We start from the raw sequence: 55,778 nt of genomic DNA on the forward strand, positions 1-55,778 counted from the left end.
AATGGCTGACCCCGACGTGCCATGGCGCCATGCGCTGACGCTCGTCGAGCATCTCAGCTTCGATCCGGTGACGCTCACCTTCATCGCCGACGGCGATCATCGCCTCTCGCGCGAACAGGACCTCGCCCAGCTCGCCTCGGCCGTGGAGCTGATGAGCGCGCCGCCGCCCGGCGAACCGGCGCGCGATCTCCTTTCCTGAGACGCGCGCCTCACGCCAGATTTACCTGGCGCGCCGGGCCGCAAGACGCTCGATTTTCGTAGCTAGATCGTTGCGCCGGAAACTGCGCGAAACCGCCTCGCGCGGACTGACCGCATCATTCGTCCCTTTTTGAAACGCGCCGGAAGCCTCGCGCGGCAAATTGCCCGTCTCCCAGGCGGTAAAGATAAGCTCGCGGGATGATTTGCGATTCCGGCTTTCGAAACGGCTGCTGACGCTCACAGGAAACTCTCCCAAAATCAATGTTGAACAGCTTGAGCACAACATAAGGTTGTATCGATGTCAAACAGGTTGCGTCTGCCGAATTAATCGGACCTTAAGCATAACGATCCGTGACCGAATTGCTTCAGCTTTGCATTAACGGGTGATGCGCATGATCGGACTGCAACGCCATGACCGGCGTTTTGGCGACAGCCGGCTCCGACAGCCGGCGCCGCCGCGGACAAATGAGTTGTCTCGACGATGCGCGTCTCTTTCCGGTTCCTGGCCACAGTGACGCTGGCGGCGTTGACGTCACTGCCGGAGACGAAGGCCGCCGACTGGTACACCGGCGTTCCCACCGACGGGACGCCGGCGCCAAGGGCGCCCCGCGTCGCCATCGACGTCGCGATCGACGGCACGTCGCAACGCGCGCTTTCGGGCGCGCTGATCGGCACCATCGCCCCCTTCACGGCCATGGATCGCAGCGGCATGCGCGTGCGGCTCAGCGGGCTTGCGGGCACATATGTCTATGCGCCGTCCAATCCCTTCCTGGGCGAGATTCACGGCACGATCGTCGGCGGCGCCTTTCTCTTCGGCTATGAGTGGGTGTTCAAACGCGCGACCGTCGCGCTTTACGCCGGCGGCGAGGTCGTCAACACGAGCCTCTCGCCCAACGATCCCAACAATTCGGCCAAGGGCGGCAGCGGCGGACTGAAGCTCGCGGCGGATTTTTTCACCACGCCCACCGACCAGACGATGATCGCGGGCGTGCTCTCCTATTCGACCAATTACAATTCCTATTACGGGCGGCTGAAATTCGGCATGGCGCTTTCGGACCATGTCTATGTCGGGCCGGAGGTCGTCGCGCTCGGCGACAATTTCTTCCAGCAATGGCGCCTTGGCGGCCATGTGTCGGGGCTTCGCTTCGGCGCCCTGCAATTCGGCGCGGCGGCCGGATTCCTGAATGACCGCGTGCGCGGCGGCGGCGTCTACGGAACGCTCGACACGCGCGTGACCTTCTGACCCGCGCGCGGGCAAGCGGAAAATCGAATCATCGTTAACTTGGCCTTCAGCGCATCCGTCTACATTCAAGCTTGGCAGATGTGAGGCTGTGTATGTCCGGGTTGCGTGCGTTCGCCTGGGTGGCGACAGGAGTCTTCGCGGTCGCGTTGCTGACGCAACCGGTGAGCGTGCAGGCGCAACTCGCGCTGAGCGTCACCACCATAGGCCTGCTGATCCTGGTCTGGATTTTCGGCCGCGGCCCGCTGGCGCGGCAAATCTATCTGTCGCTCTCGAGCTTCATCGTCATCCGCTACGTCTACTGGCGCCTGACCTGCACGCTGCCGCCGGCCTCCGATCCGATCGGCTTCGGATTCGGCATGGTGCTGCTTTCCGCCGAGCTCTATTGCGTCGCGATTCTCGTCATCAGCCTCATCGTCAACGCCGATCCGGTGAAGCGCAGGCCGCTCGAACGGCGCCGCGACGAGGAGCTTCCCGTCGTCGACGTCTTCATCCCGACCTACAATGAAGACGAATATATTCTGGCGACGACGGCCGCAGCGGCGATGTCCATGGACTATCCCAGGGACAAGCTGAACGTCTGGCTGCTCGACGACGGCGGCACCGATCAGAAGTGCAATGATGCGAATCCGGTGAAGGCGGAAGCCGCGAAGCTGCGGCGCGCGTCCTTGCAGGAGCTCTGCAGGCGGCTCGGCTGCCATTATCTCACCCGCGCGAAGAACGAGCACGCCAAGGCCGGCAACATGAACAGCGCGCTCGCTCATGTGAAGGGCGACATCGTGCTCGTCTTCGACGCCGATCATGCGCCGTTCCGCGCCTTCCTGCAGGAGACGGTCGCGCATTTCATCGACGATCCGAAACTCTTCCTCGTGCAGACGCCACATGTCTTTCTCAATCCCGATCCGATCGAGAAGAACCTGAAGACCTTCAGCCGCATGCCGTCGGAAAACGAGATGTTCTACTCGCTGACGCAACGCGGCCTCGACAAATGGGACGCCTCCTTCTTCTGCGGCTCGGCGGCGCTGCTGCGCCGATCCGCGCTGATGGAGACGGGAGGCTTCTCCGGCGTCACGATCACGGAGGATTGCGAGACGGCCTTCGAGCTTCACGCGAAAGGCTATTCCAGCGCCTTCGTCGACAAGCCGCTCATCGCAGGATTGCAGCCCGAGACCTTCTCGTCCTTCATCGGTCAGCGCGTGCGCTGGTGTCAGGGCATGCTGCAGATCATGATGCTCAAGAATCCGATGTTCAAGAAGGGCCTCAAGCCCATTCAGAAACTCGGCTATCTCTCGAGCATGACCTTCTGGTTCTTCCCCTTCCCGCGCCTCGTCTTCATGCTGGCGCCGCTCGCCTACATCCTTTTCGACGTGAAGATATTCGTCTCCAACGTCGACGAGGCCGTGGCCTTCACCGCGACCTACATGGTCGTGAACGTCATGCTTCAGAACTATCTCTTCGGCTGCGTGCGCTGGCCCTGGGTCTCCGAACTCTACGAATATTGCCAGGGCGTTTTTCTCAGCAAGGCGATCGTGTCTGTCGTGATGAACCCCCGAAAGCCGACGTTCAACGTGACGGCGAAGGGTCTCACCCTCGACAATGACCATCTCTCCGAACTGGCGTGGCCGTTCTTCGCCATGTATCTCGTGCTTCTGACCGGCACTCTGGTCGCGGCGTTCCGCTATGTCGTGGAGCCCGGCGTCAGCAATCTGATGTTCATCGTCGGTCTGTGGAACACGTTCAATCTCGTCATGGCGGGCGTCGCGCTCGGCGCCGTCTCGGAGCGCAAACAGCCCGACCGCCATCCGCGCCTCACCATCGATCGTAAGGGCTGGCTGGAGGTCGCGGGAGAAAAAGTCGCCGTCGAAATCGCCAATGTGTCGGCGGGCGGTTGCGCGGTGCGCCTCGTGGATAAAATGCCGGCGGCGCTGCTCGAAGCGGAGGACACGCGCGCGCGCCTCACGATCGAACCCATCGGAGAGCTCGTCGGCGACCGCAGCCTGCCGCTCGTCTTTCGTCGCACCCCGACGGGCGACGATCTCTACGGCTGCGAGTTCGATACGATGCAGGCCGAGGAATATTACGTTCTCGCCGATCTGATGTATGGCGATTCCGACGCCCTGCCGCGTTTTCTGGAGAGCCGCCGCAAGCACAAGAGCATCTGGGCCGGCACCGGCCAGTTCATCTGGTGGGGCCTCGTCGAGCCCGTGCGCGCCTTCGCCTATCTGTTCAAGCGCAAGCCGCAGGATGAGCAGGCGCCCGAAACCGCGCCTGCTCCTCCCATGGCGGCGACCGCCTGGCTGCATCGCCTGACCGCGCAGGCCGCGTCGGCGACGAAGAAAGCGGGCGAAACGGACGCGCTCGCTCCCGCCGCCCGCAAGGAATCCGCATGATCGCCGCCATCGCAAATATTTTCGTCCGGCGTATGGCTTGCGTCATCGCGACGACGCTCGTTGCGACCGAGACATTCGCGCAGGCGATTTTCCTCACCGCCCCGCCGACGATCTCGAAAGTCGAACAGCCGTCGACCGGCGCGCCGGTTCCCGCGCCCCTTCCCCCGCCCGCAAGGCCCGCCGCAAACGTCGCGCGGCCGGCGCCGGGACCAAAGCAGCGCGTGACGATTCTGCGTCATCTCGCCAACAATATTCAGGGCTATCGCCTCGCCGGTGAGACCGGCGCGTCGGAATGGCCGATGTATCTCACCGACAGGCAGGCGCGGCGGAAGCTGCAATTCCAGCTGGGCTATCTCTCCACCGTTTCGGTGATGCCGGAAGTCTCCACGCTGACGCTGACGATCAACGATCAGACCGTCGGCGCGACGCCGGTCAACGCCGTGCAATCGGTGAAGACCGTCGTCTTCGACATTCCGCCGGGGCTGATGCGCCCGGGCTTCAATTCGCTGCGCCTCTCCACCGAACAGCGCCATCGCGTCGACTGTTCGCTCGAAGCCACGCAGGAATTGTGGACGCAGATCGATCCGACTCAGACCGGCCTCATTCTCGACGAGGCCGACGCCGGCGTCGACGCGATCGGCGATCTCGCCGCGCTGCCGGCCGACGAACAGGGCGCGCTGCCGATCCGCGCGGTGACGCCCACGAATGCGAAGACGAGCGACATCGAACGTCTGTTGCGCGTCGTGCAGCTCATCTCCATCGTCGGCCGCTTCGAGCAGCCGGTCGTCGATTCCGGTCCGCTCGCGGGAGGGCGCTACGGCGTGAATCTCCTCGTCGGCACGGCCGCCGAACTCGCCGCGACGGCGGGCGCCGAAATGGTCGGCGTCGTCACTGGCCCGCGCGCCTTCGTCGTTCCGGGAACGCCCGAGCGGCGCACGACGATCGTTGTCACCGGCGCCGACGCGGCGCAGGTCGACACGGCGATGAAAGCGTTTCTCGTCGCCACCAAGCCGAAGGGCGCAGCCGCGGGATTGCGCGCCGCCGCGGCCTTTCCCGGCTTCCGCATGGAGGGCGGCCAGCGCGTGAAGCTCGCCGAGCTCGGCGTCAAGAGCGTGGAATTCGACGGCAGGCTTTATCGAGCGGCCTTCAACATCATAATGCCGCCGGATTTCTATCGCGCCGACTATGGCCGCGCGACCTTGCGCGTCGCCGGCGGCTATGCGCCGGGCCTGACCTCCAAGGCGCAGCTGGTCATGAACGTCAATGATCGCACGGCGGTGAGCCTGCCGCTTTTGAAATCGACGGGCGAAGTGTTCAAGGACAATCCGCTGCCGCTGCCGCTGGGCTTTTTGCGGCCGGGCCTCAACCGCATCGAGATCGAGGCGCATGTGCCGGCGCCGTCGGACGAGAGTTGCGACACGCTCGCCGCGAAAGTGGAGTCGAACCGGTTCCTTTTCCTGGACTCCACAGAGATCGAGATGCCGGCGATCGCGCGCGTGGGCCGCATGCCGGACCTCGCGGTGACGGCCACGGGCGGCTTTCCATACGCCGTCGCCTCGAACCGTTCGAAGCTCTATCTGCCGCGGCTCGACTCGAAATCCGTCGGCGCGGCGGCGACGATCGTCGCCCACCTCGCCATCGCCGCCGGCCGGCCGATCGATTTCGAGATCGCCTCGACGCCTCCGCAGGGCGACCACGGTCCGACGCTCGCGGTCGCGCCCTATGACGCGCTGGATCCCGATCTGCTGCGCAGGCTCGACATGCCGGTGGACGAACTCGCGCGCGCCTGGCGCGACAAGATCGGCGCCGAGAGCGCGAGCGACCACGCCGCGGCGCTGTCGAGCGGCGAGGCGGCGCGGCGCAATCGACTCGTGCTGCAAAACAATTTTCCCATGGCCTGCCATCCGCCGAAATCGCCCGACGCTTTCGGCGCGATCTTCAGGCGCGTCGATCTTCAGGCGACCGGCGCGACGGCGCCGGCGGCGTCCGAGGCGCCGACCGAAGCGGAAGATCCGAACACGCCGCGCGACCTCTTTCAGGAATGGGATGCGCGCGTGCGCAATGAGCGGCGGTTCAGCGCGACCATCGCGCAATGGGCGCGCAGCTTTGGCGAATGGAGCAAGGCGAAATTCACCGACGCCGGCGTGTGGATGCGCAATTTCGAACATGGCGGCGACAAGTCCGACATGACGTCGCAGACCCTGCTCGCGCTCGGCCAGAATATTCTGGGCGCGGAGAGCGGGGAGGTGTGGACCGTCGTCACCGCTCCGAACGCCGATCTTCTCGCCGACTCCGTCGCCTGTCTCGTCGATCCGCGCGTGTCGCGACAGATCGGGGGGCGCGTGTCGCTGCTCGATCTCTCCCAGGCGAAGATCAACGTAACGCCGGTCGACAATGCGCGCTTCGTCGTCACGCAGCCGCTCTCGGTCGGCAATGTCCGGCTCATCGCCGCCGGCTGGCTGTCGCTCCATTCGCTCTATTACGTCGCGGGCGCCGTCTCGCTCGCCGTGACGCTCGCGGCGGCGACGCGGCTCTTCGTCAAAAATGTCGGCCGGAGGACGCAATGAAGCGCGTCCCCTGCGCCATCGCGCTTTGCCTTGTCGCGACATTCGCGCGCGGAGAGTCCGCGCCCGCCGCGACGCCTCCCGAAACGCCCGCCGCCGAAGCCGCGCCCGCGCCGAAAAAGGCGCCGCGCCTCGCGCTCGATTCGCGGGAGCTGCCGCTCGGCGGCGCGCTGAAGACGCCCGCCATGTGGCAATCCTACAAGGCGCGCTTCGTCACCGATCAGGGGCGCGTCGTCGACACCGGCAACAATCTCATTAGCCACAGCGAGGGGCAGGGCTACGCCATGCTGCTCGCGGTGGCCGCCAATGATCGCGCGACTTTCGAGCGGGTCTGGGGATGGACGCGCGCCAATCTGATGGTGCGCGACGATCAGCTCATCGCCTGGCGATGGGAGCCGGGAAAACGCCCCGCCGTCGCCGACATGAACAACGCCTCCGACGGCGACATTCTCGTTTCATGGGCGCTGGCGGAGGCGGGCGACTTCTGGAACGACATGAGCTACCGCACGTCCGGAAGGCGCATCGCCGTGGAGCTCGCGCGCAAGCTCGTGCTGTTCAAGACGAAAATGGGCGCGATCCTGCTTCCCGCCGTGACGGGCTTTCACGCCGACGATCGTCCGGACGGGCCGGTGGTCAATCTGTCCTATTACGTCTTCCCCGCCTTCTCGCGGCTCCATCTCGTGGCGCCGGAAGTGGATTGGGCGGGGCTCACGCAAACGGGACTCGATCTGCTCGACGCGACGCGCAAGACTCCCGACGCGCTGCCCGCCGACTGGATTTCGCTGAAGAACCAGGAGGCGAAGCCGGCCGCGGACATGGCGCCGCAATTCTCCTATAATGCGGTGCGCGTGCCGCTTTATCTCGCCTGGGCGGGCGTTGGCGAGCGCGAGCAATATGCGCCCTTCATGACTCTGGTGAAGCGCACCAGAGGCGCGCTCGCCATCGTCGACGTCACCACCGGCGCCGAGGTCGGCCGTTTCGGCGACAGCGGCATTGGCGCGATCGGCGCGCTGACGGCCTGCGTCTTCGAAGGCGCGAAAGCGCCGCCGCAACTTCTTGCCGCCGACGCCGCGGACAATTACTACCCCGCGACCTTGCGCCTTCTGGCGCTGATCGCAATGCAGCTGAGGCATGGCGCATGTCTCGGATAACGCCCCGGCTCGCCGCCAGTCTCCTCGCAATGGCGCTTTGGCTGACCGCGGATGTCCATGCGGCGCCGTCGCCCACGGAGCCGGAGCCGCCCGCGCAGGAGAAGAAACCGCCGACGCCGGAAATGAAGGCCGCCTCGAAGGAGGCGAAACCGGCGCGCCCGGCGCCTGCGCCCATTCCTGTGGTGGGCGGCCCTGTCGCGCCCGACGATCATGCGCTGCGCTATTACGCCTCGCTGAAACAGATGGCGCGGGTCAATGCGGAGCTGACGCGCCTGCGCCGCCTCTATCCCGCCTATGAACCGCCCGCCGATCTCTATGAGGCGCCGGGCAACGGCGGCGTGGACGAGGAGCCCTTGTGGGCGCTGTATTCCGCCGACCGGATCGACGAGCTGAAAGCGGCGATCGCCGCCAAGCAGCGCGAGACGCCGACCTGGAAGCCATCCGCCGATCTGACCAAGAAGATGCGCCGCAAGGAATTGCGGCTCAGGATCGGCTCGTTCTGGAAGGCCGAGAAATTTCTCGACCTCGTCGATTACATAAAGGGCGAGAATGTCGATGTGAGCGAACTCGCCGAAGAAGTCGACGTTCTCTGGACGATCGCCGAAGCCTATGCGCGGGCCAAGCAGAACGAAGACGCGGTGAACATGTTCAAGCGCGTCCTCACCACGTCGAAGGATTCGCATATCCGGGTCGCGACGATCCAGAAGGCGCTGGGCTCGCTGCGCATGGCCGACGTCGAGACGCTGCTCTCTTCTGTCCCCGGCGCGGCCGAAGGCGCGAATGAATATGCGCCAATCGCCATCGACATCACGCGCGCGCGCATCGCGGCCTTCCTGCATGATGAGCGGGCGGAGGAAGTTCCCGTCCCCGACATGCAGAAATTCGAGGTCTACGCAAAGGAGAGCCGCGACGCCAACCAGCTCGGCCTCGTCGCATGGTACGATTACAAGCGTCGTGATTTCGCGGGCGCGCTGGAGTGGTTCAAGCTCGCCATACAGAACGACGGCGACGCGATGATCGCGCATGGCCTCGCCCATTCGCTGCGCGCGCTGAACATGCTGCGCGAGGCGGAGGAAGTCGCCTTCGCCTGGCATGAGCCGCTGGCGAACAACATCATCCTGTTTCTCGATCTCTTAGAGACCGACCTCACGCGCGAGATTCCGCCCTACATCGAATCCGACCGGCTCGCGCGCTATGCGAAAGTGACGATGGAGGCGGCCTCCGGCGAAGGCGCGCAGGCGCTCGCCTGGTACGCCTACAACAGCTGCCAGTTCGACGTGGCGCTGTTCTGGTTCGAGCGCGCGGTCGCGTGGTTCCCGAAGGACGCGACGGTCTATGGCTATGCGCTCACCCTGCGTCGGCTGAAGAAGGAGAAGGGGCTTTACGAACTCGCCAATCGCTATGACGGGCTTTTCGCCAAGGTCATCGAGATTCTCTTCCCCGACGGCTATTACCATCCGCCGACGCCCTGCGATCAGAAAGGCGCGGAATCGCTGCACGGCGCGCCATTCCATACGGCGGCCTATGTGGCTCCCGGCCCCGCGACGATTCCCGGCGCGCCGGCGAATTACGATCCGCAGGCGGCCAGCTATCTGGCGCAGAAGAACGCCTCGACGCCGATCGACATGCAGATTCCGCAGGAGATTCTGCTCCAGCGTGCAATGAAGAACATCAGGGGCCGATTCCCCGCCGTCGTGGCGCCCGAGAATCCGCTGCGCTTTCGCGCCCTGCCGATGGCGACGAATAATCGCGCTCCCGCGCATGGCCTGCCGGTCGCATCCGAGAGCCCGTTGCGCAAGGACCCGGCGACGCAGCCGCCGCCCCTCGTCGCCCGCCGCACGCCCGGCGTGGGCGCCATGCCCTATGAGCATTACGGCTTCAGCCTGCTTCCCGGCTGGAACGGCGTGGAGACGGCGACATGGCCGCCCTATTCGCAGCAGATCGCGCCCGCCGGCACGCAATGGGCGTCGCAGGACGCCGATCCCGCGAAGGCGGGAATAGCTGTCTTCGACGCGCGCAATCCGGCGAACGCCCGCGGCCTTCCGCCCGCCGGCTATGGCGCGCAGCCGACGCCCCGCGCCCCGCCGAACGCCTACGCCGCGCCCGGCCCGCGCGACGCTCCCCCGCCCGCGGCCCCGGCGCCTCCGGGCGCCGCCTATGGCCAATATCCGCAACCCGTGAGTCGCTGACATGATCCGCCTGCCGCGCCGCCCCCTCCTCGCCGCCGCGTCCTGCCTGATCCTCGCCGCCTGCGGCCAGAGCCAGCCGGAACGCCAGTTCACAGCCGACGCCGACGCCGCCGTCACCGGGCAATTCATCGCCGGCAAGACGCTCTCGGCGCCGATCGCCGCCGGGGAGGAGACGTCCGGCTTCGCCGTGCTGTCGCTGCCTCAGGCCGCCGGCCTCGGCGGCAAGCTCACCGAGAAACAGTTCCTCAACGGCTGGCGGGAGAGCGCGTCGCTCGACCGCGCGAAAATGGCCGGCGACTGGAACGATCTGACGATCGAAATCCAGTCGGCGCCGCCCGGCGAGGACCGTCGCGGCCAGATGCAGATCGCCAAACCCACGGCCGAAGGCGTGCGGCGCGAGATTCTCGCCCGTTTCCACGGAACGCCCATGCGCATCGTCAACCGGCCGATGCACAACCGGCTTGGCCCCTTCGGCCTCGCCGTCGGGGCCGGCGCGGGCGGGATGCGTTGCGCCTTCGCCTGGCAATGGGTCGACAATCTCGCCGTCGCGGCGCGGGGCGAAAGGGCGAATTTCTTCAACAGCGGCGAGACGCCCGCCTCGATCCGCCTGCGCCTGTGCCGGCGCGGCGTCACCGCCGACGACCTCGCTCTCTGGTACGAGCAACTCGAAATAGACCCGGCCAATGTCGCCCGCATCGCGGAAGCCTTGCGCCAGAACGCGCAGACCGGCGAAGGCGCGTCGCAGGTCGTCGACGCCTCCGACAGTCTGGAAGCCACGCTCATTGGCGGCCCGCGCGGGGCGGCGGCGCATGCGGCCGGCCCGCGTCGCCATGTCGCCCACCGCCCCCGCCGCGCCGCCCCGGACACGGCGCCCGACACATTCGCGCCCCTGACCACCCCCTCCTCGCCGAGCGCCTCCGGCCCGCGCTATCTGGGCGCGGTCGCGGGCGCCGGCGCGCAATATGCGGCCAGCGCGCCAGTCGGCTCGCGCGGCGCGGGCTTCGGGCCCGTGCGCCTCGATCCCGGGCTTCCGGCGCAGGCCTATCGCGGCCCCTCGGCCGCCCGCGCGGTGGTACCGCCGAGCCCGGGCGGAGCGCCGGTCTATCTTGCGCCCGCGCGATAGGGGCGCCGCATCGCGAAAGGAGGCTTGACAGGTTCCGCCTGCGCCTCGATGTTGCCGAACAATTCGTTCGGCATATCGAACGCGAGGACGCCCGCGAGGATTCATTGACCACTTCGTCTCAGGCGCGACAACCCGGCGCCGGGTCCGGCGGCAGCGCGAGGACCAACGGAAAGATCGTCACCTTTCCGGCCGATCGCCCCCTCCTCACCGACGGCGGCGGGCGCATCGCGCCGCTGACCATCGGCTACGAGACCTACGGCCAGCTGAACGAGGCGCGCAGCAACGCCATCCTGCTGTGCCATGCGCTGACCGGCGACCAATATGCGGCGGGCGTGCACCCCGTCACCGGCAAGCCGGGCTGGTGGGACGCACTGGTCGGTCCGGGCAAGCCCTTCGACACAGACCGCTATTTCCTCATCTGCTCGAATGTCGTCGGCGGCTGTATGGGCACGACGGGCCCGGCCTCGATCAATGTCGCGACAGGCAAGCCCTACGGGCTCGACTTTCCGGTTGTCACCATCCGCGACATGGTGCGCGCGCAGGCGATGCTGATCGATCACCTCGGCATCGACACGCTGTTCTGCGTGGCGGGCGGCTCGATGGGCGGCATGCAGGTGCTGCAATGGGCGGCGAGCTACCCCGAACGCGTCTTCTCCGCCATGCCGATCGCAACGGCGGCGAAACATTCGGCGCAGAACATCGCCTTTCACGAGGTCGGGCGGCAGGCGGTGATGGCCGATCCCGACTGGCGCGGCGGGCGCTATCTCGAACAGGGCGTACGTCCCGAGAAAGGGCTGGCGGTTGCGCGCATGTCGGCGCACATCACCTATCTCTCGGAGGCCGCGCTCCAGCGCAAATTCGGCCGCAAGCTGCAGGACCGCTCGGCGCCGACCTTCTCCTTCGACGCCGACTTCCAGGTCGAGAACTATCTTCGCTACCAGGGCCTCGCCTTCGTCGAGCGCTTCGACGCGAATTCCTATCTCTTCGTCACCCGCGCCTGCGACTATTTCGATCTCGCGGCGGATTACAACGGCTCGCTGGCGCAGGCGTTCAAGGACACCAAGACGCGCTTCTGCGTGGTCGCCTTCGATTCCGACTGGCTCTATCCGACATCGGATTCGCGCGCGATCGTCCATGCGCTGAACGCGGGCGGCGCGTCGGTCTCCTTCGTCGAGATCGAGTCCGACAAGGGACATGACGCCTTCCTGCTGCATGAGGAAATGTTCTTCGCGACGACGCGCGGCTTTCTCGAATCCGCGGCCGCCGCGCGCGGCCTGAAGGAGGCGCGCAAGTGAACGGCGACCCGCAGAATCCGCGCCTCGATCTGCGCGTCATCGCCGACATGGTCGCGCCGGGCTCGCGCGTGCTGGATGTCGGCTGCGGCGACGGCGCGCTGTTGCAGCTTCTCGAAGACGCGAAGGGCGTCGACGGACGCGGCGTCGAGCTGTCGCAGCGCGGCGTCAATGAATGCGTGGCCAAGGGACTGTCCGTCATTCAGGGCGACGCCGATACAGACCTCGCGGATTATCCCGACGACGGCTTCGACTATGTCATTCTGTCGCAGACGCTTCAGGCGACGCGGCGCCCGCGCGAGGCGCTGCGCAACATGCTGCGCATCGGCCGGCGCGCGATCGTCTCGTTCCCAAACTTCGGACACTGGAAAGTGCGCGCCTATCTCGCCTTTCGAGGCCGGATGCCGGTGACCGGCAATCTGGCGCACCACTGGCACGACACGCCGAACATTCATCTGTGCACGATCCGCGATTTCGTCGAACTCGTCGACGATCTCGGGGCGCATATCGAGCGCGGCGTGGCGCTCGACCGCGCCGGCTCGCCGATCCGCGTCAACGCGCCCTGGTGGGTGTGGAATCTCATGGGCGAGCAGGCGGTCTTTCTTCTCGAACGCGGCGCTCCCGGCAAATAGGCGCGGCGGAACATGCGACATGCGACGGTTTGTCCCGCCTGTTGTTCTTTCGCCGCAGCGCCATTCGCGTTAGCCTCAATAATGTCGATTGGATAACCTGCATTGCGCGGGGGGCGAGCGGCTTCCTTTCGGGATACGCTTCAAAAAGCAAGAAAGACCGTGCGAGGAGCATCTTCGCCGGAACGAGGAGACGCGGGCTTGAGCACGCATCCGGGGGACACCCCGCTGAGCTACGCCGTTCCGTCACGGAAGACGCGCGTCAGCCGTCGCGGGTCGCGCGCGACGGCAGGCGACCCGCCGGCCCTGCGTGATCTGCCGATCTTCTCCACCGTGGACGACGCGACGCTCGCGCGTCTCGCTCTGGAAGCGAAGGTTGAAGCCTTCGAGGACGGCGCCGTGATCTTTCGCCAGGGCGATCCGGTGAGCGCGGTGGTCGTGATCCTGCACGGCTTCGTCAAGATGCTGCGCATCGCGCCCAGCGGCGACGAGACGCTGATCGGCATCCGCTCAGACGGCGAGACGGTGGGCGAGCCGCCCTCGAACGCCAATGAAATCTATCGCGTCTCGGCGGAGGCGGTGGGGCAGACATCGGTTCTCAAGCTCCCTGCGGCGCGCTTTGCGCGTCTGATGAAGGAGTCGCCGGCGCTCAGCAGCGCCGTGACGCAGGACGCCAAGGACAAGATCGCGGCGCTCATCACCGAGATCGAATCGCTCAAGGCGCAGAACGCCGACCAGCGGCTCGCGAATTTCATTCTGTCGCTCTGCCCGCCGGGCGAGGAGCGATGCCGTTTCCGCCTGCCCTACGACAAGCGGCTGATCGCCGCGCGGCTCGGCGTGAAACAGGAGACGCTGTCGCGCGCCTTCGCAAAATTGCGCGACTATGGCGTGCGCACGGAAACACGCGACGTGCTCGTCGAGAGCGTGTCGCGCCTCGTCGATCAATGCGATCAGCTCGGCCGCCAGTCGCGCCTGCCCTCGGAGCGAGCCGGCCACGCGGCCCGCGACGACGCCGCATAGGAACCGCAACGCCCTTGTCCTGACGCGCCGGCGCCGCACTTATGATGCGGCGCTGTTCTTTTTTGCGCTGTCCCGCTTTCCCGGGCCAAGGAGCTTTGTCATGACATCGCGCATTACTTTCATCGTTCTCACGCTTTCCCTTTCATGTCTTGCTTCGGCGCAAGCGTTCGCGGGCGCGACCAATGGCCCCTCGGCGCTGGCGCTCGCCGCTCTCGTCGGCGACCGCGCGCCGCAGGTCGTCCCGCTCGAAAAACGTCTCCTCGCCGCCTTTCTCGACGGACACGCCGAAATGCCCCATCCCAAGGGCAAGAACATCGTTGTGAAGGCGGATTCGATCGACTGCCGCGCGAGCAATGTCGACGTCACGCAGCACGCCTGCACCCTCGCTTTCGGCGACAAGAAGATCGAGCTCGTGGGCCGCAAGGCGCATGAGCTATACGCCACGCTCGTCGAAAATGGCGTCGCGGCCGATGGCGCGGCCGGCTCGATCCATGTCGCGGTCACGGCGCTCGACTGTCAGGTCGACGCCGACGAAGTGCGAGAGAAAGCCGGCGGCGGCGCAAGATGCGCCTTCAATCCCTGAGTCGTTTCGAGCGCAACGAAGAGATTTCGCAAGAAGAAAAACCGGCAAAACTAAGGTAACGAGAGTCTTTCCGTAGCCGCCCGGCCCGGAAAGACTCCAGACGCCAGCAGGCGAAAACGCGATTCGCGATGTCGCCCGATATGGCCAAGAATTCGCCCCAAAGCCGTCCAAGCAAGGCCGCGATGGCCTGTTGATATTGGTGTCACGGGGCTCCCCGCGCAGCCTACGCAATTGATCGAACCTTCCCGCGGCGAGGAACGGTTCCGTCGTAAGGCGCGCCCGGCGAATGAATCCGATGACGGGAGCGTGCAACAGAGGATCCATGCGCAACATGGCTTCAGCCCACTCGACCGCCTTCACATCCTTGAAATCGCTCTCCCGCGCCATTCCCGCCGTCAGCGCGCTCGCATTGAGCCTTTCCGCTGGCCTGTGGATGCTGCATGGGCAACCCAACGCCCCGAGCGAAGTCGCCGGGGCGCCGAGGGCCGCTTCAGGGACGACGCCCGTGGCCTTTCCCTACGGGCCGATGCTTGTCGACATGGGCGCTCGCGCGCGCATGGCTTCGACAGCGCAGACAGCCCGGGTGGAAGCGAAAGTCGAGACGTCGCCGCAAACACCCGCCGCCGTTCCGGAGCAGCAGCAGGCCGCGACGACAGCCGTCGTGGAGGGCGAGGTCGCGCCCCTGCCGCCGCGTCGCCCGTCCGAGCTGAGATATTCCGCGAGCCGCGGCCCGGTCCGCGTCCCCCTTCGCCAGGCGCTGCAAAACGCGCCGGCCGCGCCGGCCGCCGCGCCCGCCGACAATCGCTCTATCTTCGAGAAGTTTTTCGGCGCGTCGACGCCCGCGTCGCCGCAAGCCGCGCAGGCGCCCGGACAGGCGCTGGCCTATGCGCCAGCGGAGACCGGCCTTTTCGGCGGAACGAAGCCGGCGACGGCGCCGGCGCCCGTCAGCCCTTCGACCGGCGGGGCCGACCGCTACACCGCGATCTACGACATCTCGGCGCATACGGTCTACATGCCCAACGGCACGAAACTGGAGGCCCATTCCGGCCTCGGCTCCCGGCTGGACGATCCGCGCTACGTGCATGAGAGAATGCACGGCCCCACGCCGCCGCATGTCTACTCGCTGTCGCCGCGGGAGGCGCTTTTCCACGGCGTCGAGGCCCTGCGCCTCACGCCAATCGGCGGCGGAAACATATTCGGACGCGCGGGTCTTCTCGCGCATACCTACATGCTCGGCCCCAACGGCGACTCCAACGGATGCGTGTCCTTCCGCAACTATGACGCATTCCTGCAGGCGTACAAGAGGGGCGAGGTGAAGCGTCTCGTCGTCGTCGCACATATGTAATCATCGACGCGGCGTCGCGCAGGGTCCGGACATTGAAATTCGCTCGCGTGAACCGGGTTTCCGCTCGCGAACCGTAGGGCTATGATGCCGCATGAGCTTTTCATGCCATGCGAGGACGCCTTGCGAAAACTCGTCGCCCTGACGCTGCTTTTTTCAATCGCCGCGATCTCGTCGGCCTTCGCCCAGAACACCTCCGCCGCGAGCACGGCGGAAGACATGGCGGCCGAGCAGGCCGCATGCCGGGAAGACGCGGAGAGATTCTGCGGCGGCAACACCATCTTCATTTTCGAGATGGAAAATTGCCTGAAGCGATACAGGAAGCAATTGTCGAAAGCCTGTCGCCAGCAGCTTTCTCCCACGGATTTCAGGAAATATTATCGCGAAGAGGCGCATCCCTTCGATTTTCTGACGGAGTGAGAAGCCTCGCGGTCAGGCGCGTCATAATGCTTGTCTTTCCGCGCGCGCTGGCCGAAAAGTCTCGCGCCTATCAATCGCCGGAGAGGACAGCGTGTCGAAGCAGGATGTGACGGTTTTCGTTTGCGTGTCGTGTCGCGACGGCGCAGACGCGGAGGTTCGTCCCGGCGCCGTCTTTCTCGACGCCCTTCGGACGCGGCTTTCGGAGCGTAATCTCACGCTTGCCGTCGAGCCGGTCGAATGTCTCGCGGTCTGCAAGCGGCCGGCGACGATCGCCTTCGCCGCGCCGGGCAAATGGACCTATGTCATCGGCGATCTCGACGTCGAGGCGCATGTCGACGAACTGATCGACGCCGCGCAAAGTTTCGCGGCCAGCGACAACGGCATCGTTCCCTGGAAGGAGCGTCCCGTATGTTTCAGGAAGGGCGTCGTTTCGCGCACGCCGCCCCTCCCGTAGCATCCTTACTTCTTGTCGGCCTTCGCGCGCTCGATCGCGGCGGAGATCAGCGCGCGCGCGTCCGCCGCGTCGCCCCAGCCAGCGACCTTCGCCCATTTTCCCGGTTCAAGATCCTTGTAGTGCACGAAGAAATGCTCGATGCGCCGCCAGGTCATCTCCTGAAGGTCGGTGTAGTTCTGCACATCGACATAGCGCTGCGTGAGACGCGTCGACGGCACGGCGATGATCTTCTCGTCGCCGCCCGCCTCATCCGTCATGCGCAGCACGCCGATCGGCCGCACCGCGATCACCGCGCCCGGCGCGACGGGCCGGGTGTTGGCGACGAGCACGTCGCAGGGATCGCCGTCGTCGGACAGCGTATGCGGGATGAAACCGTAATTGCCGGGATAGCGCATCGCCGTATAGAGGAAACGGTCGACGAAGAGCGTGCCCGAAGCCTTGTCGAGTTCATATTTGATCGGCTCGCCGCCGAGCGGCACCTCGACGACGACATTGACTTCATGCGGGGGGTTCGCGCCGATCGGAATGGCGTCGAGACGCATTGATATGGCTCCATATGGGGGATTTCGTTTCGGCGCGCTCTTTCATCAATGACACGCGCAGGCGACTATTCGGGGAGGCCGATTCGCGCCGCCGACTATCCCATTAAACGCGGCGCGACTCTAGCGTTGCGGTTCCGGCGCCGAGACGCTCGCGGCCGCATGCTCGGCGAGCGGCTGCATGTCTTCGGCCGACAGCGGCCCGACGAGCACGAAGGCGAAGCCCGCCGCCCGCCACTCGATCGCCGTGACGCTCGACCCCGTCCCGGCGCGCGGCCCCTGTGGCGCGCTCGCCGCGAAGGCGCGCTCGAAATAGAGGCCGACGCGGCCGCCGTCGGCGCGCTCATAAAGCAGGAGTCCCGCGGGGGCCGCGACGCCCGGCGCGATGCGGCCGCCGAGAAGGCGCAGGCCGACCTCCGAGAGATCGGGGAGGCGCGAGAAGCCGACGCGCTCCTGCAGCCAGGAAACCAGTTCCGCGCGGCTCGCGGCGTCGATCTCCACCGGCCGCGGATCGGCGACGAAGGTCGCATAGGTCAGCCCCGCCCGCGCCACATAGCCTTGAAGGATATTGAGGGCGACAGGCGCGCGCGTCTCGCTCCGGCCCGCAAAGATCAACGCCACCAGCGCAGCCACGGCGGCGCCCGCGAGGAGCGTCAGGACGGTTGAGACGATCGCCTGCCGCCGCCGCGATGCGCGGATTTCGTCTATTCGCCGTGGCTGGCGCGGGGCGGCGCCCGGCCGGCCCCAATGAACGGCGCCGGTCTCGATGGGCCCCTGCGCCGGGGCGGGCGCGCGGGTCGCGGCGTCGCGCAGGGAGAGCGGCAGGGTTTCCAGCGCCACGGGCTCGAAGGCGGCGCGCAGCGCGGCGTTCTGGCGTCGCCAGTTCTCGACCAGCGCCGCGGCCTCGGGATGCTGCAGCAGGTGATCCTCGACCAGCCTCCGGCGCTCGCCGTCGAGCTCGCCGTCGACGAAGGCGTGCAGGTCGGCTTCCTCGACGAAGACGGATGAGGACACGACGTTCGCCTATTTCACGACGCGCAAATGCGAGGCCGCGCGGCGCGCGGCGCCGTCGGAGGGCGCGATCAGCGTCGGCCCCTCCGCCGAGAGCGCGGCGCGGGCGCGGCGCAGGCGCGCGAGCGCCGTCTCTCTCGGCGCGCCGACAATGCGGGCGACGGCGTCATAGCCGAAGCCCTCCAGCGAGACGAGCAGCAGCACGGCGCGATCCTCGAAAGCGAGGTCGGCGAGGTCGTGCACGATCGGCGGGTGCCGCGGCGCCGGGCGCGGCGCATTGGCGAGCTTGCGGGCGGCGAGCGCCGTGAGCGCGCCATAGGCCTCGATCCGCGCCTCGTCATGATCGCCCGGACGCAACTCACGGGCGCGGACGCGGGCGCCGACGCTTTGAAGAGCGCTCTGCACGAGATCGTCGGAAACGGATGGGCCCGCGCCGGCGCAAAGCGCGCGCGCATAACGTCGCAGCGCGGGGGTCGCCCCGCCCAGCCCTTCGAGAATTTCGTCCGCTCTCCTGCCCATCTGCGGCTCGATCCAACGGCTTGATTTGTTCTTTGCGCAGCTAGTGACGTTTCCTATCGCATGATAGGGCAATCACGCGCGAATGGCCATGGCGCAGGATCGACTCCCGATGCGGTTTTTCCGGGGCGGGAGGCGAAGCGGCGGTCAGGGTTTCCTTTGGGCGAAAACCACGCTAAAGGGCGCCTGCTTCCCGTTTACGCATCAGAAATGGACGCCCAGATGACACAGCAAGCCGCGCCCGCCGCTCCTTTCGCCGGGGTTCTCGCCGGAAAGAAGGGCCTGATTCTGGGCGTCGCCAACAATCGCTCGATCGCCTGGGGCATCGCCAAGGCCTGCGCCGATGCCGGGGCCGAGCTCGCGCTCACCTATCAGATCGAGGCGCTGGAGAAGCGCGTTCGTCCGCTCGCCGCCGATCTGGGCGCCCATGTCGTGGGCCGATGCGACGTCGCCGAGCCCGAGACGATCGACGCGATCTTCACCGAGGTCGAGAAGCTCTGGGGCAGGATCGACTTCGTCGTGCACTGCCTCGCCTATTCCGACAAGGACCAGCTCGACGGCCGCTATGTCGACACGACGCTCGACAACTTCCTGATGTCGATGAACATCTCCTGCTTCTCCTTCACGGCCATCGCCCAGCGCGCCGAGAAGCTGATGCCGGAGGGCGGCTCGCTGCTGACGCTTTCCTATTACGGCGCCGAGAAATGGATGCCGCATTATAACGTCATGGGCGTGGCGAAGGCGGGGCTCGAGGCGTCCGTGCGCTATCTCGCCGCCGATCTCGGCGCCAAGAACATCCGCGTGAACGCCATCTCGGCCGGCCCGATCAAGACCATGGCGGCCTCCGGCATCGGCGACTTCCGCTATATCCTGCGCTGGAACGAATATAATTCGCCCCTGCGCCGCGTCGTGACGATCGAGGAAGTGGGCGAGAGCGCCGTCTATCTCCTGTCGCCCATGTCGCGCGGCGTCTCCGGCGAAATCCTGCATGTCGACGCGGGTTATCATGTCGTGGGCATGATGAACCCGAGCGCGGCGCCGAAGATGGCGGATTTGCTGGCGCTGCTGCCGCAGGATGTGAAGTAGGTAGTCACCCCGTCATGGCCGGTCTTGTCCCGGCCATCCACGCCTCCTTCATTCCCGAGTAAAATGCGATGAAGAAGCGAGCCTGTATATCGGCTCGACTTTCGAGAGTTGGCTTGTCCAAGAGTCTGTCCGTGAACTTCATTCTTGATTACAGAGCCTTCTGAGCATCAGGCGGATGGAAGCGAGGTGCAGAAACGCGAGCGCCTTGCAATTGAGGTTTTCGAAGTCCTTTGCCAGCCTTCGGCAGCGACCAAGCCATGAAAAGGTTCTTTCGACGACCCAGCGTCGGGGCAAAACCTCGAAACCTTTGGCGGCATCCGAGCGCTTGACGATCTCGGTGACGACGAAGGGCAAGGCCTTCTTCTGCGCGTCCCTGAATTGCGGGCCCTGATAGCCGCCATCCGCGAACAGTTTTTGCAGAAACGGGAATTTTCCCAACATCGTGCGCAGGACGAGAACGCCGCCGTCGCGATCCTGGATGCCGGCAGGATGAACGAGCGCGTGAAGCAGCAGGCCTATCGTATCGACGAGAATATGCCGCTTCTTGCCCTTGATCTTCTTTCCTGCATCGTAGCCATGCGGATCGATGCGACGCCCCCTTTTTCTGCGCCTTTCACGCTCTGGCTGTCGATAACGGCGGCGGTCGGGCTGGCCTCGCGCCCCGCCGCTTCGCGGCATTTCACGTAGAGAGCGCGGTGGATGCGATCGAGCGTCCCGTCATATGTCCAAAGATCGAAATAGCCGTAAACCGTGCTCTTGGGCGGCAAATCCTTCGGGATCGCGCGCCACTGACAGCCGGTCGAGAGCACATACATCAAGCCGTTCACAACCGCGCGCATCTCGACCGTGCGTTTCCCTCCACCCCGCTTCGCAGGTGGGATCAGCGGTTCGACGAGCGTCCATTCCGAGTCGGTCACGTCGCTCGGGTAGCGCAATTTGCTGCGATCGTATCGCGCACGATTTTCATTCGTCCACATCGGCGGCCCCTTCGAGAATCAGGCCGCATCATTGAATCATAACCGATTCATCCGATTCAACTTGTCCTCGGACCGACACTGAGGATTATTTTATTCGATTTTGAAGCGAAAAAACACCTTAAAGAGCGGAGCCAGCTCCACAAAATACTTGAGACGAATACCTGGATCTTCGGGGAGGAGTTCAATCTCTGGGCTAGCGACAAAGAGCTAACGACTGTCTTGAAGGCTCATAAAGCGCGGCTCGATCCTGAACTCGTCATCGATGAACCGGTCAAGCTGCTAACGCGAAAGCGCGGCATCGTCGACCTTATGTTGTCTCGTTCACAAAAGCGACATCGTGCCGATGACTATGAGCACCTTGTCATTGAGCCCCAAAGGTTAAGCTCACTCACAAGGAATTGACCCAGATTAAAGACTATGCGCTCTCTGTTGCGCGCGATGATCGCTATCATCGAGTGAAGGGTGTGAAGTGGCACTTTTGGCTTGTGTCGGACAGCTACGACGATTTCGTGGAGTCCGAAATCGCCTCAGGCACAGACCCCGAAAGACGCTTGGTGAATCGAGGCCCTAATTATTCCATTGGCGTGAAGACTTGGGGCGAAATTCTCGACGAAAATAATGCCCGCCTGCAATTCGTGAGGGATGCTCTCGAACACAACGTGGATGACGGCGAAGCCCTAGCATTTCTTGAGGAGCGACACCGTGAATTCCTCGAGGGCGTGATTGTTCAGGACGAGGAGGAAGGTGAAGCCTCGACGATTGAATCCGACGAAGAGCCTATTCTTGGATAATGTATAGGCCGCTGCGAAAGGTAGGCTCTTGCACGCGGCCCCTACGCCACCCCTCACACACCCTCCAGCCGCCCCACCACCGTCACCAGCAGCCCGCCGTCGCCATAAAGCTTCTTCGCCGCACGCTTGCATTCTGCCATGCCCACGGCGGCGATCCTGCCGTTGCGTTCGTCAAGATAGCTGGGCTCGAAACCGTCCATCTGCAGATCGACGAGTGGCTGGCGGCCTTGGTCGAGGGGTCGAGTGCAGCGCGTAGGAGCCGCTACCCGAATTGCGGCTTTCCATGTTATACAAGCCTATGTCGATCACCCTCACTCCCGATCAGGAAGCATGGCTCCAGGCGCATGTCGCTACGGGGGAGTTCGCCTCGATCGAGGACGCCGCCCGCCAGCTCATAGACCAGCGCATCGCGGAGCTTGCGACCGGCTTCGAAGATGACATGGCCTGGGCGAAACCCCTGGTCGACGAAGCCCGCAAGGCTCTCGCCAGTGGCGATGTTCTCACGCTTGAGGAGCATAAGGCGCGGAACGCGGCGCGTCTGGCGGCGCTGCGTCGATAGTGGCTCGCGTCCTCTTAACGTCCCTCGCCGACGGCGACGTCGATTACATTATTGCCGACCTTGCCGCAAAGGCGGGAGCGCGCATAGCTGCGCGCTATATTGCCGACTTCGACAAGCTCTACGATCGCCTGGCTGAATATCCGGATAGCGGCGCCCGGCGCCCCTCTCTTGGCGAGTCCGTGCGCGTCTCCGTCATCGCGCCTTACGTTGTGATCTACGAGCATATGCCCGCTGAGGGCACCGTCGTCATCATGCGCATTGTTCACGGACGCCGCAATATCACCGAGAAGCTTATGCGAGGCTCCTAGAAGTTGAGGCGGGGCGGCGTTCGCCCCTCACACCCCCTCCGGCCGCCCCACAATCGTCACCAGCAGCCCGCCGTCGCCGAGCAGCCGCTTCGCCGCGCGCTTGCAGTCCTCCAGACCGACCGCGGCGATCCTGCCGTTTCTCTCGTCGAGATAGCTCGGCTCGAAACCGTCCATCTGCAGATTGACGAGCTGGCTTGCGATCTTCGTCGAGGTGTCGAAGCGCAGCGCATAGGAGCCGATGAGGAATTTCTTCGCCTTGTCGAGTTCGTCCTCGGTCGGGCCTTCCTCGGCGAAGCGGCGCACTTCCTCCTCGATCACCTTCAGCGCCTCGCCCGCGCGCTCGTTGCGGGTCGCGGCGGCCCCGAGCAGCATGGGGCACTGGTCATATTCGTTGAGCTGCGAATAGACGCTGTAGGCCATGCCGCGCTTCTCGCGCACCTCGCGGAAGAGGCGCGCGGTGAAAGTGCCGCCGCCCAGAATGTGATTGGCGACGACGACCGCGAAATAATCGGGATCGCGCTTCGTCACGCCCGGACGGCCGAAGCGGATCGTCGATTGCGGAACGTCGAGGTCGACGACCTTGCGCGTTCCGACATTGGCCAGCGTGACCGGCGCGACGGGAATGAGATCGTTCTTCTGCGCGAAGGCGCCGAAGGTCTCGTCGAGCCGCTCGGAAAGCGTGGCGGCGTCGATGGCGCCGACGACCGCGATCGCGAGGTCCTTTTTCGCGAATAGCCGTTCGCGCATCGCGATGAGATCCTCGCGCGACAGCGTGTCGATGGTGGTGAGATCGCCGCGCACGGGGCGACCGTAAGGATGGTTCGGGAAGGCCGCCTCGCGGAAAGCCTTGGACGCCATGGCGTCGGGCTCGTTGAGATCGCGCTTCAGCTCCGCCGAAAGCTGGCTGCGCACGCGGGCGACGTCGGCGGCGTCGAGACGCGCCTCGGTCAGCGCGAGTTTCAGCAGCTCGAAGGCCTTGCCGGTGTTCTTCGAGAGCGTCTGCAAATGGCCCGAAATCGAGTCGCGGTCGGCGCCGAAGCCCAGATGAATCGCGAGTTCGTCGATGGCGCGATGAAAGCCGCGCGCGTCATGGGGGCCGGCGCCCTCGTCGAGCATGCCGGCCAGGAGCGTCGCGAGGCCGGGCTTGTCGGCGGGGTCCTGCGCCGCGCCGCCGCGGATCGCGAATTCGAGCGCGACGAGCGGCACGGCGTAGCTCTCGACGAGCCAGGCCGTGACGCCGCCGGGCGTGACGATACGCTGCACATGTTCGGCGCGGGAGGCCATGGTGACGACGGGAGCATGGGCGGTCATTGGGAAATCCCGAAAAGGAGAACGGCCGACGCTCGCGGCGCCGGCCTCGAAAGGATTCAGGCGGCGTCGGCCGGCGTCAGGAAGCCGGTGACGGAGCGGCGCTTGTCGAGCCATTTGCGCGCGGCCTCCGTGACGTCGGCGGCCGTGACCATCTCCATGCGCTCCGGCCAGGCCTGCACGTCCTCGATGGTGAGGCCGGTCGCCAGCGCCTCGCCATACCAGCGCGCGAGCGAGGCCTGGCTGTCCTGCGCATAGATCGCGTCGGCGATCAGCCGGGTCTTGGCGCGCTGCAGATGCTGCGCGTCGATCGGCGCCTCCGCGAAGGATTTCAGCACCGCGTCGATCGCCGCGTCGAGCTCTTCGAGCGACACGCCGGGCGCGGGCGTGGCGTAGACCCAGAGCCGCGTGTCGTCGACCGCCGAGCCGAGATAATAGGCGCCGGCGCCGACCGCGATCTTCTTCTCGACGACCAGCGTCTCGTAGAGCGCGCTCGTCGGTCCGCCGCCGAGCATATAGGCGAGCGTCTCCAGCGCCTCGGCCTCGCCGGGGCGGGCGGTCTTGTAGGAAGGCACGAGGAAGACGCGCTCATGCGCGGGCTGCTCGACCTTCTCGTCGGAGAGCGTCACGAGCCGGTGGGCGCGGTGCGGCGGCTCCTGCGTGCGGGTGCGGCGCGGCGGCTCGGCGCGCGCGGGAATCCGGCCGTAGCTCTCCTTCGCGAGCCGCTCGACCTCCGCCGCCTCGACGTCGCCGGCGACGATGAGAATTGCGTTCTCCGGCGTGTAGAAGCGGCTGTAATAATTCAGCGCGTCCTCGCGGCCGAGACTCTCGATCTCGTGGTTCCAGCCGATGATCGGCGTGCCATAGGGATGATGCGCGAAAAGCGCCGCCTGCACGGCCTCGTCGAGCTGGGCGGAGGGGTCGTTGTCGGTGCGCATGCGCCGTTCCTCGAGCACCACGTCGCGCTCGGGAAAAACCACCTCGTCGGTGAGGACGAGATTGCGCATGCGGTCGGCCTCGAAATCCATCAGCGTCGCGAGGTGCTCCTTGCCGATGCGCTGGAAATAGGCCGTGTAGTCGTAGCTGGTGAAGGCGTTCTCCTGACCGCCGAGTTCGGCGACGAGATTGGAGAACTCGCCCTGCGGATGCGCCGTCGTGCCCTTGAACATCAGATGTTCGAGGAAATGCGCGATGCCGGACTTGCCGATCGGATCGTCGGCGGAGCCGTTGCGATACCAGATCATATGGGTGACGACGGGCGTGCGGTTGTCGGGGATGACGACCACCTCGAGTCCGTTGTCGAGCCTGAAATGGGAGACGGCGGCGGCGCCGGCGGACGAGGCGGCGGCCGCGCCCGGGGTAAGAGACGGGGCGGTCGCCGACGGCTGCGAAGACATGAACGGCCTTTCCCGCGGCGCAGGGCCGCGCAAATCAGGAGACATTGGCCTCCTATATAGGCCGAAAATCAGTTCTTGTCAGAACCTCTCAGAAAGCTCGGCATCAGGCTCGACAGTCCGCCGCCGCTGCTCGCCTGCTGCGCGGGCGTGACGCTGCCGGGCTGCGCGACGGGATCGTTGTCGTTCCCGCCGCCGCCCATATAGCTCAGCGGATTCCACCAGCTGGTCTTCTTGGCGTCCGTGTCGCGGACCGAGCCCAGCGCCTGCGTCGGGTGGCGATAGCCGTCCGGCGGCTCGGTGAGCTGGCGGCGGGCGGGCTCGTCCGGCTCATTGGCGGCGTTGCGGGCGCGGGCGCTCATCACTCGCTGGAGGAGGCCGGGCTCGTCGTCGGTCCCGGGCGCGGCAGTCGGCGCGGGTCCGCGCACGCGCTCGAGAAGGCCGGGTTTCTTGGGGTCCGGCGGAGCGCCGGCCACGCGGCCGAAGCGATCGCTCTTGCGCTGCGTTCCCGGGGCGTTGCTCGGCCAGCCGTCGGGGCGGTCGACGCTCTCGCGCGGGGCGGGAAGAACGTCGGCGCTGCGGCTCGGCGGCAGCACGAGCTTCGGGCGCTCGCTGTAGTCGATCGACCTGGCGTCCGTCTCGGTGGACACGCCGACAAGGTCCATCACAGAGGTGATCGTGGATTTGTCGTCATAGGCCAGAGCCGGCGCGGCGTAGGCCGCCGCAAGACCGGCGAAAGCGCAGATGGCGCGACGCCGCGACCGTGCGAGCTTCATCGAAGGATCTCCCTGGTGCCCAAAAGGACGGCGACCGCGAGACGCGACGCCGAGACCTCTGCTTGACCCCGAAAGCCGCAACATGTGCGCGACTTGTTGGCGATTTAGTGGCGGGGCGCGCTTTTCCTTAAGCCAAAAGCGGCCGGCGCGCGAATCGCGGCCGCATCAAGGCCCCTCGGCCGGCGACTCCGGCGGGGCGAAAAGGCTCTCGTAAAGGAGAAGCGCCACTCCCGCCGTGATGAAAACGTCGGCGACGTTGAAAACGTAATTGGCCAGCGGGCCGACGGGCAGGGTCGTGTGGAGATAGAAAAAATCCGCGACCGCCCCGCGCGTGATCCGGTCCGTCGCGTTGCCGAGCGCGCCGCCGATGACGAGGCCGAGGGCCAGGGCCGTGAGCCGGTCCCGGGCCCTCGTGAGCCAGAAGGCCAGTCCGGCGACGATGACGCCCTGCGCCGCGAGGAGCGCCGCCCTGGCTGAGTCCTCATGCGCGGGAAACAGCGAATAGGAGACGCCGTAATTCCAGGACAGCAGCACATCGAGAAAGGGCGCGACATTGATCGGTCCACGCTCCGCAATGTCGAAGACGTTCAGCATCAAGTACTTGTGCGCCTGGTCGAGCGCGAGCGCGGCGAGCGCGGCGGCGAGGCCGAGGGCGCGAGGGGTCGGTCGGGGGGACAAGCGGGACGTCCTCAGAAGCGGAGCGGCGAAAAAGCCTCATCCCGCTTACTAGGCCGGGTCGGCCCGAGGGGCAACCGCGGCGAACGCCCACGATTCAGTTTGCACAAGCGTTGCCTTTTGTATATGTAAACCTCCCTGTGGGGTTATGCGTTATAACTTGGAGGGGCAAAATGTCATTTTTTAAGACGCCGGGCGTCGGATCCCGGCTGTTTCAGGCTTCCGCCGCTGTATTTGCGACGACGCTTCTGGCGTCGGGCGCCTTTGCGCAGGCTGCGCCGCCTCTGACGGCGCCGGGCGGGGACGCCAGGTCGACGGAAAACTACTGGACCGCGGACCGCATCAGGAACGCAAAGCCGATCGAACTCGTCCCCGGGCCGGGACACCGGCTGCAGCCGATCGACTCGACCGCTGCCGCGGCGGGCCCGTCGCAGACGGGCGCGGGAGCGCCTCCGACGACCGAGGACTCCAGCGCCATCGCGCGCCGGCTGCATCCGCCGATGCCTTTGACGGGCGCCGCGCCGGATGATGCTGGGACCAGCCGCAACACGAGCTCCTATGGCGCGCATTTCACGACGAGCCGGGTGTTCCCCGACGCCGCCACGACGACCTACCCCTACGTGACGACGGGTCGCCTCGCATTCCGTAATCCGCGGACCGGACGCAACTCGGTCTGTTCGGCGTCGGTGCTGCGGCCGCGCGTTCTCGTGACGGCGGGCCACTGCGTCTATCACGCGGGACCGACCAGCGACGACCCGAGCACCAACAAATACTTCTACAGCAATTGGGTGTTCATCCCCGCCTATAACAACGGCGCCGCGCCGAAAGGCACGTGGACGCCGGCCTGGGTGATCGTCTCCGGCTACTGGTCCGGCGGCAATGGTTCGGTGCCCAACCAGCAGGACGTCGCCATGATGGAAATGCGCGACAACACCGCGGGCCAGAAGATTTCGGCGTTCACCGGCTATCTCGGCTATTCGACGGGCGGCCTGTCGCCGAACCATCTGACGATCATCGGCTATCCCTGCAATCTGGACAATTGCGCGAAGATGCAGAACACGACCGCCGAAAGCTTCGCCAATGGAGGCAGCAACACGGTCACTTACGGTTCCGCGCAGCGCGGCGGCACGAGCGGCGGCCCCTGGATTCAGGATTTCGGCGTCGCTGGAGCCGGCTCTCCCTCCGGAACGGCGAGGAACTGGCTGAAGTCGGTCTCCTCCTACGGCCCGGTCGCCACCGAGCCGAAATATCTGGGCGGTTCGATCCTGATGTCGAGCGGAACGTCGAGCTTCATCGACCTTCTGAACAAGTCCTGCGCGCATCGGGCTGGAAACTGCTGAGTTTTCGCCTCACCTGACTTTGTAAAACGCCCCCGTCCGGAGACATCCGGACGGGGCGACTTTTTTTATGGTTTCCCTCTCTCGATCTGAGGTCGCCGCGGCGATGAAATCGCGGCAAAAGGCGATCTCCCCTTCTGTCTAATCTTGACTTTGCGTTGGCGGCGGAATATGTCCAGCCTGCTGTTGTCACTCGTCTTTAGAGAGTGCCAACAGCTTTCGCTTATCTCTTGCGACGGGCGGCCGAGGCCGCTCGAAGCGCAGAAAAGGAAGAATTGGCAATGGCGTTTCGTCCCCTGCACGACCGGGTCGTGGTCAAGCGTCTCGAAGGCGAGGAAAAGACCAAGGGCGGCATCATCATCCCCGACACCGCCAAGGAAAAGCCGCAGGAAGGCAAAGTGATTTCCGTGGGCCCCGGCGCCCGCGACGAGAGCGGCAAGCTGGTTCCGCTCGATGTGAAGGCCGGCGATCGCGTGCTGTTCGGCAAATGGTCCGGCACCGAGGTCAAGATCGACGGCGAAGACCTGCTCATCATGAAGGAAAGCGACATCCTGGGCATCGTCGACTGACCCGACCCCGCCCTTCCCGCTTTCAAATCATCTCCAGGAGTTTCTAAATGGCTGCCAAAGACGTCCGTTTCTCCACCGACGCACGCGACCGCATTCTGCGCGGCGTCGAAGTCCTCGCCAACGCCGTCAAGGTCACGCTCGGTCCGAAGGGCCGCAATGTCGTGATCGAGAAGTCCTTCGGCGCGCCCCGCATCACCAAGGACGGCGTGACCGTCGCCAAGGAAATCGAGCTTTCCGACAAGTTCGAGAATCTCGGCGCCCAGCTCGTCCGTGAAGTCGCCTCCAAGCAGAATGACATCGCCGGCGACGGCACCACCACTGCGACCGTGCTCGCCGCCTCGATCGCCAAGGAAGGCGCCAAGGCCGTGGCCGCCGGCCTCAACCCGATGGATCTGAAGCGTGGCGTCGATCTCGCCGTCGAGGCCATCGTCGCCGACCTCAAGGCCCACTCCAAGAAGGTCACCTCCAACGACGAGATCGCCCAGGTCGGCACCATCTCGGCCAATGGCGACCGCTTCATCGGCGAGGAAATCGCCAAAGCGATGCAGAAGGTCGGCAATGAGGGCGTCATCACGGTCGAGGAGGCCAAGAGCCTCGAGACCGAGACCGACATCGTCGAGGGCATGCAATTCGACCGCGGCTATCTGTCCCCCTACTTCATCACCAACGCCGAGAAGATGATCGCCGAGCTCGACGACGCCTATCTTCTTATCCACGAGAAGAAGCTGTCGACGCTGCAGCCGCTGCTGCCGATCCTCGAGGCGGTCGTCCAGACCGGCAAGCCGCTCGTCATCGTCGCCGAGGACATCGAGGGCGAGGCGCTCGCCACGCTCGTCGTCAACAAGCTGCGTGGCGGCCTCAAGATCGCTGCCGTGAAGGCGCCGGGCTTCGGCGATCGCCGCAAGGCCATGCTCGAAGACATCGCCATCCTCACGGGCGGCCAGATGATCGCCGAGGATCTGGGCATCAAGCTCGAAAACGTGACGCTCCCCATGCTCGGCCGCGCCAAGCGCGTTCGCATCGAGAAGGAGAACACCACGATCATCGACGGCGCCGGCGACAAGAAGGACATCGAGGCCCGCATCGCCCAGATCAAGTCGCAGATCGAGGAGACCACCTCCGACTACGACCGTGAGAAGCTGCAGGAGCGTCTCGCCAAGCTCGCGGGCGGCGTTGCGGTGATCCGCGTCGGCGGCGCGACGGAAGTTGAAGTCAAGGAGAAGAAGGACCGCGTCGACGACGCCCTCAACGCGACCCGCGCGGCCGTTGAAGAAGGCGTGTCGCCCGGCGGCGGCGTTGCGCTGCTGCGCGCCATCAAGGCGCTCGACGGCGTCAAGACCGCCAACGGCGACCAGAAGACGGGCGTCGACATCGTGCGCAAGGCCATCCAGGCTCCGGCGCGCCAGATCGTCGACAACGCCGGCGGCGACGGCGCGGTCGTGGTCGGCAAGCTGCTCGAGGCCACCGAATACGGCTATGGCTTCGACGCCCAGAAGGGCGAGTTCGGCGACCTGATGAAGCTCGGCATCATCGACCCGACCAAGGTCGTGCGCACCGCGCTGCAGGACGCCGCTTCGATCGCCGGCCTGATCATCACCACCGAGGCGACGATCACCGAGGCGCCGAAGAAGGAAGCCCCCGCGATGCCGGCCGGCGGCATGGGCGGCATGGGCGGCATGGACTTCTAAGTCCACCGCTTCAGCGACTGTTCAACACGGAAAGCCCCGGGGAGACCCGGGGCTTTCTTCGTTTCACGCGATTCATTCACTGGTAATTGTACAGCTCTAGTTTTCATTCGCCGCGAAAACGCGGCCCCATTGAAACAATGAATTTGTGGAGCGGATCATCATGCGGCGGCGTTTTCCCGTTTTTGTCGCGAGTCTTCTGCTGGCGCCCGGTCTTGCGGGGCCGGTTCACGCGGCCTCAAATCTCGTTGCGGTGTCTGCGCGCGGCGTCGACGCCGCTGGCTGCGGAAGCGTCGCGTGCCCCTGCCGCACGCTGCAATATGCGCATAATCTCGTCGCGCCCGGCGGCCAGCTCGACGTGATGGAAAGCGGCGAATATGGCGCGCTCACCATCACCAAATCGGTCAATGTCGTCTATGCGGGAACGGGCGTCGCCCTCGTGCAGCCGACGGGCGCGGGCAAGAACGGGGTGCAGGTCTTTGCCGGCGCCGCCGATGTCGTGCGGCTGCGCGGCCTCACCATAGAGGGCGGCGGCGGCGGCCTCAATGGCGTCGTGTTCCGCTCCGGCGCCCGACTCGAGATCGCAGACTCCGCCATACGCAACTTCACGAGCAACGGCGTCACGCTCGCCGGCGCCAACAGCCGTTTCTCGGTCATCGACACCGTCATCTCCGACAACGCCGGTTTTGGCCTGCGCGCCGTTCCCGCCGCGACGAATGCAAAGGGCGAAATGGACGGCGTGCAGCTTCTCGAAAATGCAATGGGCGGCGCCCTTCTGGAGAATACGTCCTCGGCGCTCACCGAGGTCGTGGTCACGAAAAGCGTCGCCATGGGCAATCGCGCGGTCAGTCCCGGCGCGGGCTTTCGCGTCGCCGGCGCCGGCGCGCGTCTGACGCTGCGCGAGACCACGTCGAAGGACAACAGGATCGGCGTTTCGGCCAACAATGGCGGCGTTCTTCGTGTTTCCGGTTCAACGCTCGTCGGCAACGATTTGGCGGCCGAGAAGCAGGGCGGCGTGATCGAAAGTTTCGGCGACAATGTCGTCAGGGCCAACGCCAACGACTCGCTCGCCACGCTGACGCCCGTGAGCAATCACTGAAATTTCACCAGATTTTTTTGGAGTCACAGCATGCTCACGCGATATTCATGCGCCATCGCAGGCGCGCTCGGCCTCTTCGCATCGTCGGCTCTTGCCGCCCCGATCCTGATCTTCGTCTCGACGCGCGGCACGGACACGACCGGCTGCGGGACCATTTCCGCTCCCTGCCGCAGTCTGCAGGTCGCGCAAGACGCCGTCGCAACGGGCGGCTACATCAGCATCCTTGACCCTGGCGACTACGCCCCTGTCGCTTTCACCAAGTCGGTCAATGTCGTGAACGAGAGCCGCGGCGCTGCGGTGGTGCGCGCCAACGCGCCGTACACCAGCGCGATCGGCGTCATCGCCAATGCTCTCGCCATCGTGCGCCTGCGCGGGCTCACGATCGAGGGAAGCGGGCCGAACACCTGGGGACTGACCCTCAACTCGGGCAAACGGCTGGAACTCGCCGACAGCGTCGTGCGAAACGCCGGTAACGACGGGGTGTTCATGAATAACCGCAACAATCCGACCTTCGTGTTTTCCAGTACGACCATCGCCAACAACGGCGGATTTGGGGTCCACGCCGCCGTGTCGGGCGGCTATGCGAGCGACCTGCGGCTGGTCGATAATTCGCTGGGCGCGATGTGGTTGGGGGGCGCGTCCTACACCAGCTTCAACGCAGTCGTCATCGAAAACAGCTCCGCGACGAACGCTCCGGGCGGCTCCGCCGACGGCCGCGCCGGATTTGCCGCCCAGGGCGCCGTTCTGGTCTTGAGAGGTGCCACGCTGCGCGGCTTTCCATTCGGCGTCATCGCCAACTCCGCTATCATTCGTCTGAGCCGCTCGACGCTGACGGGCAACGCCGTCGCCGCGAAGACGCCGGGCGCGCCGATGATCGAGAGTTCCGGCGACAATGTCATTCGGGGCAATACGGACGACGCGCTGGGCGCGTTCACGGCCGCGCCGCTTCACTGACGCCCGCATGCGTTGATGTTCGGGGGAATAATTTTCTTCGCGCCCGCGAAAGATCCATCCATGGGCTCCGCTTCCGGCGGGGCCTTTTTTCATGCGTCGCGGCCATTCGGCGCCTTTGTGCGGGAGCGACGAAAGCGCGCGGGCTCGGGACGTTGCGGTACGGATCGCGCTCGGTTAGCATTCGGTTACGCGCGGCGCTTCCGTTCGCGCGGCAACCTGAGAATCGGGAGTGGTTTCGATGGCGAGCAATCGCGGCGCCGGCGCGGACGCGGACTGGGCCGAACATGAAAAGACCTACAACGGCTTCCTCTGGCTCCTGAAGTTCTCAGCGGCGGCCTCAGCGATAACGCTGCTCGCGCTCTACTTCTTCCTCGCGCGCTGACCGCGCAAAGCCCCTCACGCCAAGCCGTCAGGGGCTCCCATGACGGCGACGGTTTTCAACGCAACCGGAGTTCGTCATGCGCATAGCCGTATTGGCTGAAACGGATAAAGCCGAGCCGCGCGTCGCGGCGACCCCTGAAACCGTCAAGAAATTCGTCAGTATGGGAGCGGAGGTCGCCGTCGAGGCCGGCGCCGGCGCCGCTTCCGGCTTCTCCGACGCGGATTATGCGGCGGCCGGCGCCATGATTGGCCCCGACGCCGCAACCACGCTCGCGGGCGCCGACGTTGCGCTGCGCGTGCGCCGCCCCTCGGCCGCAGAGCTCGCCGGCGCGAGGCAGAATCTCGCCGTCATCGCGATCATGGACCCCTTCGGCAACGAGGCGGCGCTCGCCGAACTCGCGAAGACCGGGGCCATCGCCTTCGCCATGGAGTTCATGCCGCGCATCACCCGCGCGCAATCCATGGACGTGCTCTCCTCCCAGGCCAATCTCGCCGGCTATCGCGCGGTGATCGACGGGGCGGCGGAATATGGCCGCTCCTTCCCGATGATGATGACGGCGGCGGGCACCGTGCCGGCGGCGAAGGTCTTCATCATGGGCGTCGGCGTCGCGGGCCTGCAGGCGATCGCCACGGCGCGCCGCATGGGGGCGATCGTCACGGCGACCGACGTGCGCCCGGCCACGAAAGAGCAGGTCGAATCGCTCGGCGCGAAATTCCTCGCCGTCGAGAACGAGGAGTTCCAGCAGGCGCAGACCGCGGGTGGCTACGCCAAGGAAATGTCGAAGGAATATCAGGCCGCGCAGGCTGAGCTCGTCGCCTCCCACATCGCCAAGCAGGACGTGGTCATCACGACGGCGCTCATCCCGGGCCGTCCGGCCCCCAGGCTCATATCGGCGGAGATGGTGCGATCCATGCGGCCGGGCTCGGTCATCATGGATCTTGCGGCGGAGCGCGGCGGCAACTGCGAATTGACGCGGCCGGGCGAAACCGTCGTCGAGAATGGCGTGAAGATCGTCGGCGCCGCCAATCTGGCGTGCAGCATGGCGCCCATCGCCTCGAACCTCTACGCCAAGAATCTGCTCGCCTTCGTGGAGACCATGATCTCGAAGGAGACGAAGCAGCTCGCGATCAACTGGGAAGACGAGCTGGTGAAGGCGACCGCGCTCACGCGCGACGGCGCCGTCATCGATCCGCGATTCAAACAGGCCTGAGCCGACCCGAAATCCATCCAGCAAAGGGCGTCAAGCGATGACCGATTCCACGCAGCAATTGCTCGAAAAGGCGCGGGCCGCGGCGGAGGCCGCCCGTCAGTTGGCCGACCAGGCCCAGCATTATTCCGACCAGATCGCCCAGACGGCGGCGGCGGTGACGTCGCATGGGCTCGGCGGCGGCGCGATCGATCCGGTCGTTTTCCGCCTCGCGATCTTCGCGCTCGCGGTTTTCGTCGGCTATTACGTCGTCTGGTCGGTGACGCCGGCGCTTCATACGCCGCTGATGTCGGTCACGAACGCCATCTCCTCCGTCATCGTGGTCGGCGCGCTGCTCTCCGTCGGCGTCGAGCCCGCGAGCGTCAGCGACACGGGCGCCGGCTGGGCGCGATGGTTCGGCTTCATCGCGCTCACGCTCGCCTGCGTGAACATATTCGGCGGCTTCCTCGTCACCGAGCGCATGCTCGCCATGTACAAGAAGAAGGGCTGACGCCATGAGCGCCAATATCTCGGCCCTTCTCTATCTCGTCGCCGGTGTGCTGTTCATCCTCGCGCTGCGCGGTCTTTCCTCTCCCTCCACTTCCCGCGATGGCAATCGCTACGGCATGATCGGCATGGCGGTCGCCGTGGCGACGACGCTTCTGCTGCATCTGCCTCCGCTCGCGGGTCTGGTCCTCATCGTCATCGGCGCGGCCGCGGGCGGAGGCGTCGGCGCCTATGTCGCGCAGCGCATCCCCATGACAGCGATGCCGGAGCTCGTGGCCTTCTTCCATTCGCTCGTCGGCCTCGCCGCCGTGCTGGTGGCGGGCAGCGCCTTCTTCGCGCCGCACGCCTTCGGCATCGGCGCGCCGGGCCAGATCGAAGGCGGCAGCCTCTTCGAAATGTCGCTCGGCGCCGCGATCGGCGCGATCACCTTCACGGGTTCGATCATCGCCTTTCTCAAGCTCTCCGAGCGCATGAGCGGCAAGCCGATCCTTCTGCCCGAGCGTCACACGATCAATATCATGCTCGGCGTCGCGCTCGTCGGGCTGATCGCCCTGTTCTGCGGGACGGAGAGCGGGATCTGGCTATTTCTGCTGATCCTCGTCTCTTTCGTGCTGGGCGTCACGCTCATCATCCCGATCGGCGGCGCCGACATGCCGGTCGTCGTGTCGATGCTCAACTCCTATTCGGGCTGGGCTGCGGCGGGCATCGGCTTCACGCTGGGCAATCTCGCGCTGATCATCACCGGCGCGCTGGTCGGCTCCTCGGGCGCGATCCTCTCGTATATCATGTGCAAGGGGATGAACCGCAGCTTCATCTCCGTCATCCTCGGCGGTTTCGGCGGCGAGGTGGCGGCGGCCTCTGGCGCAAAGGAGACGCGCAACGTCAAGCAGGGCTCGGCGGACGACGCCGCCTACATCATGCAGAACGCCGGCAAGATCATCATCGTGCCCGGATACGGCATGGCGGTGGCGCAGGCGCAGCACGCACTGCGCGAGATGGCCGATCTTCTCAAGAAAGAGGGCGTGGAGATCAGCTACGCGATCCATCCGGTCGCGGGCCGCATGCCCGGCCACATGAACGTGCTGCTCGCCGAAGCCAATGTGCCTTACGACGAGGTCTTCGAACTCGAGGACATCAACTCGGAGTTCGGACAGGCGGACGTCGCCTTCGTCATCGGCGCCAATGACGTGACCAATCCGGCGGCGAAGACAGACCCGTCGTCGGCGATCTATGGCATGCCGATCCTCGACGTCGAGAAGGCGAAGACCGTTCTTTTCCTCAAGCGCGGCATGGGCTCTGGCTATGCGGGCGTCGAAAACGAACTGTTCTTCCGCCCCAATACGATGATGCTCTTCGGCGACGCCAAGAAGACCGTCGAGTCGATCGTCAAGGCGCTGACGCACTGACCGGTCGAAACCGTCGCGAACACGAAAAAGGGAAGGCCCGGGATTTCTCCCGGGCCTTTTTTGTCGCTCGATTTCGTCGATCAATCGATCGTGAAGGCCGCCGGCTGAAACCAGCTGGCGACGTCGGGCCATCCGCTCTCATTGCCGGTGTAGAAGACGCCCGGCGAGCCGTGCTTGTCCGTCCCGAATTCATACTTGCCGGCCAGGTAGAACGTCCGCTGCGGGAAGGGATGGAACAGGAAGTATTTGTAGTTGCCGATATTGTCGACGCCGAAGTCGAAAGAGAAGCGATCATTGTATTTGTAGTGGATCTTGGTGTCGACGACGAAGAAGGGATCGAAGGACTGGTAGATCCCGTAGGCGCGGTCGTTATTGGCCATGGTGCGCCACATGCGGCCCTGGTAGCGGGCTGCGAGCGTAAATGCCCAATGATCGTCCGGCCGGTAGGTCAGCGCCAGCGTTCCGCGCCAGTCGGGCACGTTCGGCACGGTCTTGCCCGCGACCGACGTGCACCACGGGAATTCGAAATTCGCAGGATTTGGCGCCCAGGTCGGATTGGAAATGATCCGTGCGTTGAGCCAGGTGGCGCTGCCGAGCACTTCGAGGCCCTTGAAGATCACATTGTCCTTCTGCAACGCCACCTCGACCCCGCTGTTGCGGATTCGCTGGACATTGGTCGGCGACTGGACGAGTTGCACCGTTCCGGGAATGAAGCTCTGCTGATTGATGATCGCGTCGCGGACTTCCTCGTCGAAGAAGGTCACGCGCGCGGAGCCGTCCGGGCCGACCTTGCGCTCGATGGCGATCTCCTTGGTGAGCGCGACCTCGGGCCGCAAATTCGGATTCGGGTTGGCGGCAACGCCGCTCGCAGCGATCGTCGCGAGGCTATAGAGCTCCCTCGCCGTCGGGAAGCGATTGGCCATGCCAATCGAGCCCGTGATCGTCCAGTAATTATCCGGCGTATATTGCAGCGATCCTTTCGGCGAGAAGCGCGTGCTCGCGCGGTTGGGCTGATAGATGGGCATCCATCCGGTTGGATTGCCCGTAAAGCCCGTGCCGAAGTTGTTGACGCCTGCGGCCTGGTTGTAGCCGTCCGTGGCTGCCCAGTGTTCGGCGCGCAGACCGGTCGTGAATTTCAGATCCGGATATATGTTGAAGGCGTCCTGGAGCCAGAGCGCCTGCGTCCGCGTCGTGCCCTGCGCGATGGAAACCGCGCCGCCAAGGCTCGAGGCCTGGCCGGCTGTCCAGTTCGTCGTCAGCCAGACTGGATTGTTGAGGTGGAACTGGTCGCCATGGAGACCGAAGCTGATGTCGTGGCCCTTCAATATCCCTTCCGGCGGGCGCACGACGCCTTTGAGATCCAGAAGCGTCCAGTAAGTGCCTGTGAAGACCGTGTCGCGGCCCGTCTGCGTGTAACCGCCGAGCGGGATGGCGGCCGACCAGGGAGAAATCTGATTGGATTGCAGATAGGAGAAGTTCGAGGCCGACAGTTCGAAGTCGAAGACGCCGCCGCTGTTCGACCTGATCGCCGCAGCGTTGGTCAGCATCTTCTCCTGAACCCGGTAGTAGCCCTGGGTCGCGAAGGTCTGCAGCGTGCTGTTGCTGAGCGACGGCGGCGTGCTTGACGCCTGAGCGCCGAAATAGGGTCCATAGCCCGAGACGAGATAGTTTTCCGGATAGGACGTCCCGTCGTTCGACCAGAATCCGAGCGTATACGTGCCGCGAATCGTCGAGCTGAAGTCATAGGCGAACTTCAGCTTGCCGTTGACCTGATCATTGGCGAGATTGCCCGCCGAGCCGATGACGTTCGCCGGCCCCATGCCATAGACGTTCGTCGCGAAATAGGCGCCCGGATAGGCGTAAAGATTATTGACCGTGACATAGGTGAGCGGCTGCTGCGACCCGCGCTGCCAATTGCCGGAGATCGTCCAGGAGAAGTCGTTGATCCTGTCGCCGGCGAAGACGCTCATGACATTGTTCACGAGACCCTTCGACGTTCCCCACAGCGAGAAATCCTGGACTGACAACGTCTCCTTCGCGGTGACTTCCAGCTTCTCCGGCATGCGGGTCGTGATCTTGAGCACGCCGCCCATCGAGTTGCCGGGATATTGCGCCGAGTAGGGGCCGTAGAGGAAGTCGACGCGTTCGATTTCTTCCGGCGCGACAAGGCCCCAGCGCGGAGCGCCGATGGTGTTGTCGTTGCCGATGAGCGCCGTCAGCAAAAGGTCGTCGGCGTAGACGAGGCTGCGCGCCGAGGAGCTCACGCCCCAGGTGCGGGTCTGGAGAACTGCCTGGGTGTCGCCGTTGTTGCGTTTGCGCACGAAGAGCGACGGCATGTATTTCACCGCGTCTTCCGTGTCGACGATGTTGATGGTGCGCTCGATCTGCTTGCGCGTGACGCTCGCGACCGTGTTCGGAAGCTGCCATTTCTCGACGAACGCCGGCCTGCCGTCCGGCAAGGTCGGCGACCATCTCGAAAGGACGGGGGAGGGTTCAGCCGCGGGCGCCGGCGTGGCGCCGCGCGCGCCCTGCGAAGGAGCGCCTGCTCGCCGTTGGGTCGACGCCCGCGGGGCGCCGGCGCCCACGTCGATCGTCGGCAGAGACTGCTGGGCCGCGGCGGAGCCGACGCCCCATTCCGGGAGAACAATGAACGCGAGCGCGCAGACGGAGACGCCGCGCAAGAGATGCTGACGGTGCATGATTTCGGTTTCCCTACCCTACGCCGAAAAGGCGGCGCTTCTGATCGCGGCCCGAGACGCCGCCGGTTCGTTGCTGCGAGGATCAGACGCGGGCAGGCGGCGCACGGGCGGGAGCGTTGCGATTGAGGGAGAATCCGATGACGGGCGCCGCGCTCTCCGCAATGGTGATCCGCCCGAATATCCGGACCATGCGCACGGGCGCGGCCGCCGTTTCGACCGGCGCGTCTCCGACCCCGAGCTGGCAAAGCGCGCAGGACGCATGATCATGTGCCGGCGGCGCCGTGTCGCCGCCGTTGAGGCGCCCGGCCGACGAATCTGCGGTCGGCCCGGCGACAATCGAGTGGATCTCGCACCGGATCGCGTCCGCGAAGACGCCGCCGGTCGTCGCCAGACCGCCGGCAAAAGGCGCGCCAAGCTGCGTCAGAAGAGCGACGCAAATGAGGAACGTTGCGAACAGATGTCGACGCATGAGCGGTGCGACGGGCCCTTCCGACTCAGCGCGCGCCCGAACGTGCAGGTCCCCGGGACCCGGGGGCCTTCCGTCGAATGGCGGGGCGTAGGAATTTCGAAAAAACGCGTGTTAACGTTAACGGCTTGATTGTCAACAATGTCGCCAGACGTGAGACAGTCCAAGGCCGTTCGCGTTGTCAGTGCTTAAAAAATCCGTTAAGAGACATTTATGTCACAGGGGCGCGACATCAGCGACAGACTACGCGCGGCCATCGCGGTCGTAGCAATATGGTCGCTCATGTTCAGCGTTGTGACATCGGGCGCGGTCAACGCCAGCGCGGCGACCTTCGTCCTCAAAAACAACGCCGCCGCCAGCGTCGGCCTTTTTGCGTGCTTCAAGCGTCACATGACGCATCACGCCGACGCGGCGGGCGAAGCGGCTCCCGAAAAACGCACATCAACAGATCGCCATTGTCCGGACTGTTGCCTCGCGGCGCACGCGGGCGCGGCCGTGTTGCCCGAGCGGCTGGCGACAGTCGTGCGGCCCGCGCCGGCGGCGGCGCCCGTCGCCTATCGCGTCGCGACGTCGCGCGAGCCCAAGAGCGTTCCGCCTCCCCGGGTCAACGGCGCGCGCGCGCCGCCCGCCTAACTTGGAAACTTTCCGATCGGCTCGCCGAAGCATTGGCCCACGTGCTGCATGCTTTAAGATGGCCGGTCAGGGACGCCCATTGCGTCCGGATCACGACAAAATCAACAGCAGACGTCCGCCTTCGCCGGATAGTGCGCGCGCGTCGTCGAGAATGAGTGAGTTCAATGGATCATACGTCGCTATCCCCTCTCAGCATGTTTCTCAACGCGGGTCCGGTCGGCAAGATCGTTATGGCGATGCTCCTGCTCGCCTCGGTCTGGACCTGGGTCCTGATCGTCGAGGGCGTGGTCGCCGTGATGCGCATCAGCAAGGCGGCGGCTTCGGCGCGATCGGGCGGCCCGGTCGGCGTCCTTGCGCCCGTCGAGGCGGCCGGTCGCGAAGCCTTCGCCCTCGATCTGCCGGACGAGACCATCGGCGACAAGCGCGAGCGCATCGCCGAGCACATGAGCCGCACGGCGCGCGAATTTCTCACGAAGGCCGAAGGCGGCCTGCCCAATCTCGCGGTGATCTCCTCGGTTGCGCCCTTCGTCGGCCTGTTCGGCACGGTGTGGGGCATCATGACCAGCTTCGCGGGCATCGCGCAGTCGCAGGACACGAGCCTCGCGGTCGTCGCGCCGGGCATCGCCGAGGCGCTCGCCGCCACAGCCTACGGTCTCGCCGCGGCCATCCCGGCGTCGGTCGCCTATAACCGTATCGGCTCGGCCTTCGCCCGCCTCGGCCAGCAGGTCGCGCATTACATCGAGGACGAGGCGCTGCGCATGACCAGCGCTCCCAACGCCCGCGCCCGTCAGCAGAAGGAGGCCGCATAATGGCGCTCCCCAGCCGCTTCAAGAACAACAACGATCTCTACCAGCCGCTGGCCGACATCAATGTGACGCCGCTCGTCGACGTCATGCTGGTGCTGCTCGTCATCTTCATGGTGACCGCGCCGCTGCTCGCCAAGGGCGTCAAGGTGAACCTGCCGCAGGCGAGCTCCGCGCAGCCCATGAACCACAAGGATCCGATCGTCGTGACGGTCGGCAAGGACGGCGCGGTCTCGCTCGGCTCGGACGCGGTTTCCGAGGAGGCGCTGATCGACGGCATCCGCGCCATGATGGGCGACGACCAGAGCCGCATCGTGCATGTGCGCGGCGACACCGAGGCGGTCTATGGCCAGGTCGTCGCGGTGATGGACAAGCTCGCGAACAATGGCATCACCCATATCGCGATCATGACCCATTCGCGCAGCAAGACCGGCCCGGCCACGAAGACCGGGGCGCCCGCGTCAGGCGCTCCTGCTGCGAGCACGCCGGCGGCGGGGGGAGCGGCTAAATGACAGACGTCGCGCTTATGCCGGACATGCTCGGCGAAGGTCAGGAGCCTCCCGGAACGCCGCGCGTACAGCCTCCGTGGCTGCGGCCGGTCGCGATTATCGCGATCGTTCTGGCGCATGTCGCCGTCTTCGTCGGCTTCATGTATGCGGGGGCGCCGAAGATTACCTCGCTCGACTCGATCAGCATGGATCTCGTCCCCGAGGGCGACTTCTTCGAGCAGCAGGAAGTCAGCGAGGCCGAGGACACCCCTCCCCCCGTGGCGGTGGAGGAGCCAGAACTCGCCCTGCCGCCCCCGATGGTGATGTCGCCCGACGCGCCGCCGCTCCCGGCGAAGAAGGAAGACGCCGAGAAGGTCGAGAAGAAGCGGGAAGAGCGCAAGGAAGTCGAACACGCCCAGGAACGCCGCGAGGCGCAGGCGCGGCGTCGCTATGGCGCGCCCGAGGGCCACGCGGCGGGATCGGGCGCCTCGCAGGCGACCTGCCTCGCCCATGTCGCGGCGGCGTTGCGCCGGCATACGCCGGGCGCGACGAGTCTCGGCCCGGGCCACGCCAGCGTGACCTTCCACATCAATGCGGGCGGCGGCATCTCGGGGATATCCGCCTCGGGCTCGAGCCCGGCGCATGCGGCGCTCGCGCGGCGCATCGTCTCCTCGTCGCGCGGACCGAGCAGTTGCGCCTCGGCATTCGTGAGCCAAGGCTTCACCTTCCACTGACAAGAACCGGCGGACGCAATTCGCGTCCGCCGCATCCGGCCCTCGATCCGGCCGAAACCGGAAATCGCCCAGCATGAAGATTTCGCCCCGAACCGGTCTCGCTTTCGCCTGCTCGATCGCAGCTTTGGGCGCCGCTCACGCCGAAACCGCGAAACCGGCAGCGCCTCCTGCGCCGCCCGCGGCCACGACGGCGTCGCCCCCCGCCGCCCCCGCCAAGCCCGCCACCGCCACCGCCACCGCCAAACCCGCGCCCGCAAGCACAGCGCCCGCGGCTGCGGCGAAGCCGGCGTCCCCCGCCCCGGCGGGCGCCATGTCCGAAAGCAAATATCTGAGCCTGCTCTACGCCGAAATCGCCCGGAACACGCCGCAGGACAACGCCTCCGGGCCGGGCGAGGTGAAGGCGAGCTTCATCGTCGGCGCCTCGGGCAAGGTCGAGAAAGTCACCATCGACAAGACATCGAGCCCGGCTCACGCCGAGATCGTCAAGAAAATCCTGGCCGGCGTCCAGACGCCGCCGCCGCCCGGCGGCTCGATGGACGTGGGGCAGGTCTTCCGGTTCCGCTAGCGCCATGAAGACGCTCGCCGCCAGCCTCTGTCTGATCGGCGCCCTCGCGGCGCCCGCGAGCGCCTTCGAGTGGGACGACGGACGCGGCGCCTTTCCGTTCCGTCCGGTCACGACCCGGAATTACGAGGCGGCGAAAGACCTCGAACACATGCGCCGCTTCGAAAAGGACGGCGGACGCCGCGTGGAGACGCTCAATAGCGTCTCCGCGCCGCGCCCGGCCGCCGCGCAAATCCTTCGCCCCCCAAGGCCCGCCCGCTCCGGAGCCCGCGCGAAGCCTCCACCGCCTGGCCCCGAGGGCGACGGGTTGAGCTTTTTCGGCCTCGAATGAACATGTGGCGGAGCGACCCGCCCTTTTCGCAAAAGGAATTCACCGGCGAAGGCGCCAGCCCGCGTCGCCGCATCGAAAGGCGCAGAGATGAGTAAAGCCCGTCCCGTCAAGTTTCGCGCCGGCCTCGCCGCCGCATTCGCCTTCGGCCTGACGACGGCCGCGCTCGCCGAGAACGCTCCGGCGGCGCCGGCGGAAGGCGCAAAGGCCCCGTCGGCCGCGTCCCCGTCTCCCGCGCCCGACGCGGGAGCGAAGGCGCCGATGAGCCATCACGCCGCGCCCGCCTGCGCCGATCCGCGCCCGGATTGCGCCATGACGGTTAATCCCGCCTTCGACCGCAAGGGCAGGCTCTGGGTCGCCTTCGCGGTCGGCAAATCCGTCTACGCCGCGTCTTCCGGCGACAATGGCAAGACCTTCTCGGCGCCGATCACGATCGCAACCATCGGCGACGGCGTGATCGACTCGCATGGCGACTCGCGCCCGAAGATCGTCGCGCTGAATGACGGCGGGCTCCTCGCCAGCTACACGACGCGCCCGGACAAGGTGATGATCGGCACGATCTTCACCGCCCGCTCCACCGACGGCGGCAAGACCTTCTCGGCGCCGCAGCCGATGCTCACCGAGGGCGGCCAGCGTTTCGAGACCTTCGTCGTCACACCCAAGGGCCGCATCTACGCCGGCTGGCTCGACAAGACCCATGCGCTGAAGGCCAAGGCCGAGGGCAAGGAATTCGCCGGCAGCGGCGTCGCCTTCGGCTGGTCGGACGACGGCGGCGCGACCTTCAACGGCAAGTCGATCCTGATGGACCACGCCTGCGAATGCTGTCGCATGGCCTCCGCGCTCGACAGGGACGGACTGCCGGTCTTCGCCTGGCGGCAGGTCTTCGACGACGGCGTGCGCGACCATTACGCCGCGAAGCTCTCCGCCGACGGCGCGACGCTCGCGGGCGGGCGCGTATCCGACGACAATTGGGCGATCAACAGCTGCCCGCATCACGGGCCCGGTCTCGCGATCGACGCGAATGGCGTCTGGCACGTCGCCTGGTTCACCAAGGGCAAGAACCGTCAGGGCCTTTTCTATGCGCATAGCGCCGACGGCGGCAAAAGCTTCTCCGAGCCCGAGAAGCTCGGCGACGACGCGCGCGCGCCGTCGCATCCGACGCTGCTCGCGGTGAAGGGCCGGCTCTACCGCGTCTGGAAGGAGTTCGACGGAACAACGACGACCATACCGATGCAAATCTCGCGCGACGGCGGCAAGAGCTGGAGCGCGCCGCGCGTCATCGCGCAGACGGCCGACGCGTCGGATCATCCCGAACTCGTCGCGAACAAGGGCGCCGCCTATCTGTCCTGGGTCACGAACAAGGAGGGCTATCGCCTCCTGCCCCTGCCGCGCGACGAAAAGAGCGCGGCGGCGCTGCGGTGATCGCAATGACCCGACGACCGATGCGTCTCGCCGCCCTGGCGCTTTCCTTCACCCTCGTCGCCAGCGGGGCCTTAGCGCTCGACTTCCAGCCCTACGGGCGCGGAGCCTTCGCGGAGCTCGTGAAGGCGCATGCGGGCCGGCCGATGATGGTGCATTTCTGGTCCGTGACCTGCCCGCCCTGTCTTGCGGAGCTGCCGCAATGGGCCCGGATCATCGACGAGAAGAAGGGCGTCGACGTCGTCTTCGTGAACATCGACGATGATGAGGACCGTCCGCGCGCCGAAGCGCGCTTGGCGAAAGCGGGCCTCTCGAAGGCGACGCATTACGGCTTCGCCGACGGTTTCGTCGAGAAGCTCTATTTCGAGGTCGACAAGATGTGGCGCGGCGAACTGCCCTTCACCGCGCTCGTCGCACCCGATGGCGGCGTGACGACGGTGACGGGGGCGGTCGACGATCCGCTGGTGACGGCCTGGCTGGCGAAGAACGCGGGAAAGTAAAATCCTTCTACCGGGTCGCGCCCGGCTTCCACAGCACGTCGCCCTTCTCGCGGTTGACGTAGCGCGAGGCGACGAAGAGGAAGTCCGACAGGCGGTTGACATAAGCGAGCGCGGTCGGAGAGAGGTCCTCGCCCTCCGTCTCGCCCAGTGTCACCATCACGCGCTCGGCGCGCCGGCAGATGGTGCGCGCGAGATGCAGATAGGCCGCCGCCGCCGTGCCGCCCGGCAGCACGAAGGATCGCAGCGGCGCGAGGCCGGCGTTCAGCTCGTCGATCTCCTTCTCCAGCCGCTCCACCTGCGAGGGCAGGATCGAAAGCCGCATCGCGGGATCGATCGGATTGGCGGGATCATGCGGTGTCGCGAGCTCCGCGCCGAGGTCGAAGAGATCGTTTTGTATGCGCTCCAGCATCCGGTCGAGCGCCGCGTCGCGCGCCTCGATCGCAAGACGCGCGACGCCGATCGCGGCGTTGGTTTCGTCTATGTCGCCATAGGCCGTGACGCGAATGTCGTCCTTGCGCCGGCGCGCGCCCGTCGCGAGCGAGGTCGCGCCCTTGTCGCCGCCACGCGTGTAGATCCTGTCGAGCTTGACCATTCGTCAGCGTCCCCGCGCATAGAGCACCGCGAGCACGAGCGCGAGCGCCAGAAATTGAAGGCCGACGCGCCAGCGCATGAGTTTCTGCGAGCGGCCCGGCGCGCCGCCGAGAAACATGTTGACGAAGCCTGCAATCAGCACGAGGCCGACCGCGCCAACGGCGACGGCGACGAGAATGTTGGAAATAGCCATGGCGCTCCCCGCGGATTTCTCCTCAGGGAGTAGTGAAGCGCGCAGACGAGGGCAAGACGTTTATCGCCGCAGGAGGCGCTGGAGATAATCCAGCTCCTCCGCCGGGCGTTCGGGCTGGCCGAGGCGCCGGCGCAGCTCCTCCTGCACGCGATGGGCTCGCTGCGCCGGCGGCAGGCCCAGCGGATCGTATTTTTCGCGAGACGCGTTCTTGCCCTGGGACGAGCGGCCGAGCGGGTCGCGTCCCTTGCCGCCGCGCGTGCGGGAGCGGCCGGCGCCCTGCTGGCCTTCCTCGCCCTCCTCGCCCCGCATCTGTTGCGCGAGCTTGTCGGCTCCCTTGCGCAGCGCCTGCACGGCGCGCCCCTGCGCGTCCACCGCCTTGCCGCGTCCCTCGCCCTGGGGCCCGAGCGCTTCTTCGGCCTCTTTCATCGCCTTGCGGGCTTCGTCGAGTTCCTCGTCCGCCTCGCCGCCGTCGGCGCCGAGCGCGTCCTGCTGACGTTCGAGCCTTTCGCGCAGGCTCTTCTGGCGATTGCGCTCCCCACCGGCATCGTCGCTCCGCTGTTGACCTTTCGCGCCGCGGCCCGGCCGATCCTCGTCCTCGTCCTCGTCGTCCGGATTTTTCATTCCCTGAAAAGTGTCGTCGCGCAGCTGCTGCTCCTCGCGCGAGAGCTGATCGAGTTCCTTCAACGCCTTCGACATTTCGCGGTTGCGCTGGCTCTGACGCGCGCCCTCCTGCGCTGTCTGCACATTCTCCATGATGTCCTGAAGCTCGTCGAGGAGCCTTTGCGCCTCCTCCATGTCGCCGGACTTCATGGCCTTCTCGATGTCGTCGAGCATGGACTGCAGATCTTCGGGCGTGACGCTGTTTCCGTCACTGGCGCTTTCGCGCGGCTGCTGTCCCGGCGTGGGCCGCGCGCCGAGTTGCTCGAGGAATTTGTCGAGCGCCGCGCGCAGCTCCTGCGAGCGCTTCGCGATCTCCTCCTCGCTGTCGCCGCGCTGCATGGCCTCGCGCAGCGCCTTTTCGGCGGCGCGCAGATCGCGCTCCGCTTGCGAGGAGTCGCCGTCCTCTATGCTCAGCGCCATCGCCCACAGCATGTCGGCGACGCCGCGCAAATCGTCGTCGCTGCGCCGGCCCTCCAGACCGCGGCGCGCGGCGCGCAGGCCGAGATGAACGGCGGCGGGCGTGTCGAAGGCCTCGGGGGCGAGCGAAAGCGCCTCCAGCGCCGCGCGCACATTGGCGCGCGCATCCGGGTCGAGCGCCAGATTGCGCCGCTGTTCGACGAGCGCGCGGGCGAGCGGCTTGGTGAAGCGGCGCTGCGGCAGGATCACCTCCACCGGATCGGACGCGCCCTCATTGCCGGCGGCGTCCTTCGCGACGAGGTGCATGGCGACTTTCGCGCCGGCGTAGGGGCTGTCGGCGAGATCGATCGTCGCCTTGCCTTCGCCGAGCGCGCCGGGTCCGGCGGGCGGCGGCAGCGCCATGCGCGGCGGCTCATAGAGCGCGCGGCGCTTCGCCTTTCGGCTGAAGACCGCCTCGACGCCCGCGACGCCGTAATCGTCCTCGGCGCGATAGGCGAGCGTCATGGAGCCGCGCACATTGTTGCGTGGCTTGTCGGAGAGAGAAATTGTCGGCGGTCTGTCGGGAATGACGGCGACGTCGAATGTGCGGCCGTCGGGAAGCGCGAGGCGCGCGTCGTCCGTGAGACTGTAGCTGCGCTCCTTCGCGGCGGGGGGGTCAGCGGGCTCGACGGGCGCAAGGCCGCCCTCCATGGTCACGCTCGTGTCCGTCGGGCGCAGGCGCAGAAGCGAATTCGCCGGCGCTTCGATCACGCCGCTCTCCTGCGCAAGCACGATCGGCGGACGGCCGGTGTAGGCCGGCGGTTCGAACCACGCGTCGATGCGCTGCGAAGCGCCAAGAAGATTCACCGCCCGCCAGTCGAAGGCCGCGGCGAGCCGGGCGCGTTTCTCGTCCCCGGCCACGAAGGCCGCCGCAATCGCCGCGACAAGCGCGAAGGCGCGCAGCGCATAGGGGTCGCGCTCCGGCACGCGCGGCGACGGCGGGGCGACGGGGGTGCTGGCGAGCGCCGCCTCCAGCCGCTTGCGATGCAGCGACCAGAGCGCCGCGGTCGCGGGATCGGCGTCCTTCGCGGCAAGCGTGTCGTCGAGGGAGGCGGCGGGCCGCAGGGCCGCGTCGGCGCCCGCGTCGAGGCGGTGGAGCGCGGCGCGCCGGCGGGGCCAGCCCCGCGCAAATTCGCGCGCGAGGAGGAAAAACGCCGCGAAGCCGAAAAGCGCGACCCCGGCCACGCGAGCCTCGACAGAAACCGCGCGCCAAAGGCCGATCCAGGACAGGGCGAGGAAAAAGAGGCCGAGCGTCGCGAGCGCCGCCCCGAGACGCCATACCCGCTCCGCGAGGATCGCGGCGGCCGAACGTCTCAGCATCGTCTCCAGCTGGAGCGAATTCGCGCCCGTTTCGTCTTCCGGCGTGTCGGCGTCCTGCTTCTCGGTCATTCTCTCTCCGGCCGCGAGTTTCGCCCCTCTAGATGGCGTTTCCAAGGAGATTGGACAAACCCTCGGCGATGACGGTTAACATGGCCGGCCATGACCCGCGCGAAAAAACCCGCCCCCGACGTCGTCTCCGGGCCTTCCACCGACCTCGCCGCCCTGCCGGCGCCGGTCACGGCGATCCGCGAGAAAATTCTCGCCGCGCTGGAGAAGAACGACGTGGAGGCGCTGCGCGTCCCGATCGACTGGAACGAGGTGCGTCCGCTTTTCGCGAAAAGCGGGACATTCAAGGCCGGAACGGACCCGATCGAGATCTTGAAGGCGCTGTCGTTCGACGGGAGGGGGCGGGAGATTTTGGCGATCCTCCGCGCCGTGCTGGCGCAGCCCTTTGTGAAGGTCGCGCGCGGGCCCGTCACGCTCTATGAATGGCCCGCCTTCGCGCGCCATCCCGCGCCGGCGGCGACGAATGACGAGGCGCGGGCGAGGTGGCGATGCGTGCGCTTCGCCGATCTGGCGCGCTCCAACGCCGAGGGGAAGCCGCGCCCCATGCGGCTCGGGATCGCGGCGGACGGCGTCTGGCATTATTTCTGGAGCGAGGACTGACGCGCCGCCTCACAACGCCGCGTGAAACCGTATCGGCGCCCCGGTCGACGGCGTCACGAGATCGCCCTCCCACATCACCTTCGCGCCGCGCACGAACGTCCCGACCGGCCAGCCGACGACCTCCTTGCCGTCATAGGGCGTCCAGCCGACGCGCGAGGCGATCCATGAATTGCGGATCGTCTCCCTGCGCTTCATGTCGACGATCGTGAGATCCGCGTCGTAACCCACCGCGACGCGGCCCTTGGCGGCCATTCCGAAGAGGCGGGCGGGGCCGGCGCTGGTGAGATCGACGAAACGCTGGAGCGTCAGCCGGCCGGCGTTCACATGGTCGAGCAGCAACGGCACGAGCGTCTGCACGCCCGTCATGCCCGAAGGGCTCTCGGGATAGGGCTTCGCCTTTTCCTCCAGCGTATGCGGCGCATGGTCGGAGCCGATGACGTCCACGACGCCCTGCCGGAGTCCGCGCCAAAGGCCCTCGCGATGGCGCGCGTCGCGCACCGGCGGGTTCATCTGCGCAAGCGCGCCGATGCGCTGATATTCGCTCGAATCCATCGTCAGATGATGCGGCGTGACCTCGACGCTGGCGAGATCCTTGTGGTCCGCGAGCAGCGCGATTTCCTCTTCCGTGGTCACATGCAGCACATGGATCAGCGCGCGCTTCTCGCGAGCGATCCTGAGCAGGCGCCGCGTCGAGCGCAGCGCGGTCTCCTCGTCGCGCCAGACCGGATGCGACGAGACGTCGCCGGGAACGCGCAGCGGCTTTCTCTCGTTCAGACGATCCTCGTCCTCGCTGTGGAAGGCGGCGCGCCGCCGCGTATGGGCCAGAACCTCCGCGATCCCCGCGTCGTCGGCGATGAGCAGCGAGCCCGTCGAGGAGCCCATGAACACCTTGATCCCCGCGGCGCCCGGCAGGCGCTCGAGCTCGCCGACGTGTTTCGCATTGTCATGCGTGCCGCCGACCCAGAAGGCGAAGTCGCAATGCATGCGCCCGCTCCCGCGCGCGACCTTGTCGGCGAGCGCCTCGGGGGTGCTCGTCAGCGGATTGGTGTTGGGCATTTCGAAAACGCCCGTCACCCCGCCCAGGACGGCGCTGCGCGAACCCGATTCGAGGTCTTCCTTTTGAGCGGCGCCCGGTTCGCGGAAATGCACCTGCGAGTCGACCACACCGGGCAGGACGTGCAGGCCGCGGCAATCGACGCGCTCTCCGGCCGAGGCGCGCGAGAGGTCGCCGATCTGTGCGATCCTGCCGTCGCGTATCCCTACGTCGCGCAGGCCCTCCCCGTCCTGGTTGACGAGCGTGCCCCCGGAGAGGATGACGTCGAAATTCATGGATGGCGCCTCGCTTGCAGTGTCATGCTCCAGATAAGCAGTTGACGCTCATGCGCCAAGGGCGCGCGCGACACAAGGAAAACTCGACACAATGACGACAGCGATCCTGCTCGCGGACCGCGGCGTAATCGAAGTCGCCGGCGCAGACGCCGGCAAATTCCTGCACAATCTCGTGACGAACGACATTGCGTCGCTGGAGCGGGGCGAGGCGCGCTTCGCTGCGCTTTTGACGCCGCAGGGCAAAATCCTTTTCGATTTTCTGGTCTTCGCGACCGGCGAGGGGCGATATCTCCTCGATTGTCCGCTTTCGCTCGCTGCGGACCTCGAAAAGCGGCTGAACATGTACAAGCTGCGCTCGAAACTGACAGTCGAGAACCGCAGCGCCGAGCTCGAGGCTGGCGCCTTTCCTGACGCGACAGAGGCCCCGAAGGTCGAGGCTCTGGCGCTCGCCAGCGATCCCCGCGCGGCGCTGGGGTGGCGCGCGATTGCCGAGAAAGGAAAGATCGTAGCGCTCGGCGAGCGGGGGGAATATGACGCGCGCCGCATCCGCGCCGGCGTGCCGTTGGGCGGCGTGGACTTCACTTATAACGACGCCTTCCCGCATGAGGCCGACATGGACCTTCTCGCCGGGCTCGACTTCAAGAAGGGTTGTTATGTCGGGCAGGAGGTCGTCTCGCGCATGAAACATCGCGGCCTCGTGCGCAAGCGCGTGACGCCCTATCGCGCGAAAGGCGATGCGCCCGCGCCGGGCGAGACGATCCGCGCCGGCGAGATCGAGATCGGCGTGACGGGCTCACGCGCGGGCGACGAAGGGCTGGCGCTGATCCGGCTCGACCGGCTCGCCGACGCGAAGGAAAAAGGCGACGCGCCGATGGCCGGCGGCGTCGCTCTGGAGTTCGTCGAAAAGAACTAGACGGAACGGAGCAGCCGCCCGCCGACCCCGGGGATCGACAGGCGGCCTCAGCTCGACGACTCAAGATCTGCGGGAGCAGCCTCTGGCGCGGCGCTCCCGAAAATCACTCGGTCAGGAGCGCGACGCCCTCCTTGCCGAGCAAACGATGCACGTTCAACAGGAGCTGCAGAACAACGCCGAACACGCCCAGCGCCATCCAGCCGAAGAACACGAAGCCCCAATGCAGCGGCGCGACGAAGAGTTCTTCCATGAACCAGAAGGTGTGGCCCCATTCGTTCAGCCCCACATTCGGGATGATCATGAAGGGGCCGATCGAGACGATGAGATAGGCGAGCGAGTATCCCCTGGAGAAATAGGGAATCCGCGTCTTCGCGTGGAAGAAGCAACCCACCGCCAGGATCGAGTAGATCGGGTAGCTCATGTAGAATTCGATGATGTGCGAGGGCGTGAAGTCCGTGTCGCGGATCACCGTCATGTGCCAGGTGCCGTCCTGCTCGGTGAAGAAGGACGCGCCCCAATAGATCGCCGCGGCGTAGACCACCAGCCACTTCACATTATCGACGATCGAGCGCATCTCCTGCCGCGGCGTGACCGTCGACATGTCGCGCACGCGCGTCTTCCAGAGATAGCCGGCGAGTGCGAGGCCGCTGACGAGCTCCAGCGGGATCTCGGTCCACAGGATCGACATCCAATACGTCTGGAACTCCGGCGCAAAGGAGTCGAGACCGGCCCGCCAGCCATAGATCTGCTCGTAGATGCGCACGATCAGATAGAAGCTGTTGAGAAGCGCCAGCCCGATCCACAGGCCCCTCAGGTCGACAATGGGCTTTTCGGCGGCGACGGCGCCTGAAGCTGTTTGCATTGACAGGCTCATTTTTCTTCCTCCGTTTCGGCCGGCAAACGCTCGGCGTTTCCGGCAAAGCGAAGGATATGGAGTTGGGCGGGCTTGCCAGCGTGGCGGATTTGCCATTATCGTGACAAAGTCTGACAGCGAATTTGCCGCTGAACAGGCGTTTTCTGCCAGCGGGAGCGCAAATGGACATCGTCATTCTCGGCTATGCGGATTGTCTGGGTCAGGGCTTCATCGGCGCGGCCGATCTGCTCCTGATGAGCCGGCGCATGCTGAAGTCGACGGATCGGCCCGAGCCCTATCGCGTCGTGACGGCAAGCTATGACGGCAAGCCCATTCGCGACGGCTTCGGCCGCACCCATCCGGTGGACGCTTCCTTCGCGGCGCTCGACTCATGCGCGGCGATTATCGTCCCGCCTTTCCTCTGCAGCTGCGACGATCCCATGCCGCCCACCGCAGACCTCAATGCAGCGGCCGGCTGGCTGCGCCGCCAGCACGCAATGGGCGCCATCGTGGCGGGATCATGCAACGGCGTCTTCCTTTTGGGCGAAGCCGGACTGCTCGACGGCCGACGCTGCACGACGACATGGTGGCGCCACGACGATCTGCGCGCCCGATATCCGCGCGCCGACATCGCTCGCGGCGCCTCCCTCATGGAGGACAGGCGCGTCGTCACGGCCGGAGGCCCCCTGTCGTGGATCGATCTGTCGTTGCGCGTGATCCGCGAACTCTGCGGCGCGGAAGCGGCGAAGAAAGCGGCGGACTTCACCGTGGTCGACACGGCGCCCTCAACCCAGACGATCTACGTTCCGCCGGGTCATCTCACCGCCTCAAATCCTTTCGTGCTGGAGGCGGAGCACATCGTGCGGAAGGCGGGAAAGGCCCTGGTGACGTCGCCCATGCTTGCGCAGGCGCTCAACGTCTCCGAGCGCACGCTGCATCGACGCCTGAAGGAAGCTACAGGCGAAACGCCGAAATCTTTCATCGACCGCGTGCGTTTCGAGGCGACGCGCATGCTGCTCGAAACGACGCAGAGTTCGGTGAAACAGCTGGCTTCGGCCTCCGGCTATACGGACGAAACAAGTTTCCGCCGCGCCTTTCGCCGCTACGCCGGCATGACGCCGGGCGCTTATCGCACTTGGTCGCTGGCGCGGCGCGGCGCGAAGTCGTGACGGAGGCGACGCCAATCGGCGCCGCCCCGCGCGCCTTCGTCACACCGCCAGCGTCAGGCCCTCTGGCGCCGAGGCTCTCACCGGCGCCTTGGCGGGTTGGCGCCCCTTGAAGACGAAATTGCGACGCGCGGCGTGATAGGCCGGGTCCGGCCCGAAAAAATTGACGCCCATATGCGAAAGCTCCTCGCAGCGATAGGCGGCGAGCGGCCGGGTCCTTTCGTCCGACAGGCGGCGTTCGTGCTTGTCGCGCAGGAGAGACCAGAAATCGGCGCGACGCGCGATCTCTTCGGCGCGGGCCGTCACGCCGCGCTCGAACGCCTCCGCGTCGCCGCCGAGAACGTCGTCGACAAAGCCGATGGTCTTCGCCTCCGCGGTCCCCATCGGCCTGCATGCTTCCGTCAGCTCGAGCGCTTTTTCCCCGCCGACGCGCCTGGGCAGCACATAGGTCCAGTATTCGGAGCCGTATAGGCCGCCCATGCTTTTGTAGTGGGGATTGAGCACGACGCCGTCACGCGCAAAAACATGATCGGCGGCGAGCGCGAGGATCGCCCCGCCCGCTCCCGCATTGCCGCGCACTCCGGCGACAACGACATGCGACATCGTATTGAGGATTTCGTGAACGAGATCGTCGATGGCGTTGATGTTGCGCCAGGACTCCAGCGCCGGATCGTCCGCCGCCTCGATCACATTGAGATGGATGCCGTTCGAAAAGTAATCCTTGCCGCCATGGAGCGCGATCACTTTCGTCGGCCGGCTTCGCGCGAAGAGAAACGCGTCGCGCAGGCGATAGCATTGCTGCGTGCTCATCGCGCCATTGTAGAATTCGAAATAGATATGGCCGACGCCGTTTCGCTCGACATAACGAATTTCGCGGAAGGTGCGGTGGTCGATCTCGGCGACGACCGGCAGCACCGCCTCGGGCGTCCCGCGCAGCAGGGGGCCGAGAACCTGCGTCGCCGGCAGCTTGATTCCCGAAATCAGGCAGAACTCGGCGTCGCACATGGCGCAGCCGGCTCCCGAGGCGACGAGGCTGCAGGCGCCCTTTTGCGCATTGGCGTCGTCTTTCGCCTTGAGATGGGTGATCCAGACCGCGCCATCGACGGTCGCGCGGCAGATGGCGCCGTCGCGTTTGGCCAGAATGGCGCCCGGCGCGCCCTTGAGACGGTCCTCATGATGCGCGCCATAGAGAAAGAAGGGCAGGCCGAACATCTTGTCCAGCACGCCCGGCGCGCTGTCCGCCGCGCGGGTCTTGCGTACGACTTCGTCGCTCGTGTCGCGCGTCCAGTCGATCGCGCGATCCTTCTGCATCATCGTCGGACGCAGACGGCCGCGCACGCCCGGACGCGAATAATCGAGCGGCGGCGGCCGGAATGCGCGCGACTGGAATTTTTCGACCGCCTCCATTACGCCGCGCACGGCGGCGTCCGTCACCTCGTTGCGATAGAGACTGCCCTTGGCGTCCGCGACAGCCGGCAGGGGAAATTCATGGCTCGCCCATATGGGCCCGGCGTCCATCTCGGCCGCCGCCTGCAGCACCGTCACGCCCCAGCTCTTCTCGCCGGTCATGATCGCCCAGTCCAGCGAGGACGGCCCGCGATCGCCCATGATTCCGGGATGCACGATGAGGCAGACATGTTTTGTCCATACCGCCTCGGGAACCGCGGCTTTCAGCATGGGCGCGATGATGAGGTCAGGATTGTTCGTCGCGACCGCCGAGAGCATGGCGGCTTCACTCGTGGCGAGCGTGACCGCCACCTCGTGTCCGCGGTCGGTCAATTCGATGAGCAGGCGCTGGCTGAGACTGTTGTGCGCCGTGGTGAGAAAAAGAATTTTCATATGCACCCCCATTTTTACTTGAGAAAAGTCGACTGGAATCTCTCCCGATATTCATGCGGACCGACATTCAGGCGCCGCTGGAATGAGCGGCGCATCCGGTCCAGCGCGCCGAAGCCGCAAGCCTCGGCGATCGCCTGCAAGGACATGTTCGTCTGTTCGAGCCTGCAGCGGGCCGCCTCGACGCGCGCATGCTCCACGAATTTCGCCGGCGTCACGCCGGTCTCCTCCAGAAAGCGGCGCGCGAAATTGCGCGGGCTCATCGACAGCTGTGCGGCGAGGCGCTCCACCGTCAGCTTTTCGCTGGAATTGCCGAGAATCCAGGACTTCAGTTCTCCAATGTCCCGGCAACCGGTCGACTCGGCCTGCAGGAAAGGGCTGAACTGGGTCTGGCCGCCCGGTCGGCGCAAAAAGACCACCATGATTCCCGCAACGACGCGCGGCGCCTCCCGCCCGAGATCCTCCTCGATCAGCGCCAGAGCGAGGTCGATACCCGCCGTAATGCCGCCGGAGGTATAGACGCCGCCGTCGCGGACGAAGATGCGGTTGGGCTCGACGCAGAGCGACGGATAGGCTGCGGCCAGGCGGTCGCAGAACGCCCAGTGCGTGGTGACCCGCCGGTTGTTCAGGAGGCCGGCGCAGGCGAGCAGGAACGACCCCGTGCAGATCGAGGCCATGCGCCGCACGCGGCTGGACATCGCCCCGATCCAGTCGATCAGCCTTTCGTCGCCGCAGGCCGCGACCATACCTTCGCCGCCGGCGACGATGAGCGTGTCGAGGCTGTCGATCCCGGCGCAGCCATGCGCCGCCATGATCTCCATCCCGCATTTGCTGCGGACAAGGCCGGGCGTCGCCGCGATGACGAGCGTTTCATATCCCGGTTCGCTCGCCCGTCCCGCCATCCGCAATACGCGATCCGCGTAGAAGAAGGCGTCGAGCGGGCCGCAGAGATCGAGGATTTCGAAGTCGGGATAAATCAGGAAGCCGATTTTTCGCACACGCGATACATCTCGCAGGGGCTCGACTTCCTGATCGAAAATATTGGGATCGAAATATAGCTTCTCACGCGACATATTTAATATAATTTCGCCATTCTCGAATGGCTGCAATGACAAAAATCCGATAGAATCGGCCAAGACGAGGGCAGCACTCTCGAAGCTGAGAAATTCAGGGGTCAGCTTATTGTTTTTGTTTTTCTAAAACTGGAAGCGGGTCGGACGGCTCGATAATTCGGCTTTCGCCAGCGTAAAACCGCCGACGATCGACAATTATCGGGACAGACTGGCGATTTTTTCGAATTTGGGATGAATCGCGTCGAGAGCGACATCCACGCCGCGGATAATCGCGACATTCGCCAGAAGAAGGACGGCCACGCAAACCGTTGTGATGATCACGTCGGACAGGAATATCCGCTTCTCGCCGCCGCTTGTAGAATGATCGCCCATCGCCGAAGCTCCCGAATATGTCGCCGCCCTAAATCCGTTTGATGAAACTTATTTGACG

General features: G+C 65.8%; 56 protein-coding genes and 1 pseudogene (1 of these 57 running past the window's edge). 38 read left to right on the forward strand and 19 right to left on the reverse strand.

Annotation, left to right across the window (positions count from 1 at the left end):
- From MET49242_RS15495 to MET49242_RS15565, 14 genes are all read left to right on the forward strand, one after another.
- Nucleotides 1–199, forward strand: partial view of a carboxylesterase gene (locus MET49242_RS15495; protein ID WP_036288326.1) — the final stretch only. The gene continues 635 nt to the left of window position 1, outside the view; 199 of the gene's 834 nt are visible here — the last part of the coding sequence; its start codon lies off the left edge, out of view; it ends in the stop codon at nt 197–199.
- Between the two features lie 480 nt (nt 200–679).
- Nucleotides 680–1,441, forward strand: a complete 762-nt coding sequence (gene bcsS / locus MET49242_RS15505; protein WP_051134249.1) for a cellulose biosynthesis protein BcsS — start codon at nt 680–682, stop codon at nt 1,439–1,441.
- Nucleotides 1,442–1,533: 92 nt separating this feature from the next.
- Nucleotides 1,534–3,828, forward strand: a complete 2,295-nt coding sequence (gene bcsA, locus MET49242_RS15510) for a UDP-forming cellulose synthase catalytic subunit (protein WP_051134250.1) — start codon at nt 1,534–1,536, stop codon at nt 3,826–3,828.
- On the forward strand, nt 3,825–6,395 hold the full coding sequence (locus MET49242_RS15515; RefSeq protein ID WP_036284141.1) for a cellulose biosynthesis cyclic di-GMP-binding regulatory protein BcsB: 2,571 nt from the start codon (nt 3,825–3,827) through the stop codon (nt 6,393–6,395). Before bcsA ends, MET49242_RS15515 begins: the two co-directional genes overlap by 4 nt.
- The gene (locus tag MET49242_RS15520) at nt 6,392–7,543 is read left to right on the forward strand and encodes a glycosyl hydrolase family 8 (RefSeq protein ID WP_036284147.1); all 1,152 of its coding nucleotides are present in this window, start codon (nt 6,392–6,394) and stop codon (nt 7,541–7,543) included. The genes MET49242_RS15515 and MET49242_RS15520 overlap by 4 nt, the downstream gene beginning before the upstream one ends.
- The gene (locus MET49242_RS15525; RefSeq protein WP_144259659.1) at nt 7,531–9,732 is read left to right on the forward strand and encodes a hypothetical protein; all 2,202 of its coding nucleotides are present in this window, start codon (nt 7,531–7,533) and stop codon (nt 9,730–9,732) included. Before MET49242_RS15520 ends, MET49242_RS15525 begins: the two co-directional genes overlap by 13 nt.
- A 1-nt stretch (nt 9,733) precedes the next feature.
- On the forward strand, nt 9,734–10,855 hold the full coding sequence (bcsN, locus tag MET49242_RS15530) for a cellulose biosynthesis protein BcsN (protein WP_036284163.1): 1,122 nt from the start codon (nt 9,734–9,736) through the stop codon (nt 10,853–10,855).
- Nucleotides 10,856–11,028: 173 nt separating this feature from the next.
- On the forward strand, nt 11,029–12,150 hold the full coding sequence (locus MET49242_RS15535) for a homoserine O-acetyltransferase (protein ID WP_084679322.1): 1,122 nt from the start codon (nt 11,029–11,031) through the stop codon (nt 12,148–12,150).
- Complete coding sequence (gene metW, locus MET49242_RS15540; protein ID WP_036284166.1) at nt 12,147–12,779, forward strand: methionine biosynthesis protein MetW; 633 nt, start codon at nt 12,147–12,149, stop codon at nt 12,777–12,779. The genes MET49242_RS15535 and metW overlap by 4 nt, the downstream gene beginning before the upstream one ends.
- Before the next feature lie 198 nt (nt 12,780–12,977).
- Complete coding sequence (locus tag MET49242_RS15545; RefSeq protein WP_244430828.1) at nt 12,978–13,796, forward strand: Crp/Fnr family transcriptional regulator; 819 nt, start codon at nt 12,978–12,980, stop codon at nt 13,794–13,796.
- Nucleotides 13,797–13,896: 100 nt separating this feature from the next.
- Nucleotides 13,897–14,379, forward strand: a complete 483-nt coding sequence (locus MET49242_RS15550; protein WP_051134252.1) for a hypothetical protein — start codon at nt 13,897–13,899, stop codon at nt 14,377–14,379.
- Between the two features lie 331 nt (nt 14,380–14,710).
- Entirely contained in the window at nt 14,711–15,724 is a 1,014-nt protein-coding gene (locus tag MET49242_RS23470) for a tlde1 domain-containing protein (RefSeq protein WP_244430829.1), read from the forward strand.
- A gap of 84 nt (nt 15,725–15,808) precedes the next feature.
- Nucleotides 15,809–16,141, forward strand: coding sequence for a hypothetical protein (locus MET49242_RS15560; RefSeq protein ID WP_244430830.1), 333 nt, complete (start codon nt 15,809–15,811; stop codon nt 16,139–16,141).
- Between the two features lie 91 nt (nt 16,142–16,232).
- Nucleotides 16,233–16,595 (forward strand): DUF1636 domain-containing protein, encoded by a 363-nt coding sequence (locus MET49242_RS15565; RefSeq protein ID WP_036284168.1) that lies wholly within the window; start codon nt 16,233–16,235, stop codon nt 16,593–16,595.
- 5 nt (nt 16,596–16,600) lie between these two features.
- Here MET49242_RS15565 and ppa read toward each other — a convergent pair whose 3' ends face one another.
- The 3 genes from ppa to MET49242_RS15580 form a co-directional block, all read right to left on the reverse strand.
- Nucleotides 16,601–17,137 (reverse strand): inorganic diphosphatase, encoded by a 537-nt coding sequence (ppa, locus tag MET49242_RS15570; protein WP_036284169.1) that lies wholly within the window; start codon nt 17,135–17,137, stop codon nt 16,601–16,603.
- A gap of 120 nt (nt 17,138–17,257) precedes the next feature.
- A complete protein-coding gene (locus MET49242_RS15575; protein ID WP_036284171.1) occupies nt 17,258–18,148 on the reverse strand; it encodes an anti-sigma factor in 891 nt (296 codons plus the stop codon).
- 9 nt (nt 18,149–18,157) lie between these two features.
- The gene (locus MET49242_RS15580; RefSeq protein ID WP_036284173.1) at nt 18,158–18,664 is read right to left on the reverse strand and encodes a sigma factor-like helix-turn-helix DNA-binding protein; all 507 of its coding nucleotides are present in this window, start codon (nt 18,662–18,664) and stop codon (nt 18,158–18,160) included.
- 219 nt (nt 18,665–18,883) lie between these two features.
- On the opposite strand from MET49242_RS15580, the gene fabI reads away from it, so the two are divergent.
- Entirely contained in the window at nt 18,884–19,747 is an 864-nt protein-coding gene (gene fabI / locus MET49242_RS15585) for an enoyl-ACP reductase FabI (RefSeq protein WP_036288347.1), read from the forward strand.
- Between the two features lie 138 nt (nt 19,748–19,885).
- On the opposite strand, the pseudogene MET49242_RS24400 reads toward fabI, so the two are convergent.
- Nucleotides 19,886–20,724, reverse strand: a pseudogene (locus tag MET49242_RS24400) (IS5 family transposase).
- Nucleotides 20,725–21,122: 398 nt separating this feature from the next.
- Between MET49242_RS24400 and MET49242_RS23475 the strand changes: the two are divergent.
- Nucleotides 21,123–21,515, forward strand: a complete 393-nt coding sequence (locus tag MET49242_RS23475; RefSeq protein WP_051134254.1) for a hypothetical protein — start codon at nt 21,123–21,125, stop codon at nt 21,513–21,515.
- 53 nt (nt 21,516–21,568) lie between these two features.
- Here MET49242_RS23475 and MET49242_RS25185 read toward each other — a convergent pair whose 3' ends face one another.
- Complete coding sequence (locus tag MET49242_RS25185; protein ID WP_244430831.1) at nt 21,569–21,715, reverse strand: hypothetical protein; 147 nt, start codon at nt 21,713–21,715, stop codon at nt 21,569–21,571.
- Between the two features lie 83 nt (nt 21,716–21,798).
- Here MET49242_RS25185 and MET49242_RS15605 point away from each other — a divergent pair, with 83 nt between their 5' ends.
- Both MET49242_RS15605 and MET49242_RS23480 read left to right on the forward strand, forming a co-directional pair.
- Entirely contained in the window at nt 21,799–22,074 is a 276-nt protein-coding gene (locus tag MET49242_RS15605; protein WP_244430832.1) for a hypothetical protein, read from the forward strand.
- Entirely contained in the window at nt 22,074–22,382 is a 309-nt protein-coding gene (locus MET49242_RS23480) for a type II toxin-antitoxin system RelE/ParE family toxin (protein ID WP_051134255.1), read from the forward strand. Before MET49242_RS15605 ends, MET49242_RS23480 begins: the two co-directional genes overlap by 1 nt.
- 27 nt (nt 22,383–22,409) lie before the next feature.
- On the opposite strand, the gene MET49242_RS15615 is transcribed toward MET49242_RS23480, so the two are convergent.
- The 4 genes from MET49242_RS15615 to lspA all read right to left on the reverse strand — a co-directional run bounded on the left by MET49242_RS15615 (nt 22,410) and on the right by lspA (nt 26,538).
- Nucleotides 22,410–23,693 carry a pitrilysin family protein gene (locus MET49242_RS15615; protein WP_036284175.1) on the reverse strand — a complete coding sequence of 428 codons (1,284 nt, stop codon included), beginning with the start codon at nt 23,691–23,693 and terminating at the stop codon, nt 22,410–22,412.
- Between the two features lie 56 nt (nt 23,694–23,749).
- Nucleotides 23,750–25,087: a pitrilysin family protein gene (locus MET49242_RS15620; protein WP_036284176.1), complete on the reverse strand. Its 1,338-nt coding sequence runs from the start codon at nt 25,085–25,087 to the stop codon at nt 23,750–23,752.
- A 68-nt stretch (nt 25,088–25,155) separates the two neighbouring features.
- Nucleotides 25,156–25,860, reverse strand: coding sequence for a hypothetical protein (locus MET49242_RS15625; protein WP_036284177.1), 705 nt, complete (start codon nt 25,858–25,860; stop codon nt 25,156–25,158).
- Nucleotides 25,861–26,025: 165 nt separating this feature from the next.
- A complete protein-coding gene (gene lspA, locus MET49242_RS15630) occupies nt 26,026–26,538 on the reverse strand; it encodes a signal peptidase II (protein ID WP_036284178.1) in 513 nt (170 codons plus the stop codon).
- A gap of 170 nt (nt 26,539–26,708) precedes the next feature.
- Between lspA and MET49242_RS15635 the strand changes: the two genes are divergently transcribed.
- The 9 genes from MET49242_RS15635 to MET49242_RS15675 all read left to right on the forward strand — a co-directional run bounded on the left by MET49242_RS15635 (nt 26,709) and on the right by MET49242_RS15675 (nt 35,660).
- On the forward strand, nt 26,709–27,875 hold the full coding sequence (locus MET49242_RS15635; RefSeq protein ID WP_051134256.1) for a serine protease: 1,167 nt from the start codon (nt 26,709–26,711) through the stop codon (nt 27,873–27,875).
- Between the two features lie 278 nt (nt 27,876–28,153).
- Nucleotides 28,154–28,441: a co-chaperone GroES gene (gene groES / locus MET49242_RS15640; RefSeq protein WP_036284179.1), complete on the forward strand. Its 288-nt coding sequence runs from the start codon at nt 28,154–28,156 to the stop codon at nt 28,439–28,441.
- A gap of 47 nt (nt 28,442–28,488) precedes the next feature.
- A complete protein-coding gene (gene groL, locus MET49242_RS15645) occupies nt 28,489–30,129 on the forward strand; it encodes a chaperonin GroEL (protein ID WP_036284181.1) in 1,641 nt (546 codons plus the stop codon).
- 160 nt (nt 30,130–30,289) lie between these two features.
- Nucleotides 30,290–31,225 carry a right-handed parallel beta-helix repeat-containing protein gene (locus tag MET49242_RS15650; RefSeq protein WP_144259661.1) on the forward strand — a complete coding sequence of 312 codons (936 nt, stop codon included), beginning with the start codon at nt 30,290–30,292 and terminating at the stop codon, nt 31,223–31,225.
- A 30-nt stretch (nt 31,226–31,255) separates the two neighbouring features.
- Nucleotides 31,256–32,179, forward strand: a complete 924-nt coding sequence (locus MET49242_RS15655; RefSeq protein WP_036284185.1) for a right-handed parallel beta-helix repeat-containing protein — start codon at nt 31,256–31,258, stop codon at nt 32,177–32,179.
- 238 nt (nt 32,180–32,417) lie between these two features.
- Nucleotides 32,418–32,561 (forward strand): aa3-type cytochrome c oxidase subunit IV, encoded by a 144-nt coding sequence (locus tag MET49242_RS15660; protein WP_036284186.1) that lies wholly within the window; start codon nt 32,418–32,420, stop codon nt 32,559–32,561.
- 76 nt (nt 32,562–32,637) lie between these two features.
- On the forward strand, nt 32,638–33,771 hold the full coding sequence (locus MET49242_RS15665) for a Re/Si-specific NAD(P)(+) transhydrogenase subunit alpha (RefSeq protein WP_036284187.1): 1,134 nt from the start codon (nt 32,638–32,640) through the stop codon (nt 33,769–33,771).
- Between the two features lie 37 nt (nt 33,772–33,808).
- Nucleotides 33,809–34,258: an NAD(P) transhydrogenase subunit alpha gene (locus MET49242_RS15670; protein WP_036284188.1), complete on the forward strand. Its 450-nt coding sequence runs from the start codon at nt 33,809–33,811 to the stop codon at nt 34,256–34,258.
- A gap of 4 nt (nt 34,259–34,262) precedes the next feature.
- A complete protein-coding gene (locus tag MET49242_RS15675; RefSeq protein WP_036284190.1) occupies nt 34,263–35,660 on the forward strand; it encodes an NAD(P)(+) transhydrogenase (Re/Si-specific) subunit beta in 1,398 nt (465 codons plus the stop codon).
- 80 nt (nt 35,661–35,740) lie between these two features.
- Here the strand turns inward: MET49242_RS15675 and MET49242_RS15680 are convergent, their stop codons facing one another.
- Complete coding sequence (locus tag MET49242_RS15680; RefSeq protein ID WP_036284191.1) at nt 35,741–38,359, reverse strand: TonB-dependent receptor; 2,619 nt, start codon at nt 38,357–38,359, stop codon at nt 35,741–35,743.
- Nucleotides 38,360–38,441: 82 nt separating this feature from the next.
- Nucleotides 38,442–38,828, reverse strand: coding sequence for a DUF2946 family protein (locus MET49242_RS15685; RefSeq protein ID WP_036284192.1), 387 nt, complete (start codon nt 38,826–38,828; stop codon nt 38,442–38,444).
- Between the two features lie 210 nt (nt 38,829–39,038).
- On the opposite strand from MET49242_RS15685, the gene MET49242_RS15690 reads away from it, so the two are divergent.
- The 8 genes from MET49242_RS15690 to MET49242_RS15725 all read left to right on the forward strand — a co-directional run bounded on the left by MET49242_RS15690 (nt 39,039) and on the right by MET49242_RS15725 (nt 44,292).
- Complete coding sequence (locus MET49242_RS15690) at nt 39,039–39,458, forward strand: DUF2946 family protein (RefSeq protein WP_036284193.1); 420 nt, start codon at nt 39,039–39,041, stop codon at nt 39,456–39,458.
- Between the two features lie 164 nt (nt 39,459–39,622).
- Nucleotides 39,623–40,267: a MotA/TolQ/ExbB proton channel family protein gene (locus MET49242_RS15695; protein ID WP_036284195.1), complete on the forward strand. Its 645-nt coding sequence runs from the start codon at nt 39,623–39,625 to the stop codon at nt 40,265–40,267.
- Nucleotides 40,267–40,773 carry a biopolymer transporter ExbD gene (locus tag MET49242_RS15700; protein WP_036284196.1) on the forward strand — a complete coding sequence of 169 codons (507 nt, stop codon included), beginning with the start codon at nt 40,267–40,269 and terminating at the stop codon, nt 40,771–40,773. The genes MET49242_RS15695 and MET49242_RS15700 overlap by 1 nt, the downstream gene beginning before the upstream one ends.
- Nucleotides 40,770–41,483 (forward strand): hypothetical protein, encoded by a 714-nt coding sequence (locus MET49242_RS15705; protein ID WP_036284198.1) that lies wholly within the window; start codon nt 40,770–40,772, stop codon nt 41,481–41,483. The genes MET49242_RS15700 and MET49242_RS15705 overlap by 4 nt, the downstream gene beginning before the upstream one ends.
- 73 nt (nt 41,484–41,556) lie before the next feature.
- Entirely contained in the window at nt 41,557–42,048 is a 492-nt protein-coding gene (locus MET49242_RS25190; protein WP_051134257.1) for a ligand-binding protein SH3, read from the forward strand.
- 4 nt (nt 42,049–42,052) lie between these two features.
- On the forward strand, nt 42,053–42,376 hold the full coding sequence (locus MET49242_RS15715) for a hypothetical protein (protein ID WP_036284199.1): 324 nt from the start codon (nt 42,053–42,055) through the stop codon (nt 42,374–42,376).
- A gap of 87 nt (nt 42,377–42,463) precedes the next feature.
- Nucleotides 42,464–43,795, forward strand: coding sequence for a sialidase family protein (locus MET49242_RS15720; protein WP_036284200.1), 1,332 nt, complete (start codon nt 42,464–42,466; stop codon nt 43,793–43,795).
- Between the two features lie 5 nt (nt 43,796–43,800).
- Complete coding sequence (locus MET49242_RS15725; RefSeq protein ID WP_036284201.1) at nt 43,801–44,292, forward strand: TlpA disulfide reductase family protein; 492 nt, start codon at nt 43,801–43,803, stop codon at nt 44,290–44,292.
- A 7-nt stretch (nt 44,293–44,299) separates the two neighbouring features.
- On the opposite strand, the gene MET49242_RS15730 is transcribed toward MET49242_RS15725, so the two are convergent.
- Genes MET49242_RS15730 through MET49242_RS15740 form a run of 3 tightly spaced genes read right to left on the reverse strand, consistent with a single transcriptional unit; the run spans nt 44,300 to nt 47,581 of the window.
- Nucleotides 44,300–44,884, reverse strand: a complete 585-nt coding sequence (locus MET49242_RS15730; RefSeq protein WP_036284202.1) for a cob(I)yrinic acid a,c-diamide adenosyltransferase — start codon at nt 44,882–44,884, stop codon at nt 44,300–44,302.
- A 3-nt stretch (nt 44,885–44,887) separates the two neighbouring features.
- Complete coding sequence (locus MET49242_RS15735) at nt 44,888–45,076, reverse strand: twin transmembrane helix small protein (RefSeq protein WP_036284203.1); 189 nt, start codon at nt 45,074–45,076, stop codon at nt 44,888–44,890.
- 60 nt (nt 45,077–45,136) lie between these two features.
- The gene (locus MET49242_RS15740) at nt 45,137–47,581 is read right to left on the reverse strand and encodes a TIGR02302 family protein (protein WP_036284204.1); all 2,445 of its coding nucleotides are present in this window, start codon (nt 47,579–47,581) and stop codon (nt 45,137–45,139) included.
- 90 nt (nt 47,582–47,671) lie between these two features.
- On the opposite strand from MET49242_RS15740, the gene MET49242_RS15745 reads away from it, so the two are divergent.
- On the forward strand, nt 47,672–48,178 hold the full coding sequence (locus tag MET49242_RS15745; protein ID WP_036284205.1) for a hypothetical protein: 507 nt from the start codon (nt 47,672–47,674) through the stop codon (nt 48,176–48,178).
- Between the two features lie 9 nt (nt 48,179–48,187).
- On the opposite strand, the gene MET49242_RS15750 is transcribed toward MET49242_RS15745, so the two are convergent.
- Entirely contained in the window at nt 48,188–49,507 is a 1,320-nt protein-coding gene (locus tag MET49242_RS15750) for a dihydroorotase (protein WP_036284206.1), read from the reverse strand.
- 91 nt (nt 49,508–49,598) lie between these two features.
- Here MET49242_RS15750 and MET49242_RS15755 point away from each other — a divergent pair, with 91 nt between their 5' ends.
- Nucleotides 49,599–50,420: a folate-binding protein YgfZ gene (locus MET49242_RS15755; protein WP_036284207.1), complete on the forward strand. Its 822-nt coding sequence runs from the start codon at nt 49,599–49,601 to the stop codon at nt 50,418–50,420.
- 103 nt (nt 50,421–50,523) lie between these two features.
- Here the strand turns inward: MET49242_RS15755 and amoC are convergent, their stop codons facing one another.
- Nucleotides 50,524–51,282: a bacterial ammonia monooxygenase, subunit AmoC gene (gene amoC, locus MET49242_RS15760; protein WP_084679146.1), complete on the reverse strand. Its 759-nt coding sequence runs from the start codon at nt 51,280–51,282 to the stop codon at nt 50,524–50,526.
- 173 nt (nt 51,283–51,455) lie between these two features.
- Between amoC and MET49242_RS15765 the strand changes: the two genes are divergently transcribed.
- Nucleotides 51,456–52,442: a GlxA family transcriptional regulator gene (locus MET49242_RS15765; RefSeq protein ID WP_036284208.1), complete on the forward strand. Its 987-nt coding sequence runs from the start codon at nt 51,456–51,458 to the stop codon at nt 52,440–52,442.
- A gap of 39 nt (nt 52,443–52,481) precedes the next feature.
- Here the strand turns inward: MET49242_RS15765 and MET49242_RS15770 are convergent, their stop codons facing one another.
- From MET49242_RS15770 to MET49242_RS25570, 3 genes are all read right to left on the reverse strand, one after another.
- On the reverse strand, nt 52,482–54,278 hold the full coding sequence (locus MET49242_RS15770; protein ID WP_036288359.1) for a hydrogenase maturation protein: 1,797 nt from the start codon (nt 54,276–54,278) through the stop codon (nt 52,482–52,484).
- 14 nt (nt 54,279–54,292) lie between these two features.
- Nucleotides 54,293–55,348 (reverse strand): GlxA family transcriptional regulator, encoded by a 1,056-nt coding sequence (locus MET49242_RS15775; RefSeq protein WP_244430833.1) that lies wholly within the window; start codon nt 55,346–55,348, stop codon nt 54,293–54,295.
- Between the two features lie 195 nt (nt 55,349–55,543).
- Entirely contained in the window at nt 55,544–55,720 is a 177-nt protein-coding gene (locus tag MET49242_RS25570; protein WP_158497312.1) for a hypothetical protein, read from the reverse strand.
- Nucleotides 55,721–55,778 lie beyond the last annotated feature (58 nt).

The sequence above is a fragment of the Methylocystis sp. ATCC 49242 genome (assembly GCF_000188155.2).
Taxonomy (GTDB): Bacteria; Pseudomonadota; Alphaproteobacteria; order Rhizobiales; family Beijerinckiaceae; genus Methylocystis.

Coding starts and splice junctions, on each gene's coding strand:
- MET49242_RS15730 (WP_036284202.1), bottom strand. CDS start 44,884: ATGGTCAAGCTCGACAGGATCTACACGCGTGGCGGCGACAAGGGCGCG.
- ppa (WP_036284169.1), bottom strand. CDS start 17,137: ATGCGTCTCGACGCCATTCCGATCGGCGCGAACCCCCCGCATGAAGTC.
- MET49242_RS15690 (WP_036284193.1), top strand. CDS start 39,039: ATGTCACAGGGGCGCGACATCAGCGACAGACTACGCGCGGCCATCGCG.
- fabI (WP_036288347.1), top strand. CDS start 18,884: ATGACACAGCAAGCCGCGCCCGCCGCTCCTTTCGCCGGGGTTCTCGCC.
- groES (WP_036284179.1), top strand. CDS start 28,154: ATGGCGTTTCGTCCCCTGCACGACCGGGTCGTGGTCAAGCGTCTCGAA.
- MET49242_RS15735 (WP_036284203.1), bottom strand. CDS start 45,076: ATGGCTATTTCCAACATTCTCGTCGCCGTCGCCGTTGGCGCGGTCGGC.
- MET49242_RS23470 (WP_244430829.1), top strand. CDS start 14,711: ATGGCTTCAGCCCACTCGACCGCCTTCACATCCTTGAAATCGCTCTCC.
- MET49242_RS15625 (WP_036284177.1), bottom strand. CDS start 25,860: ATGAAGCTCGCACGGTCGCGGCGTCGCGCCATCTGCGCTTTCGCCGGT.
- MET49242_RS15620 (WP_036284176.1), bottom strand. CDS start 25,087: ATGTCTTCGCAGCCGTCGGCGACCGCCCCGTCTCTTACCCCGGGCGCG.
- MET49242_RS15720 (WP_036284200.1), top strand. CDS start 42,464: ATGAGTAAAGCCCGTCCCGTCAAGTTTCGCGCCGGCCTCGCCGCCGCA.
- MET49242_RS15680 (WP_036284191.1), bottom strand. CDS start 38,359: ATGCACCGTCAGCATCTCTTGCGCGGCGTCTCCGTCTGCGCGCTCGCG.
- MET49242_RS15740 (WP_036284204.1), bottom strand. CDS start 47,581: ATGACCGAGAAGCAGGACGCCGACACGCCGGAAGACGAAACGGGCGCG.
- MET49242_RS15560 (WP_244430830.1), top strand. CDS start 15,809: ATGCCGCATGAGCTTTTCATGCCATGCGAGGACGCCTTGCGAAAACTC.
- MET49242_RS25570 (WP_158497312.1), bottom strand. CDS start 55,720: ATGGGCGATCATTCTACAAGCGGCGGCGAGAAGCGGATATTCCTGTCC.
- MET49242_RS15765 (WP_036284208.1), top strand. CDS start 51,456: ATGGACATCGTCATTCTCGGCTATGCGGATTGTCTGGGTCAGGGCTTC.
- MET49242_RS15775 (WP_244430833.1), bottom strand. CDS start 55,348: ATGTCGCGTGAGAAGCTATATTTCGATCCCAATATTTTCGATCAGGAA.
- MET49242_RS15665 (WP_036284187.1), top strand. CDS start 32,638: ATGCGCATAGCCGTATTGGCTGAAACGGATAAAGCCGAGCCGCGCGTC.
- MET49242_RS15525 (WP_144259659.1), top strand. CDS start 7,531: ATGTCTCGGATAACGCCCCGGCTCGCCGCCAGTCTCCTCGCAATGGCG.
- MET49242_RS15650 (WP_144259661.1), top strand. CDS start 30,290: ATGCGGCGGCGTTTTCCCGTTTTTGTCGCGAGTCTTCTGCTGGCGCCC.
- bcsN (WP_036284163.1), top strand. CDS start 9,734: ATGATCCGCCTGCCGCGCCGCCCCCTCCTCGCCGCCGCGTCCTGCCTG.
- MET49242_RS15655 (WP_036284185.1), top strand. CDS start 31,256: ATGCTCACGCGATATTCATGCGCCATCGCAGGCGCGCTCGGCCTCTTC.
- MET49242_RS15670 (WP_036284188.1), top strand. CDS start 33,809: ATGACCGATTCCACGCAGCAATTGCTCGAAAAGGCGCGGGCCGCGGCG.
- MET49242_RS15705 (WP_036284198.1), top strand. CDS start 40,770: ATGACAGACGTCGCGCTTATGCCGGACATGCTCGGCGAAGGTCAGGAG.
- bcsA (WP_051134250.1), top strand. CDS start 1,534: ATGTCCGGGTTGCGTGCGTTCGCCTGGGTGGCGACAGGAGTCTTCGCG.
- MET49242_RS15515 (WP_036284141.1), top strand. CDS start 3,825: ATGATCGCCGCCATCGCAAATATTTTCGTCCGGCGTATGGCTTGCGTC.
- MET49242_RS25185 (WP_244430831.1), bottom strand. CDS start 21,715: ATGGACGGTTTCGAGCCCAGCTATCTTGACGAACGCAACGGCAGGATC.
- MET49242_RS15685 (WP_036284192.1), bottom strand. CDS start 38,828: ATGCGTCGACATCTGTTCGCAACGTTCCTCATTTGCGTCGCTCTTCTG.
- MET49242_RS15580 (WP_036284173.1), bottom strand. CDS start 18,664: ATGGGCAGGAGAGCGGACGAAATTCTCGAAGGGCTGGGCGGGGCGACC.
- MET49242_RS15755 (WP_036284207.1), top strand. CDS start 49,599: ATGACGACAGCGATCCTGCTCGCGGACCGCGGCGTAATCGAAGTCGCC.
- MET49242_RS15695 (WP_036284195.1), top strand. CDS start 39,623: ATGGATCATACGTCGCTATCCCCTCTCAGCATGTTTCTCAACGCGGGT.
- MET49242_RS15715 (WP_036284199.1), top strand. CDS start 42,053: ATGAAGACGCTCGCCGCCAGCCTCTGTCTGATCGGCGCCCTCGCGGCG.
- MET49242_RS15770 (WP_036288359.1), bottom strand. CDS start 54,278: ATGAAAATTCTTTTTCTCACCACGGCGCACAACAGTCTCAGCCAGCGC.
- MET49242_RS15550 (WP_051134252.1), top strand. CDS start 13,897: ATGACATCGCGCATTACTTTCATCGTTCTCACGCTTTCCCTTTCATGT.
- MET49242_RS15700 (WP_036284196.1), top strand. CDS start 40,267: ATGGCGCTCCCCAGCCGCTTCAAGAACAACAACGATCTCTACCAGCCG.
- MET49242_RS25190 (WP_051134257.1), top strand. CDS start 41,557: ATGAAGATTTCGCCCCGAACCGGTCTCGCTTTCGCCTGCTCGATCGCA.
- MET49242_RS15750 (WP_036284206.1), bottom strand. CDS start 49,507: ATGAATTTCGACGTCATCCTCTCCGGGGGCACGCTCGTCAACCAGGAC.
- MET49242_RS15605 (WP_244430832.1), top strand. CDS start 21,799: ATGTTATACAAGCCTATGTCGATCACCCTCACTCCCGATCAGGAAGCA.
- groL (WP_036284181.1), top strand. CDS start 28,489: ATGGCTGCCAAAGACGTCCGTTTCTCCACCGACGCACGCGACCGCATT.
- bcsS (WP_051134249.1), top strand. CDS start 680: ATGCGCGTCTCTTTCCGGTTCCTGGCCACAGTGACGCTGGCGGCGTTG.
- MET49242_RS15725 (WP_036284201.1), top strand. CDS start 43,801: ATGACCCGACGACCGATGCGTCTCGCCGCCCTGGCGCTTTCCTTCACC.
- MET49242_RS15635 (WP_051134256.1), top strand. CDS start 26,709: ATGTCATTTTTTAAGACGCCGGGCGTCGGATCCCGGCTGTTTCAGGCT.
- MET49242_RS15675 (WP_036284190.1), top strand. CDS start 34,263: ATGAGCGCCAATATCTCGGCCCTTCTCTATCTCGTCGCCGGTGTGCTG.
- MET49242_RS15520 (WP_036284147.1), top strand. CDS start 6,392: ATGAAGCGCGTCCCCTGCGCCATCGCGCTTTGCCTTGTCGCGACATTC.
- MET49242_RS15745 (WP_036284205.1), top strand. CDS start 47,672: ATGACCCGCGCGAAAAAACCCGCCCCCGACGTCGTCTCCGGGCCTTCC.
- MET49242_RS15660 (WP_036284186.1), top strand. CDS start 32,418: ATGGCGAGCAATCGCGGCGCCGGCGCGGACGCGGACTGGGCCGAACAT.
- MET49242_RS15615 (WP_036284175.1), bottom strand. CDS start 23,693: ATGACCGCCCATGCTCCCGTCGTCACCATGGCCTCCCGCGCCGAACAT.
- amoC (WP_084679146.1), bottom strand. CDS start 51,282: ATGCAAACAGCTTCAGGCGCCGTCGCCGCCGAAAAGCCCATTGTCGAC.